Origin of the sequence: Streptomyces sp. NPDC023838, assembly GCF_040639555.1 — a bacterium.
Taxonomy (GTDB): Bacteria; Actinomycetota; Actinomycetes; order Streptomycetales; family Streptomycetaceae; genus Streptomyces.
The window spans coordinates 1-54,907 of the sequence record NZ_JBFAAD010000003.1 but is presented as its reverse complement, the minus strand read 5'-3'; the positions used below and the strand labels follow the sequence as shown (position 1 = coordinate 54,907).

Annotated in this window: 39 protein-coding genes, 6 tRNA genes and 1 riboswitch; of the genes, 29 read left to right on the top strand and 16 right to left on the bottom strand. The window is 71.8% G+C overall.

Going from position 1 to position 54,907, the window contains the following annotated elements:
• Positions 1–28 precede the first annotated feature (28 nt).
• Positions 29–103: transfer RNA gene (locus tag AB0G17_RS04520), tRNA-Asp, on the bottom strand.
• 101 nt (positions 104–204) lie between these two features.
• Positions 205–4,146, bottom strand: a complete 3,942-nt coding sequence (gene hrpA / locus AB0G17_RS04515) for an ATP-dependent RNA helicase HrpA (protein ID WP_361375435.1) — start codon at positions 4,144–4,146, stop codon at positions 205–207.
• An 82-nt stretch (positions 4,147–4,228) separates the two neighbouring features.
• On the opposite strand from hrpA, the gene AB0G17_RS04510 reads away from it, so the two are divergent.
• The 3 genes from AB0G17_RS04510 to AB0G17_RS04500 all read left to right on the top strand — a co-directional run bounded on the left by AB0G17_RS04510 (position 4,229) and on the right by AB0G17_RS04500 (position 6,274).
• Positions 4,229–4,594, top strand: coding sequence for a hypothetical protein (locus tag AB0G17_RS04510; RefSeq protein WP_361375433.1), 366 nt, complete (start codon positions 4,229–4,231; stop codon positions 4,592–4,594).
• A 79-nt stretch (positions 4,595–4,673) separates the two neighbouring features.
• The gene (locus AB0G17_RS04505) at positions 4,674–5,444 is read left to right on the top strand and encodes a DsbA family protein (protein ID WP_361375431.1); all 771 of its coding nucleotides are present in this window, start codon (positions 4,674–4,676) and stop codon (positions 5,442–5,444) included.
• A complete protein-coding gene (locus tag AB0G17_RS04500) occupies positions 5,441–6,274 on the top strand; it encodes a cytochrome c biogenesis CcdA family protein (protein ID WP_361375429.1) in 834 nt (277 codons plus the stop codon). The genes AB0G17_RS04505 and AB0G17_RS04500 overlap by 4 nt, the downstream gene beginning before the upstream one ends.
• Positions 6,275–6,318: 44 nt before the next feature.
• Here AB0G17_RS04500 and AB0G17_RS04495 read toward each other — a convergent pair.
• From AB0G17_RS04495 to AB0G17_RS04485, 3 genes are all read right to left on the bottom strand, one after another.
• Positions 6,319–6,392, bottom strand: a tRNA-Phe gene (locus tag AB0G17_RS04495).
• Positions 6,393–6,416: 24 nt separating this feature from the next.
• Positions 6,417–6,491 (bottom strand) — tRNA-Asp (locus AB0G17_RS04490).
• Positions 6,492–6,530: 39 nt separating this feature from the next.
• Positions 6,531–6,603 (bottom strand) — tRNA-Glu (locus AB0G17_RS04485).
• A 180-nt stretch (positions 6,604–6,783) separates the two neighbouring features.
• Here AB0G17_RS04485 and AB0G17_RS04480 point away from each other — a divergent pair.
• The 8 genes from AB0G17_RS04480 to AB0G17_RS04445 all read left to right on the top strand — a co-directional run bounded on the left by AB0G17_RS04480 (position 6,784) and on the right by AB0G17_RS04445 (position 16,378).
• Positions 6,784–7,134: a metallopeptidase family protein gene (locus tag AB0G17_RS04480; RefSeq protein ID WP_361375427.1), complete on the top strand. Its 351-nt coding sequence runs from the start codon at positions 6,784–6,786 to the stop codon at positions 7,132–7,134.
• Positions 7,131–7,646, top strand: coding sequence for a CrcB family protein (locus AB0G17_RS04475; RefSeq protein ID WP_361375425.1), 516 nt, complete (start codon positions 7,131–7,133; stop codon positions 7,644–7,646). The genes AB0G17_RS04480 and AB0G17_RS04475 overlap by 4 nt, the downstream gene beginning before the upstream one ends.
• A complete protein-coding gene (locus tag AB0G17_RS04470; protein WP_190093740.1) occupies positions 7,643–8,005 on the top strand; it encodes a CrcB family protein in 363 nt (120 codons plus the stop codon). Before AB0G17_RS04475 ends, AB0G17_RS04470 begins: the two co-directional genes overlap by 4 nt.
• Positions 8,006–8,264: 259 nt before the next feature.
• Entirely contained in the window at positions 8,265–8,828 is a 564-nt protein-coding gene (locus AB0G17_RS04465) for a hypothetical protein (protein WP_361375423.1), read from the top strand.
• 232 nt (positions 8,829–9,060) lie between these two features.
• On the top strand, positions 9,061–11,334 hold the full coding sequence (locus tag AB0G17_RS04460) for a DEAD/DEAH box helicase (protein ID WP_361375421.1): 2,274 nt from the start codon (positions 9,061–9,063) through the stop codon (positions 11,332–11,334).
• Between the two features lie 225 nt (positions 11,335–11,559).
• The gene (locus AB0G17_RS04455) at positions 11,560–14,538 is read left to right on the top strand and encodes an FG-GAP-like repeat-containing protein (protein ID WP_361375419.1); all 2,979 of its coding nucleotides are present in this window, start codon (positions 11,560–11,562) and stop codon (positions 14,536–14,538) included.
• Positions 14,539–14,638: 100 nt separating this feature from the next.
• Positions 14,639–16,192, top strand: a complete 1,554-nt coding sequence (locus AB0G17_RS04450) for an amino acid permease (protein ID WP_361375417.1) — start codon at positions 14,639–14,641, stop codon at positions 16,190–16,192.
• Positions 16,193–16,305: 113 nt separating this feature from the next.
• Positions 16,306–16,378 (top strand) — tRNA-Lys (locus AB0G17_RS04445).
• A 308-nt stretch (positions 16,379–16,686) separates the two neighbouring features.
• Here the strand turns inward: AB0G17_RS04445 and AB0G17_RS04440 are convergent.
• Both AB0G17_RS04440 and AB0G17_RS04435 read right to left on the bottom strand, forming a co-directional pair.
• Complete coding sequence (locus AB0G17_RS04440) at positions 16,687–17,259, bottom strand: HD domain-containing protein (RefSeq protein WP_361375415.1); 573 nt, start codon at positions 17,257–17,259, stop codon at positions 16,687–16,689.
• A gap of 17 nt (positions 17,260–17,276) precedes the next feature.
• Positions 17,277–18,380: an XRE family transcriptional regulator gene (locus tag AB0G17_RS04435; RefSeq protein ID WP_361375413.1), complete on the bottom strand. Its 1,104-nt coding sequence runs from the start codon at positions 18,378–18,380 to the stop codon at positions 17,277–17,279.
• A gap of 141 nt (positions 18,381–18,521) precedes the next feature.
• On the opposite strand from AB0G17_RS04435, the gene AB0G17_RS04430 reads away from it, so the two are divergent.
• From AB0G17_RS04430 to AB0G17_RS04405, 6 genes are all read left to right on the top strand, one after another.
• Complete coding sequence (locus AB0G17_RS04430; RefSeq protein ID WP_361375411.1) at positions 18,522–18,902, top strand: DUF6415 family natural product biosynthesis protein; 381 nt, start codon at positions 18,522–18,524, stop codon at positions 18,900–18,902.
• A 294-nt stretch (positions 18,903–19,196) separates the two neighbouring features.
• Entirely contained in the window at positions 19,197–20,222 is a 1,026-nt protein-coding gene (locus AB0G17_RS04425) for a radical SAM protein (protein WP_361375409.1), read from the top strand.
• Complete coding sequence (locus tag AB0G17_RS04420; protein WP_361375407.1) at positions 20,219–20,860, top strand: AAA family ATPase; 642 nt, start codon at positions 20,219–20,221, stop codon at positions 20,858–20,860. Before AB0G17_RS04425 ends, AB0G17_RS04420 begins: the two co-directional genes overlap by 4 nt.
• Positions 20,853–21,359: a hypothetical protein gene (locus AB0G17_RS04415; RefSeq protein ID WP_361375405.1), complete on the top strand. Its 507-nt coding sequence runs from the start codon at positions 20,853–20,855 to the stop codon at positions 21,357–21,359. Before AB0G17_RS04420 ends, AB0G17_RS04415 begins: the two co-directional genes overlap by 8 nt.
• Positions 21,359–22,153 carry an STM4013/SEN3800 family hydrolase gene (locus tag AB0G17_RS04410; RefSeq protein ID WP_361375403.1) on the top strand — a complete coding sequence of 265 codons (795 nt, stop codon included), beginning with the start codon at positions 21,359–21,361 and terminating at the stop codon, positions 22,151–22,153. Before AB0G17_RS04415 ends, AB0G17_RS04410 begins: the two co-directional genes overlap by 1 nt.
• A 21-nt stretch (positions 22,154–22,174) precedes the next feature.
• Complete coding sequence (locus AB0G17_RS04405) at positions 22,175–22,639, top strand: NUDIX hydrolase (protein WP_361375401.1); 465 nt, start codon at positions 22,175–22,177, stop codon at positions 22,637–22,639.
• Positions 22,640–24,743: 2,104 nt separating this feature from the next.
• Here AB0G17_RS04405 and AB0G17_RS04400 read toward each other — a convergent pair.
• Together AB0G17_RS04400 and AB0G17_RS04395 are read right to left on the bottom strand one after the other, a co-directional pair.
• Positions 24,744–25,298, bottom strand: a complete 555-nt coding sequence (locus AB0G17_RS04400; RefSeq protein ID WP_361375398.1) for a GNAT family N-acetyltransferase — start codon at positions 25,296–25,298, stop codon at positions 24,744–24,746.
• Positions 25,299–25,310: 12 nt separating this feature from the next.
• Positions 25,311–26,081 (bottom strand): hypothetical protein, encoded by a 771-nt coding sequence (locus AB0G17_RS04395; RefSeq protein ID WP_361375396.1) that lies wholly within the window; start codon positions 26,079–26,081, stop codon positions 25,311–25,313.
• 767 nt (positions 26,082–26,848) lie between these two features.
• Between AB0G17_RS04395 and AB0G17_RS04390 the strand changes: the two genes are divergently transcribed.
• The 7 genes from AB0G17_RS04390 to AB0G17_RS04360 all read left to right on the top strand — a co-directional run bounded on the left by AB0G17_RS04390 (position 26,849) and on the right by AB0G17_RS04360 (position 33,313).
• Positions 26,849–27,679, top strand: a complete 831-nt coding sequence (locus tag AB0G17_RS04390; RefSeq protein ID WP_361375394.1) for a helix-turn-helix domain-containing protein — start codon at positions 26,849–26,851, stop codon at positions 27,677–27,679.
• 144 nt (positions 27,680–27,823) lie between these two features.
• Positions 27,824–28,894 (top strand): PhlD, encoded by a 1,071-nt coding sequence (locus AB0G17_RS04385; protein ID WP_361375392.1) that lies wholly within the window; start codon positions 27,824–27,826, stop codon positions 28,892–28,894.
• A 188-nt stretch (positions 28,895–29,082) separates the two neighbouring features.
• A tRNA-Met gene (locus AB0G17_RS04380) sits at positions 29,083–29,156 on the top strand.
• Between the two features lie 155 nt (positions 29,157–29,311).
• On the top strand, positions 29,312–29,599 hold the full coding sequence (locus AB0G17_RS04375) for a hypothetical protein (RefSeq protein ID WP_361375390.1): 288 nt from the start codon (positions 29,312–29,314) through the stop codon (positions 29,597–29,599).
• Positions 29,600–29,759: 160 nt separating this feature from the next.
• Positions 29,760–30,908, top strand: a complete 1,149-nt coding sequence (locus AB0G17_RS04370) for a PP2C family protein-serine/threonine phosphatase (RefSeq protein ID WP_361375388.1) — start codon at positions 29,760–29,762, stop codon at positions 30,906–30,908.
• 156 nt (positions 30,909–31,064) lie between these two features.
• Positions 31,065–31,212, top strand: a riboswitch (cyclic di-AMP (ydaO/yuaA leader).
• 62 nt (positions 31,213–31,274) lie between these two features.
• On the top strand, positions 31,275–32,303 hold the full coding sequence (locus AB0G17_RS04365) for a M23 family metallopeptidase (RefSeq protein ID WP_361376257.1): 1,029 nt from the start codon (positions 31,275–31,277) through the stop codon (positions 32,301–32,303).
• A gap of 65 nt (positions 32,304–32,368) precedes the next feature.
• On the top strand, positions 32,369–33,313 hold the full coding sequence (locus tag AB0G17_RS04360) for an aldo/keto reductase (RefSeq protein WP_361375386.1): 945 nt from the start codon (positions 32,369–32,371) through the stop codon (positions 33,311–33,313).
• 72 nt (positions 33,314–33,385) lie between these two features.
• On the opposite strand, the gene AB0G17_RS04355 is transcribed toward AB0G17_RS04360, so the two are convergent.
• From AB0G17_RS04355 to AB0G17_RS04340, 4 genes are all read right to left on the bottom strand, one after another.
• Positions 33,386–34,822, bottom strand: coding sequence for a PrsW family intramembrane metalloprotease (locus tag AB0G17_RS04355; RefSeq protein ID WP_361375384.1), 1,437 nt, complete (start codon positions 34,820–34,822; stop codon positions 33,386–33,388).
• A 54-nt stretch (positions 34,823–34,876) separates the two neighbouring features.
• Positions 34,877–35,716: a tRNA (guanosine(46)-N7)-methyltransferase TrmB gene (trmB, locus tag AB0G17_RS04350; protein WP_361375382.1), complete on the bottom strand. Its 840-nt coding sequence runs from the start codon at positions 35,714–35,716 to the stop codon at positions 34,877–34,879.
• A 41-nt stretch (positions 35,717–35,757) separates the two neighbouring features.
• Positions 35,758–36,972, bottom strand: a complete 1,215-nt coding sequence (gene lhgO, locus AB0G17_RS04345; RefSeq protein WP_361375380.1) for an L-2-hydroxyglutarate oxidase — start codon at positions 36,970–36,972, stop codon at positions 35,758–35,760.
• A 64-nt stretch (positions 36,973–37,036) separates the two neighbouring features.
• Positions 37,037–38,452: an MFS transporter gene (locus AB0G17_RS04340; RefSeq protein ID WP_101389311.1), complete on the bottom strand. Its 1,416-nt coding sequence runs from the start codon at positions 38,450–38,452 to the stop codon at positions 37,037–37,039.
• A 703-nt stretch (positions 38,453–39,155) separates the two neighbouring features.
• On the opposite strand from AB0G17_RS04340, the gene AB0G17_RS04335 reads away from it, so the two are divergent.
• Together AB0G17_RS04335 and AB0G17_RS04330 are read left to right on the top strand one after the other, a co-directional pair.
• Positions 39,156–41,270, top strand: a complete 2,115-nt coding sequence (locus tag AB0G17_RS04335) for an asparagine synthase-related protein (protein ID WP_361375377.1) — start codon at positions 39,156–39,158, stop codon at positions 41,268–41,270.
• Positions 41,271–41,903: 633 nt separating this feature from the next.
• Positions 41,904–45,104 (top strand): BTAD domain-containing putative transcriptional regulator, encoded by a 3,201-nt coding sequence (locus AB0G17_RS04330; RefSeq protein ID WP_361375375.1) that lies wholly within the window; start codon positions 41,904–41,906, stop codon positions 45,102–45,104.
• Positions 45,105–45,272: 168 nt separating this feature from the next.
• Here AB0G17_RS04330 and AB0G17_RS04325 read toward each other — a convergent pair whose 3' ends face one another.
• Both AB0G17_RS04325 and AB0G17_RS04320 read right to left on the bottom strand, forming a co-directional pair.
• Positions 45,273–47,246 carry a sigma-70 family RNA polymerase sigma factor gene (locus AB0G17_RS04325; RefSeq protein WP_361375373.1) on the bottom strand — a complete coding sequence of 658 codons (1,974 nt, stop codon included), beginning with the start codon at positions 47,244–47,246 and terminating at the stop codon, positions 45,273–45,275.
• A gap of 345 nt (positions 47,247–47,591) precedes the next feature.
• Positions 47,592–48,470 (bottom strand): helix-turn-helix domain-containing protein, encoded by an 879-nt coding sequence (locus tag AB0G17_RS04320; RefSeq protein ID WP_361375371.1) that lies wholly within the window; start codon positions 48,468–48,470, stop codon positions 47,592–47,594.
• A gap of 323 nt (positions 48,471–48,793) precedes the next feature.
• Here AB0G17_RS04320 and AB0G17_RS04315 point away from each other — a divergent pair, with 323 nt between their 5' ends.
• Both AB0G17_RS04315 and AB0G17_RS04310 read left to right on the top strand, forming a co-directional pair.
• On the top strand, positions 48,794–50,257 hold the full coding sequence (locus tag AB0G17_RS04315; RefSeq protein ID WP_361376254.1) for an NAD(P)/FAD-dependent oxidoreductase: 1,464 nt from the start codon (positions 48,794–48,796) through the stop codon (positions 50,255–50,257).
• A gap of 114 nt (positions 50,258–50,371) precedes the next feature.
• Positions 50,372–52,024: a SpoIIE family protein phosphatase gene (locus AB0G17_RS04310; protein ID WP_361375369.1), complete on the top strand. Its 1,653-nt coding sequence runs from the start codon at positions 50,372–50,374 to the stop codon at positions 52,022–52,024.
• 64 nt (positions 52,025–52,088) lie between these two features.
• On the opposite strand, the gene AB0G17_RS04305 is transcribed toward AB0G17_RS04310, so the two are convergent.
• A complete protein-coding gene (locus AB0G17_RS04305) occupies positions 52,089–53,366 on the bottom strand; it encodes an MFS transporter (RefSeq protein ID WP_361376251.1) in 1,278 nt (425 codons plus the stop codon).
• 182 nt (positions 53,367–53,548) lie between these two features.
• On the opposite strand from AB0G17_RS04305, the gene AB0G17_RS04300 reads away from it, so the two are divergent.
• Positions 53,549–54,124, top strand: a complete 576-nt coding sequence (locus tag AB0G17_RS04300) for a MarR family transcriptional regulator (protein WP_361375367.1) — start codon at positions 53,549–53,551, stop codon at positions 54,122–54,124.
• The last annotated feature ends 783 nt before the right edge of the window (positions 54,125–54,907 follow it).

Genomic DNA, 54,907 nt, shown 5'->3' with positions numbered 1-54,907 from the left:
GGGAAGGATGCGGGCTTCGGCTTCACTGCGGTCCTGACGGGATTTGAACCCGCGGCCTCCACCTTGACAGGGTGGCGAGCACTCCAAACTGCTCCACAGGACCAGGTTTCGCGGCCGTTCTTGCTCGGCTGCGAGACAGACTGTACAGCAGGTCAGAGGGTCCGGTCGAACTCACTCACAGCGATACGGACGTGACGGCCGCCATCACGGCGCCGCCGCGTCGATCGCCTTCACGATCCGCTTGTCGGAGACCGGGAACGCCGTGCCCAGCGCGTGCGCGAAGTAGCTGACCCGCAGCTCCTCGATCATCCAGCGGATGTCCAGGACCTCGCGCGGCACCGGCCGCCCCTGCGGCATCTGCTCAAGCAGCCACGCGTACTCGTCCTGCATCTCGTGGACCTTCTCCATGCGCGTGGTGTCGCGCTGCACGGACGTCGGCATCTGCTGCAGGCGCCGGTCCACCGCCACCAGATAGCGCATCAGGTCCGGCAGTCGGCGCAGCCCCGTCGCGGTGACGAACCCGGCCGGCATCAGGGCCGCCAGCTGCTCCCGTACGTCCTGCAGGTTGTTGATCAGGACCAGGCTGTTCGTGGCCTTCAGACGGCGCTCACAGGCCTGCCAGGCGGCCAGGATCTGCTGGACCTGGCCGACCGTCCGTACGGTCGCGTCGACGAGGTCGGCGCGCACCTTGTCGTACAGCTTGCGGAACGACTCCTCGTCCCAGGCCGGGCCCCCGTGGTCCGCGATCAGCTTGTCGGCGGCGGCCATGGCGCAGTCGTCGAAGAGCGCCTGGACCGAGCCGTGCGGATTGCGGGACAGGGCGAGCTTCTGCTGGTTGGTCAGCTTGTCCGAGGCGAACTTCGCCGGGTTCACCGGGATGTTCAGGAGGATCAGCTTCCGGGTGCCGCGCCACATCGCCTGCTGCTGCTCGGCCTCGGTGTCGAAGAGCCGTACGGAGACGGTGTCGCCGGAGTCGACCAGCGCCGGATACGCCTTCACCGGCTGGCCCGCGCGCTTGGTCTCGAAGACCTTCGTCAGGGTGCCGATCGTCCAGTCGGTGAGGCCCGTGCGCTCGATGGAGACGCCGCCGGAGGGCGCGGCCGCCGCGGCGGCCTTGGAGAGCGCCTGGCGGGCCTTGGGGCGCAGCTGGAGCTTGAGCGCCTCCAGGTCCTTGTCCTCGGCCAGCTTGCGGCGCCGCTCGTCGACGATCCGGTACGTGATCTTCAAGTGGTCCGGTACGCGCGTCAGGTCGAAGTCGTCCGCCGTGACCGGGACCCCGACCATCCGCTGGAGCTCGCGCGCCAGCGTCACCGGCAGCGGCTCCTGCAACGGCACCGCGCGCTCCAGGAACTTCGACGCGAAGTTCGGCGCGGGCACGTAGTGGCGGCGGATCGGCTTGGGGAGGGAGCGGATGAGCTCCGTGACCACTTCCTCGCGCAGGCCCGGGATCTGCCAGTCGAAGCCCTCGTCGGTGACCTGGTTGAGGACCTGGAGCGGGATGTGGACGGTGACGCCGTCCGCGTCCGCGCCCGGCTCGAACTGGTAGGTGACCTTGAACTTCAGCCGGCCCTGGCGCCAGTTGTCCGGGTAGTCGTCCTTGGTGACGGCGAGCGCCGACTCCCGGATGAGCATCTCCCGCTCGAAGTCCAGGAACTCGGGCTCCTCGTGGCGCTTGTGCTTCCACCAGGAGTCGAAGTGGGCGCCGGAGACGACGTGTTCGGGCACCCGCTGGTCGTAGAAGTCGAAGAGCGTCTCGTCGTCGACCAGGATGTCGCGGCGCCGCGCCCGGTGCTCCAGCTCCTCGACCTCGGTCAGCAGCTTGCGGTTGTCGGCGAAGAACTTGTGGTGGGTGCGCCAGTCGCCCTCGACCAGCGCGTTGCGGATGAACAGCTCGCGCGAGGCCTCCGCGTCGATGCGGCCGTAGTTCACCTTGCGGTTGGCGACGATCGGTACGCCGTACAGCGTGACCCTCTCGTACGCCATCACCGCGGCCTGGTCCTTCTCCCAGTGCGGCTCGCTGTAGGTGCGCTTGACCAGGTGCTGGGCGAGCGGCTCGATCCACTCGGGCTCGACCTTCGCGTTGACCCGCGCCCAGAGGCGGGAGGTCTCCACGAGCTCGGCCGACATCACGACCTTGGGCTGTTTCTTGAAGAGCGCGGAGCCCGGGAAGATCGCGAACTTGGCGCTGCGGGCGCCCAGGTACTCGTTCTTGTCGGTGTCCTTCAGCCCGATGTGGGAGAGCAGACCGGCGAGCAGGGAGGTGTGGATCGACTGCTCGGGCGCGGTCGTACCCGCCGAGGGCTCCTCGATGTGGATGCCCATGGTCTTGGCGACCGTCCGCAGCTGGGAGTAGATGTCCTGCCACTCCCGGATGCGCAGGAAGTTCAGGTACTCCTGCTTGCACATCCGGCGGAAGCTGGAGGAGCCGCGCTCCTTCTGCTGCTCGCGCACGTACCGCCACAGGTTGAGGTAGGCGAGGAAGTCGCTGGTCTCGTCCTTGAAGCGGGCGTGCTGCTGGTCGGCCTGCGCCTGCTTGTCGGACGGCCGCTCGCGCGGGTCCTGGATGGAGAGCGCGGCCGCGATGACCATGACCTCGCGGACACAGCCGTTCTTGTCGGCCTCCAGCACCATCCGGGCCAGGCGCGGGTCGACCGGCAGCTGCGCGAGCTTGCGGCCCATCGGGGTGAGCCGCTTGCGGGGGTCCTTCTCCGCCGGGTCCAGCGCGTGCAGCTCCTGGAGGAGCTGGACGCCGTCGCGGATGTTGCGGTGGTCCGGCGGGTCGATGAAGGGGAACTTCTCGATGTCGCCGAGCCCGGCGGCGGTCATCTGGAGGATGACGGAGGCCAGGTTGGTACGGAGGATCTCCGGGTCCGTGAACTCCGGCCGGGAGAGGAAGTCGTCCTCGGAGTAGAGCCGGATGCAGACGCCGTCGCTGGTACGGCCGCAGCGGCCCTTGCGCTGGTTGGCGCTGGCCTGCGAGACCGCCTCGATGGGGAGGCGCTGCACCTTGGTGCGGTGGCTGTAGCGGGAGATGCGGGCGGTGCCCGGGTCGATGACGTACTTGATGCCCGGGACGGTCAGGGAGGTCTCGGCGACGTTGGTCGCGAGAACGATCCTGCGGCCGGTGTGCTGCTGGAACACCCGGTGCTGCTCGGCATGCGAGAGGCGGGCGTACAGCGGCAGCACCTCGGTGAACCGGAGGTTCTTCTTGTTGAGCGCGTCCGCCGTGTCGCGGATCTCGCGCTCACCGGAGAGGAAGACCAGGATGTCGCCGGGGCCCTCGGACTGGAGCTCGTCGACGGCGTCGCAGATCGCGGTGATCTGGTCCCGGTCGGCGTCCGCTGCGTCTTCGTCGGCCTCCTCCAGGAGCGGGCGATAGCGCACCTCGACCGGATACGTACGCCCGCTGACCTCGACGATCGGGGCGTCCCCGAAGTGGCGCGAGAAGCGCTCGGGGTCGATGGTCGCCGAGGTGATCACGACCTTGAGGTCGGGGCGCCTGGGCAGCAGCTGGGCCAGATAGCCCAGCAGGAAGTCGATGTTGAGGGACCGCTCGTGGGCCTCGTCGATGATGATCGTGTCGTACGCGCGCAGCTCGCGGTCCGTCTGGATCTCCGCGAGCAGGATGCCGTCCGTCATCAGCTTGACGAAGGTCGCGTCCTGGTCGACCTGGTCGGTGAACCGGACCTTCCAGCCGACGGCCTCGCCGAGCGGGGTCTTCAGCTCGTCCGCGATCCGGTCCGCGACCGTACGGGCCGCGATCCGGCGGGGCTGGGTGTGCCCGATCATGCCGCGCACGCCCCGGCCCAGCTCCATACAGATCTTGGGGATCTGGGTGGTCTTGCCGGAGCCGGTCTCACCCGCGACGATCACGACCTGGTGGTCCCGTATCGCCTCCAGGATCGTGTCCTTCTTCTGGCTGACCGGGAGCTGTTCCGGGTACGTGATCTCGGGCATGCGGGAGGCCCGCCGGGCGACGCGCTCGGCGGACTTCGCGGCCTCGGCGGCGATCTCGTCGAGCACGGCCTGCCGGGCCTCGGGCTTCTTGATACGGCGGGCGCCTTCCAGACGGCGGCCGAGCCGATGGGCGTCACGCAGCGAGATCTCGGCCAGCAGGGTCTGGAGATCGGCAAAGGAAGTAGACATACCTGATTCAGGATCTCACCCGCCGCGCGGCAGTGGCGAACGCATTTCGGAAGGGGCCCGTCGCGCCCGTACCATTTCGGGCGTGCCCCGCACCCACGCCCAGCGCCGCCGCCTCGCGGCCGTGCTGCTGATGGTGCTCGGGGCGGTGACGGTGCTGCTCTGCGGGCCGTCACCGGCGGCGGCCGCCCCGGACCGGGCGCCGCGTGCCCAGGTCTCGGCCCCCGTCGACGGCTCGCCCGGCTGCAAGCAGGGCGGCGGGCAGGACAAGGGCGCCGACCCCGCCGCGCCGGCGCGGGCCCGTATCGCGTACGACCAGGCCCCGGCCCTGGGGGAGCGGACCGTCCCGGCCGCGCTCACCGCGCAGGCCGCCGAGCACCGCACCCCACCGGTGCGCGGCCCGACCCGCGCGGCGCCCACACCCGTCGAACTCTCCGTACTGAGGGTCTAGACGGCCGGTCATCTACGACCGGCCGTCCCTTTCCCTTTTCCCGCCGCATCTCTGCCGCGGTACGTACACGGAGACCCGTATGTCCAAGTCCCAGGGCACCCCTGCGCCCAAGTCCAAGAAGCCGTTCCTGATCGGGGCGGCCGTCGTCGCGGCCGTGGCCGTCCTCGGGGTCGCCTCCTACCAGGCGACCTCGTCCGGCTCCGGCAAGGAGAGCGGCTCCGTCGCCTCCTCCGACGCCGTCGAGCCGCCCGCGGGCACCTTCCCCGAGCTGGAGAAGCTGGCCCGGCGGGACGGCAGGGACCCGCTGGCCCGGGGCCGCGCGGACGCGCCCGTCGTGATGATCGAGTACGCCGACTTCAAGTGCTCGTACTGCGGCAAGTTCGCCCGCGACACCGAACCCGCGCTGGTGAAGAAGTACGTCGACGCGGGCACCCTGCGCATCGAATGGCGCAACATGCCGATCTTCGGCGCCGAGTCGGAGGCGGCGGCGCGCGCGGCCTGGGCGGCCGGGCAGCAGGGCCGGTTCTGGCAGTTCCACACGGCGGCCTACGCCCACGGCTCCAAGGAGAAGGGCTTCGGCAAGGACCGGCTGCGCGAGCTGGCCGGGCAGGCGGGCGTGGCCGACCTCGACCGTTTCGTCCGGGACGCGGACGGCGACGCGGCGAAGGCGGCCGTGAAGAAGGACCAGGAGGAGGCGTACGGGCTCGGGGCCAGCTCGACGCCGTCGTTCGTGATCAACGGGCGCCCGCTGGCCGGCGCCCAGCCGCTGGACACGTTCGCGCAGGCCATCGACGAGGCGGCGACGTACAAGGCCGCGCAGCACGCCGGCCCCGAGGGGACCGGAAAGTGACTCCGGACATCGGCTATCTGGCCGCGTTCCTGGGCGGTCTGCTCGCGCTGCTCAGCCCGTGCAGCGCCCTGCTGCTCCCGGCCTTCTTCGCGTACTCGATCGACTCCACCACCCGCCTGCTGGCCCGCACCGGCATCTTCTACGCGGGCCTGGCCACCACGCTGGTCCCGCTGGGCGCGGCGGGCTCGTACGCGGGCCGGCTCTTCTACGGCCACCGCGACCAGCTGGTCCTCTTCGGCGGCTGGCTGATCATCGCGCTCGGCGCCGCCCAGATCCTCGGCATGGGCTTCGCCAGCCGCCGTATGACCGAGCTGTCCGGCCGCATCCGCCCCACCACGGCAGCCTCCGTCTACGCGCTGGGTGCGGTCTACGGCCTGGCGGGCTTCTGCGCCGGGCCCATCCTGGGCAGCGTCCTGACAGTGGCGGCGGTCAGCGGCAGCCCGGTCTACGGCGGCCTGCTCCTCGCGGTGTACGCGCTGGGCATGGCGGCCCCGCTGTTCCTGCTCGCGCTGCTGTGGGAGCGCTTCGGGCTCGGCCGCCGCCGCTGGCTGCGCGGCCGGGCGGTGCGGCTGGGCCGCTTCGAGCTGCACACCACCTCGCTGCTCTCGGGCCTGTTCTTCATCGCCCTGGGCGGCCTGTTCCTGGCGTACGACGGCGCCACGGCCCTGCCGGGGCTGCTCGACGTCGACGACTCGTACGCGGCCGAGCAGTGGGCCCGCTCGGTCGGCGACGCCGTCCCGGACTGGGCGCTGCTGGTGGCCGTGGTGGCGGTGGCCGGGCTGGTCCTGGGCGTACGCGGATGGCGCGGCCGGGAGCGCGAGGCGGAGTGAGGAACGAGGAAGGGCCCCGTCCAGTGGACGGGGCCCTTCGGCTGTGGCTGGGGCCGGGGTCGAACCGGCGACCTATCGCTTTTCAGGCGATCGCTCGTACCAACTGAGCTACCCAGCCACGAAGTTCCTCGCGGAACCTCAGCGGTCCTGACGGGATTTGAACCCGCGGCCTCCACCTTGACAGGGTGGCGAGCACTCCAAACTGCTCCACAGGACCAAGCAATGTGCGAGCACTAGTCTCGCACACGGTAAAGCGTGCCCCCAACGGGATTCGAACCCGTGCTACCGCCTTGAAAGGGCGGCGTCCTGGGCCACTAGACGATGAGGGCTAAGGGCCCACCTGGGCGCTTCGCAGCGCGTCGGGGACGTGAGAAGCATATGGGATGGGAGGAGCTATCGCCAAAACGGTTTCCCGGGGGCAGGTCGGGGGGCCCGGCCGGTGACCGACGGGGGGCTCACTCGCGGGGCGGGCCGGGGCGGGCCCGCGCCCCATGCGTGACAATGGCCGCGTGCTGGAGATGACGCGCGAGGAGTTCGAGGAACTGGTCGCCGAGGCGCTGGACCGCATCCCGCCGGAGCTGACGCGGCTGATGGACAACGTCGCCGTGTTCGTCGAGGACGAGCCCGCCGCCGACGCCCCCGAGCTGCTCGGGCTCTACGAAGGGACTCCGCTCACCGACCGCGGCGAGTGGTACGCGGGCGTGCTCCCCGACCGGATCACCATCTACCGGGGCCCGACCCTGCGGATGTGCGAGTCGCGGGACGACGTGGTCGCCGAGACCGAGGTGACCGTCGTCCACGAGATCGCCCACCACTTCGGCATCGACGACGAGCGGCTGCACGCCCTGGGTTACGGGTGAGCGCGCCCGATCGCCCGGAGGCGATCGACCCGGACGTCGACCTCCACGTTCCCGCCCAGCGCGCCGAGACCGCGGGCGCGGAGAAGTGGGGGGTGCTGGCGGCGATCTCGGCGGGCGGGGCGGCCGGGGCGAGTGCCCGGTACGGGCTCGCGCTCGCCTGGCCCACGCCCACCGGCGGCTTCCCCTGGGCGACCCTGCTGATCAACGTCCTGGGCTGCGCCCTGATCGGCGTCCTGATGCCGCTGATCAGCGATGGCGGCCGGCAGGCGCACCACCTGGTGCGGCCGTTCCTCGGGGTCGGCGTGCTCGGCGGCTTCACCACCTTCTCGACGTACGCCGTGGAGGTCTCGCGGCTGCTCGCCCGCCAGCAGGCCGGGCTCGCCATGGCCTACGCGGCCGCGACGCTCCTCGGGGCGCTCGGCGCGGTGTGGGCGACGGCGTCGGCGACCCGAGGGGTGCTGGCCGTGCGGGCCGCGCGGGCCGGGACGGAGCGCGGGGTGCGGACGCCGTGACGTGGCTGCTCGTGATCGTGGGCGCGGCCGTCGGCGCGCCGCTGCGGTATCTGACGGACCGCGCGGTGCAGGCCCGGCACGACTCGGTGTTCCCCTGGGGCACGTTCGTGGTCAACGCGGCCGGGAGCCTGCTGCTCGGCGCGCTCACCGGCGCCGCCGCCACCACGGACACGTACGCGCTGCTCGGCACCGGCCTGTGCGGCGCGCTCACCACGTACTCGACGTTCTCGTACGAGACGCTCCGACTGGCCGAGCGCGGCTGGAGGTTCCTCGCGGCGGCGAACGTGGCCGCCTCGGTGCTCGTCGGGCTCGGCGCGGTGTTCCTCGGAGCGGGGCTGACGGGCGGCACTCTCGCGTGACGGCGGGGGCGCATCGGCGCGAGAGGTGTGAACCGGCGGCGCTCCGGCGCGACGGGCGGCACTCCGGCGCCACCGGCGGCGCTCCGGCGTCGTAACGCGACCGGGTCCGCCCCTGCCTGATCGGGCGGGACCGGATTCGCCGTCACCGGACCACCCGTCGGAATCCCGTTCGTACCGGAGGGTCCTCGGGCGTGTCCCCGGCGGGGAAAAGGGAGTTGGGCACGGCGACCCTGCCCTGCCCGCGCTCCGGAGGCCGCCCGTGCGCCAGTTGTCCGCCCCCGTCCGTCGTTTGGCCGTGACCGCGCTGGTCGTCGCCGCGTCGGCGGGCTGCATGAGTGTGAGCGACGACGGCAAGGCTCCCAAGCCGTCGGTCTCCGTCGGGCAGAAGGGGGCGGTGGCCGAGCCGGACGGGGTCGCCGCGGTCTCCGGCGGGGCCGGCAAGGGGCGGCCCGGCAAGCACGGCGAGAAGGCGTCCCCCGGGGCCTCGGCGGCCCCGAGCCACAGCGGGTCGGCGGCGCCCGGCGCGGGCCCCGTCTCGCCCGGCGGCCGCCCCAGGCCGCAGAACCCGGCGCCCCCCGGCGGCGGCACCGCGGGCGGCCCCTCCGCGCCCCCGCAGCAGCCCCCCCAGCCGCCCGCCTCGTCGACCCCGCCCGCGCCCCCGACGAGCCAGCCGCCGCCGGACCCTCCGGTGACCCCGAAGCCGAGCGACTCGCCGTCCGCCTCTCCGGCCGCCGACACCCGCACCACGGCCCTCCGCGACCTCGGCGAGGGGCCCGCGAACAGGACCGAGCCGGCGGCATCTCCGCAGGTGGCACCGGTTTAGGAGGGGTGTCGTGAGCCCGGTGTGACGTGGATCGCAGGGGAGTGGTTTGCGCTCCTGTGGGGGGAGTGCGTATGGTGGTAGATCGTTTGATCCCATTGCCCGGCGCCGACACAGAAGAGCGCCGTGTGGCGCGTACTCTCCCTAGCCGTGGCTGACCGCATAGAGGCGGTCGAATTGCGAATCACGGAGTTGACGGGCGCGTGCCGAGACTCCGGAAGGTTTCGCATTTCGCATGTCCATTTCCAGCACTGATCACACCGTCATGCCCGAGAACGACGAGATTGTCGTCGTCGCCGAGGCTGTCGAGACCGTGAACACCCCGAAGACCGAGAACACCGAGAACGCCGCGAGCGCCGAGCTCAGCGACGTGGCCGCCGACGCGGTCGAGGGCGACGAGGCCGCTGAGGCCGCCGAGCCGACCGTCACCTTCGCGGACCTCGGTCTGCCCGAGGGCGTCGTGCGCAAGCTCGCCCAGAACGGTGTGACCACCCCCTTCCCGATCCAGGCCGCGACCATCCCGGACGCCCTGGCCGGCAAGGACATCCTCGGCCGTGGCCGCACCGGCTCCGGCAAGACCCTCTCGTTCGGTCTGCCGACCCTGGCGCAGCTCGCCGGCGGCCACACCGAGAAGAAGAAGCCCCGCGCGATCATCCTCACGCCGACGCGTGAGCTCGCGATGCAGGTCGCGGACGCCCTCCAGCCGTACGGTGACGTGCTCGGCCTGAAGATGAAGGTCGTCTGCGGCGGCACCTCGATGAGCAACCAGATCTACGCCCTGGAGCGCGGCGTCGACGTCCTCGTCGCCACCCCGGGCCGACTGCGCGACCTCATCAACCGCGGCGCCTGCTCGCTCGCCAACGTCCAGGTCGCCGTCCTCGACGAGGCCGACCAGATGTCCGACCTGGGCTTCCTGCCCGAGGTCACCGAGCTGCTCGACCAGATCCCCGGCGGCGGCCAGCGCATGCTCTTCTCCGCCACCATGGAGAACGAGATCAGCACGCTGGTCAAGCGCTACCTGTCCAACCCCGTCACGCACGAGGTCGACAGCGCGCAGGGCAACGTCTCGACCATGACCCACCACGTCCTCGTCGTGAAGCCGAAGGACAAGGCGCCGGTCACGGCCGCGATCGCCGCCCGCAAGGGCCGCACGATCATCTTCGTCCGCACCCAGCTGGGCGCCGACCGCATCGCCGAGCAGCTGTGCGACTCGGGCGTGAAGGCCGACGCGCTGCACGGCGGCATGACCCAGGGCGCGCGTACCCGAGTCCTGGAGGACTTCAAGAAGGGCTACGTCAACGCGCTCGTCGCCACCGACGTCGCCGCGCGCGGCATCCACGTCGACGGCATCGACCTGGTCCTCAACGTGGACCCGGCCGGCGACCACAAGGACTACCTGCACCGTTCGGGCCGTACCGCCCGAGCCGGCAAGTCCGGCGTCGTCGTGTCGCTGTCCCTGCCGCACCAGCGCCGCCAGATCTTCCGGCTGATGGAGGACGCGGGCGTCGACGCCTCGCGCCACATCATCCAGAGCGCCGGCGCCTTCGACCCCGAGGTCGCCGAGATCACCGGCGCCCGTTCGCTGACCGAGGTCCAGGCCGACTCCGCGAACAACGCCGCCAAGCAGGCCGAGCGTGAGGTCGCCGAGCTCACCAAGCAGCTGGAGCGTCTGACGCGCCGCGCCGCCGAGCTCCGCGAGGAGGCCGACCGCCTGGTCGCCCGCTCCGCCCGTGAGCGCGGCGAGGACCCGGAGGTGGCTGTCGCCGAGGTGGCCGAGGCCGCCGAGGCCGAGGTCGCCGCCGCCGTCGTGGCCGCCGAGCCGGTCGCGCAGGAGCGCCCGGCGTACGAGCGCCGTGACGACCGGGGCAACTTCCGTCGCGACGACCGTCGTGATGACAACCGTGGCGGTGGCTTCAACCGTGACCGCGGCGACCGTCCGTCGGGTGGCTTCAACCGCGACCGCAACGACCGTGGCTTCGAGCGTCGCGATGACAACCGTGGTGGCGGCTTCCGTCGCGACGACCGTCGTGATGACAACCGTGGCGGTGGCTTCAACCGTGACCGCGGCGACCGTCCGTCGGGTGGCTTCAACCGCGACCGTAACGACCGTGGCTTCGAGCGTCGCGATGACAACCGTGGTGGCGGCTTCCGTCGCGACGACCGTCGTGACGACAACCGTGGCGGTGGCTTCAACCGTGACCGCAGCGACCGTCCGTCGGGTGGCTTCAACCGCGACCGCAACGACCGTGGCTTCGAGCGCCGTGACGACAACCGTGGCGGCGGCTTCAACCGCGACCGCAACGAGCGTCCTTCCGGTGGCTTCCGCTCCGGTGGCGGCGACCGCCCGTTCAACCGTGACCGCAACGACCGCCCCGCGGGCGGCTTCCGCTCCGGCGGCACCGGCGACCGTCCCCACGCCCGTCGTGACGACCACCGCGGCGGCACCGGCACGAACACCGGCTCCTTCGGGCGCCGTGACGACAAGCCGCGCTGGAAGCGCAACGGCTGACGCTCAGTAGGCGAGTGAAGGGCCCGTACGGCACCCACCGGGTGCGGTACGGGCCCTTCCGTTTGCCCGCGCATATGCACCTCAAGGGTCGTCCAACTCCTGTTACTGTCACACCATTCGTATGGGGGATTCGGAGAGCCGGGGGGCTTTCCTGCGCATCGTTGCAGCGCGGCACACCGCGCGCCGTGCGCCCTCCCATGCCTGAAAGGCTTCGGGAGCATCAACTTGAGACGTCACACACTCGTCCGGAACGCGATCGCCGCCGTCACGGCGCTCGGCATCGCGGCCGCCGTCGCCCCGCTGAGCACGGCCCCGGCCTTCGCGGCGGACGCACCGGCGGAGCTCACCATCCCCGCCGAGCACACGCCCGACGACAACGCGACCGTGATCAACGGCGCGGGCGAGACCGGCTATCTGTCCGGCTGGACCCAGGCCGGGTTCAACTGGACCTCGTACGCGGACGGTTCCACCGCGCCGGTCGTCATGCCGCAGGGCATGACCACCGCCTGGGGCACCGGCACGGACACCCTCGTCCTCACCGGCAGGGACGACGTCGCGGTCGTCCAGCGGAACATGAAGGACGGCTCCGACCGCACCCTGCCGCTGCCCAAGGGCCAGCGGTTCGCCGGCACCTTCGGCGATGTCGTGGTCACCGAGGGCCCGCTCGGCATGAGCCTGCTGTCCTGGGAGGACGGCAGGGTCAAGGAGACCCCGGTCAGCGCGGGCGGCCAGGCCCACTCGCTCTACCAGGGCAACAAGGACGGCATGTTCGTCCAACAAGACCTCTCCGGCATGACGATGATCTGCTGGCTCGGCCGCGACGGGATCGCCCGCTCCACGCACCTCCAGGCGGAGCAGTTCGACAACGGCAAGATCGAGGTCGGCGGCGACCGCGCGGTCCAGTGGACCAAGGACGGCAAGGCCACGGTCTGGAAGACCTCGGACTTCTGGGCGTCCACGGACCAGCTGACGATTCCCGGGTACGACAGCTCCCAGCTGCTCGGCGCGGTCGGGGACAACGTCCTGGTGGCGCGCCGCGTCGCCACCGGCGGCCAGGAGCGGTACTCCAAGCTCGACTACCGCGTGGTCGCGGTGCCGCTCAAGGGCGGCCCCGAGCGCGTCGTCCTGGAGAAGGCGACCGCGATGGCCCGCTTCAAGGCCGACGGGACGATGCTGATCGGCGCGGTGGTCGACGGCCACCAGGGTGTGTACGCGGTGGGCTCCTCGCTGGACGTGACCAAGGTCCGCGAGTCGCCCTCCCTCCCCTCCGTTCCCCTGGCGCTCACCCTGGCGCAGGGCCGTCTGAACACGGTGGACCGGATCCCGGGCGCGGACGGCGTGTATCCGCGACTGCGCGGCATCGACCTGTCGGTGACGGGCCCGCTGACGGCCGGTCCGCGCACCGACCGGGGCAACGACGCCAAGGACTTCCCGGCGTCCCCGTCGGCCGGCACCCCGGACGTCCAGGCCACCGGTGACGGGCGCCTGGTGTACCGGCTCGCCGACGGCACCGTGAAGGTCCTCGACGAGGGCGCCCAGCTGCCCGCGCGCACGCTGGGCGTGAAGGCGGACGTCCTGCGGGTGTCGGGCCGCTACCTCGCCACCCGGCGCGGCGACGAGCGGGTCCAGGTCACCGACCTCGACACCGGCGCGGTCGTCCACACGGGCATCGGCGTCAGCGACTTCGCCCTGTCGGGCAGCACCCTGTGGATCGGCAACGACCCGAGCACGGCGCAGGCGGTCGACGTCCGTACGGGCAGGGCCACCGGCAAGCGGATCTCCGCCCCCTGCCTGATGACCTCCCTCCAGGCGCAGGGCGGCGACGTCTACTGGGAGTGCGGCCGGGACAAGTCCGGTGTGTACGACACGGCGACCGAGAAGAACACCGAGCTGCCCGCGCACGAGGGCGCCCTGCTCGGCGACGGCTATGTCGCCTGGCAGAAGGACGGCGAGCTGAGCGTCACGGACCTGCGCGGCGGGACCGGCACGCACAAGGTGGGCAAGCCCGCCGTGGCGAAGCCCGGCCAGGGCTGGACGGTCGACCGCTTCGGCGGCGCGGTGGCGTACGTGGACGCGGCCGGCGACACGCACGTGGCGCCGTCCGGGGTCCGCAGCGCCCCCGTACGCGCGCTGGACGAGGACTTCCCGGCGACGGTCGACGCCAAGTCGGCGGCGCGGACGGTCCGTTGGTGGGCCTCGAAGCCGCTGGTCTCCTGGGAGATCAGCCTGGTGGACCTGGCGACGCGCAACACCGTCCGCTCGGCCTTCGGCATGGAGACGCGCGGCCCGGTGCGGGTGGACTGGGACGGCAAGAACTACTCCGGCAAGGACCTGCCGGCCGGGAAGTACACCTGGGACGTGACGGTGGTCCCCGCCGACGGCGGCCCGGACCAGACCTTCACCACCCCGTTCGAGGTGAAGGGCACCAAGGCCGCGGCCCCGCGTGACTACGTGGGCGCCGACGGCCTGGGCGACCTGCTCGCCGTCACTCCCGCCGGGGTCGCGGACTTCCGCGCGGGCGCCGACGGCAAGGTCGACGCGAAGGTGTCGGGCAGCGGCTGGACGGGCGCGAACGAGGTGTCGGCGGCGGCCCCGTTCGACGACGTGGACGGCGACGGCACGAACGACGTCCTGGTCCGCCTGACGAGCGGCGAGCTCCGCGCGTACAAGCCGGGCGGGAAGGCTCTGACCCCCTCCACCCCGTACGCGAAGATCGGCTCGGGCTGGAACATCTTCGACGTGCTGACGTCCCCGGGCGACATGACGGGCGACGGCCGGGCGGACCTGCTCGCGCGGGAGGCGTCGACGGGTGACGTCTACCTCTACGAGGCGAACGGCGCGGGCAACTTCAAGGGCCGCGTGAAGATCGGCACCGGCTTCCAGAACTACCTGCTGACGTCGGGCGCCGGCGATGTGAACGGCGACGGCAACGCGGACCTCCTGGCCCGCGACGCCTCGGGCGTCCTGTGGCTCTACCCGAGCACGGGCAGCGGCACCTTCGCCACCCGCGTGAAGGTGGGCGGCGGCTGGCAGGTCTACAACGCACTGGTCGGCGCGGGCGACCTGAACGGTGACGGCAAGCCGGACCTGCTGGCGCGCGGCACGGACGGCGTGCTGTGGTCGTACGTGGGCGACGGCAAGGGGAACTTCGGTGGCCGCGTGAAGGTCGGCGGCGGCTGGCAGATGTACAAGTACCTCTTCTAGACCCGTTTTCCGGACCCGTCCCTGGATCCGTTCCCGGACCCGTTCTTTTTGGCCACCTGTTGGCGCATGTCATGCCCCCAGCGAGGGAATCGCTGGGGGCATGACAAGTGACGCGAGTACGAATCCGGGCGCCCACGGGGCCCCGGACGGTCTCGGTCCGGCGGACGTCGTGCCCGCGAAGGCGGGCGCGGCCTCCGACGAAGAGCGGCTGGCACAGCTCGGCTACACCCAGGTGCTGGCCCGCCGGATGTCCGGCTTCGCCAACTACGCCGTCTCGTTCACCATCATCTCGGTCCTCTCCGGCTGCCTGACGATGTACGCGTTCGGCATGAACACCGGCGGCCCGGCCCTGATCACCTGGGGCTGGGTCGGGGTCGGCCTGATGACGCTGCTGGTCGGCCTGTCGATGGCCGAGATCTGCTCGGCGTACCCGACGTCGGCGGGCCTGTACTTCTGGGCACACCGCCTGGCGCCGGAGCGGAGCGCGGCGGCCTGGGCCTGGTTCACGGGCTGGTTCAACGTGCTCGGCCAGGTCGCGGTGACGGCCGGGATCGACTTCGGCGCGGCGTCGTTCCTGGGTGCCTACCTCAACCTCCAGTGGGACTTCGAGGTGACCCCGGGCCGTACGATCGCGCTCTTCGCGGCGATCCTGATCCTGCACGGCCTCCTGAACACCTTCGGCGTACGGATCGTGGCGATCCTCAACACGGTGAGCGTGTGGTGGCACGTGCTGGGGGTGGCGGTGATCGTGGGAGCGCTGACGTTCACACCGGACCACCACCGCTCGACGACGTTCGTCTTCACCCACTACGTGAACAACACGGGCTGGAGCAGCGGCTTCTACGTGGTCCTGATCGGCCTCCTGATGGCCCAGTACACCTTCACCGGCTACGACGCCTCCGCGCACATGACGGAGGAGACGCACGACGCGGCGACGGCGGGCCCACGCGGGATCGTGCGCTCGATCTGGACGTCATGGATAGCGGGCTTCGTCCTGCTCCTCGGCTTCACCTACGCGATCCAGTCGTACGACGACGAGCTCGGCTCGGCGACCGGCGCGCCGCCCGCGCAGATCCTCCTGGATGCCCTCGGCGCGACGACAGGCAAGCTGCTCCTGCTGGTGGTGATCGGCGCGCAGCTCTTCTGCGGGATGGCGTCGGTGACGGCCAACTCCCGTATGATCTACGCCTTTTCGCGCGACGGCGCGCTCCCGTTCTCCCGCGTCTGGCACACGGTGAGCCCGCGCACCCGCACCCCGGTGGCGGCGGTCTGGCTGGCCACGGCGGGCGCCCTGGCGCTCGGCCTCCCCTACCTGATCAATGTGACGGCGTACGCGGCGGTGACGTCGATCGCGGTGATCGGCCTGTACATCGCGTACGTGATCCCCACGCTGCTGAGGCTGCTGAAGGGCGAGTCCTTCGAACGCGGCCCCTGGCACCTGGGCCGCTGGTCCCGCCCGATCGGCGTGGCGGCGGTGGCGTGGGTCGCCCTGATCACCATCCTCTTCATGCTGCCGCAGCTGTCCCCGGTGACCTGGAAGAACTTCAACTACGCGCCGGTGGCGGTGCTGGCGGTCCTCGGCTTCGCAACGGCATGGTGGACGATCTCGGCCCGCCACTGGTTCCTCCGCCCCTCATCCACCGGGCCCCAGTGACCTGCGCATCCGCGCCCCGATGACCGCCGAATGGGCCCCGCCGGGCCCGGAAGCCGATACCCGATCGGCTGCCGGGCCCTGTCGGGCTATGCTGCGGGGGTGCGGTATGCCAGGGGCCATTAGCTCAATTGGCAGAGCAGCGGACTTTTAATCCGTTGGTTGTCGGTTCGAGTCCGACATGGCCTACGCACAGCGGGGGAGGGGTTAGCCTCTCTGACCTGCTACGGAGCGTCTCAGTCGGTGATCATCGGCTGGGGCGTTCCGTCGTTGTGGGGGTCGTTTGGGGGCCCGTGCGTGAGCGATGCGTGAGCGGACGTCCAGGAATGGGGCGCCATTCGCATCCGCCGCCTCGGGGAACGCCACGCCCCCAGCCCCCGGGCACAAACAGCGCAGTCCCGCAGCGTCAAGAAGTGCCCGGTTGCTCCCGCCCAATCGACGGCGGCCACGCCGCCGCCGTCGGCGCGACGGCGTTGATCACATTCGGGCCGCAGCCCCTATCGGAGATAGGTCTGCTGCCACTCCAGTGACGGCATGTTCAGTGCCGCCTCGGCCAGGTCCTTGGCCGAGGCGGTCTTGAGGCTGGCGAGGCTGGTGTCGATCCAGTTCTGTACGTTCTGGTAGCCCTGTTCCCGGTACTCCACGGCCTGGATGAGGCATTCGAGCTTGTCGGCGTCGTGTGCGACGACCACCTCGGGGCTGTCGCCGTTCTCGTACTCCTCCACGATGCGCTGCACGCCGGCGGTGACGGCTGGGTGGGCGGCGGAGATCTGGTCGGCCGTGACGGCTTCGTTGGTGGCGGCCTTCAGGTAGCGGCGGCCGATGCGGGGGATGTCGCTGACGCGGGTCTCCTGGGTGTCGTGGAAGACGCACATCAGGGCAACCTTCGCGGGGTCCGCGCCCTCCATCATGGCCAGGACGCTCCCGATGACGGCCGTGCGGAAGCTGTGCTCGGCGATGGTCTCGGGGTCCTTGACGCCGACGATCCACCAGCCGGACCGCTTGGCCCTCTTGAGCATCCCCATCTCGAACAGGAACCCTGCGGTGCCGCGGCTCTGGTCGTCTGCCATGTGTGGCCCTCCATCGTTCATGTGCGGTTGCCTAGCTGGTACTGCACGGCGCGGAGATCACGCCGGGACCGGGGAGAGATCGCGCTGTTGTCGAGGATCTGTCCGACATTCTCACCGAGCACGCCCGCCACGGAAGGGGCCGCCTGCGGAAGCCACGGGTGCGCGTGTACCAGCGCCCAGATCGAGTGGGCGTACAACTCCACATAGGTCGGGGCTTCGTGGAGTCCACGGACGAGGAGACGCAGGAGCGTTATGGGATCCCAGCCGGTGAGTTCGCGGTCCCGCATGAACAGGTCGCTGGGCTGGGGGCGGGAGGCGGCGCCGAGCCAGTACGCCCAGTAGTTCAGGTTCGCGGCCTCGCCCGCGTCGTCGTCCACCAGGGCGCGCTCGATGAAGTCGCGTAGCGGTTGCGGATCTCCTTGGCGGGCAAGGGCAGTTGCTGTCGAACGTGCTTCGGGCCACAAGGGTGACCAGCCGTGGACGGACAGGGCGCCTCTGCCCTTGTGGAGCACGCGGGCCGTCCAGGCGGAGGTGTCGGGACTGTCGTCGTAGGAGGTGAGGTACGCCGCCTGCCGACGCAGCAGCACACCGGCCCCACTCCTGCTGGACGCACTCTCCGCGACATCCCTGAGATGGGTGAAGAGTTCGAGTCGCTGTTGGGCTGGGATGATCGGCGCGGTCGGTACGGCTCCACGGCGACGCGGTGGCGGTCGGTTCGCCAGCATCGGGGGTGGGGTCCCGTTGACCGCCCAGGCGAACATGTGGGCTGTCGCACGGGTGTGGACCCATTCCGCCAGCGGATGCTGCTCCAGCCGGAGCGGTGGGCTGAGCGCGCCGCTGATGATGCGGTCCGCGTCCATCGCCGCGTCCAGGAGCTGCACCAGTTCGGTGTCCGCGCCAAGCGCGGGTAATCGACGGCGCAGATCGAGCAGGGCGCCGGCTTTCACGTTGGCCAGGGGGCGACGACCGGACTCCCAGCCCTGGAGCGTCGCGAGGTCGACCTGCAGATCCTCGGCCAGGCCGGTCTGAGTGCGGGGGATGCTCTCGCGGGCAAGGCGCAGCACGTAGCCGGAGACGATCCCGCTGGTGTCGATTCTGCGTGGCTGCGGCCCGTGGCCCATGACGCCCTCCCGCCTCGGCGTGGCGCTCCGCACAACACGTACCCGGGGTCAGTCCTATCGCATTCCCCACGCTCATACGGTCGTTGTGACCGATCGGATGGCCCGCCGAGGGCCGCTTCGAGGAGGAGTGCGGTGGGGACAGTGACGCATCAGAAAGCGGCGGACAGCGCGCCGACCGCCGTGCCTTCGGCAGGTGAACTGGAATTGATCGCGCTGGACTGCGACCGGGCGCTCGTCAGGTTCGCGCACCACCCCGATCCTGAGGAGAACGCCCGCCAACTTGCCGTCATGCTCGGGCACGGCGAGCGGTTGACCAAGTCGGTCAGGAGACTGCCCGAAGCCGAGTGGGACATACGAGTCTCCGGTGCGCTGCAGGACTGGGCGGAGCTGATCGACCGTGGTCCCGGCGACGGGCCGTTCGCGAACTGGACGTACTTGCGGGCGCTGGCTCGCGCGGTCCGCTCGTTCACGCAGTTCCTCCAGGCCCGCAACCGGCCGCGCCCGCTCCGGTCCGACCTGTGAGCCCACGCCGGGAGGTCATGGCTTACGTCCTGGTCCTTGCCGTACTGATCACCGTCCTCGCGGTCGCCATCGCCGCTGAGAGCGGCTGACCTCCGGCTCTCCCGCGTAACGCTCCCCGAAGCAGGACAGGGCGCGGGAGAAACAGGGCGCCCTGCCCACCGGGAGCGCCCAGCCGGTCGCGGCCGCCGACTCCCCGGAGAACGGGCGAGCTGCGGCCGGCACCTCATCGAACGCGAACGCATCCACCGCCCCTCGCACGTGCCATCACTCCGCCCACTCGTTCCGGAGGACGCCGTGAGCACCACCACAGCCCTGGCCGCCCCCGAGGCGGTCGACTGGACCGCCTTACGGAACTTCGCCGCCCTGCGCGGCCAGTTCCGGATCTCCCTTACGCCCCGGTGCAACCTCGGCTGTTTCTTCTGCCACAACGAGGACGACGTACCGCCGCCCCTGACCCTGCGCGACCGCACCCAGCAGCCACGCCGCCGCGTCGTCTCCGCCGAGGACTTCCTGACCTTCATCCAGGCGATGATCAAGGCGGGGGTGCGGCGCGGCTACTTCAGCGGCGGTGAACCGCTGGTGTCACCGGTGGCCCGCGAGGTACTGGCGCACCTCCCTGACATCGGCACGGACGGCTCGTACACGCTGATCACCAACGGCACTCGCATCCGCCGGAATCAGAATTGGCTTGCCGAGACCCGCCTCGACAAGGTGAAGGTCTCGCTCCACTACTTCTCCGACGCCTCGTTGCTCGACATCGCCGGGGTGCGTACAGGCATCGCACCGATCCTCGACGGGATCGAGGCCGCCCGCGAGACTTTCGAACGGGTCGAGCTGAACTGCCTGCTGCTGCGCCAGAACCAGCACGAGGTCCGGCCCATCCTCGACCACGCCCTCGCGCGCGGCCTGCCGGTGCAGTTCATCGAGCTGGTGCCCACCGACTTCAACGAGAAGCACGCCGACAACGCCGTCCCGGCCGCGAAGATCGTCCAGCACCTTCGGACCCTCACCGCCGACGAGCACATCGAGGTCGCCGGGGTCGGCCAGGGCCGACGGGTCTTCCGTATCGGCGGGGTGGAGATCGACGTCATCGAACGCGGTCTCGGCCGCCATCACGTCGGCCAGTGCGGCACCTGCCCCGTCCGCTCGAACTGCGTCGAAGGCTTCTGGGCCCTGCGCGCCGACCACGCCGCCGGCGTCCAGCCGTGCCTGCTCCGTGGCGACCTGCGTCTGGACATCAAAGACGCGCTGAGCGACACGGACCGGCTCGCCGAGGCTGTCGCCCGCCACGTCACCGCCTTCACCGAGGGGACCCTGTGACCACCCTGCCGCCCGCGTACGCACCGACCTCGTACGAAGACTTCCCCCGCGGCTTCTTCGGCGTCCTTGAAGGCGTCTCCGGAGTCGGGAAATCCACCCTCGCCCGTGTCTTGGCCAAGCGGCTGGAAGCGACCGCTTTACACACGCTGAGCCTGCCGCACGAGGGGTGGGCGGAGGAGGCGAGGCTGCGGTTACGGGCCCTGCCACAGTTCGCGTTCTACCTGTCCGGCCTGCTCCATGCCGCGGACCGGGTTCGGCAGGCACTCACGGCCGGGCCGGTCATCGCCGACCGGTACAGGTCGTCCGTCATCGCCTGCCACGCAGCGGCACATGGTGTGACCACTGAGGAGGTGGCTCGCCTGCTGGCGCCGTTCCACGAGTACCTCGCCTGCCCTTACCGCACGTTCTACCTCCGCTGTTCCGAGGACGTCCTACGGGAGCGGATGCGCGGCAAGCAGGACCTGAAGCAGGACGACGCCGATCTGTTCGAGGTGCCGCACCGCCTCAAGGAACTGCTCGCGAACTTCGAGACGGTCGCCGCCAGTGATCCCACCGCTGTGGTCCTGGACACCGACGGCCGCTCCCCGGACCAGCTCGCCGACGAGGTCCTGGCGTACGTGGAGGCCGACCGTGCTTAAGCCCATCAACACCGATGTGGTGATCCGGGACGGCGGCGCCCACGGCCGGTACCCCGGAGAGATCCACGAGGCGGTCGGCTGGTGGCTCGGAGCCTGTCTCGTCAGCACGTTGAAAGCCCACCGCATCGCCGTCGCCCACGACGGTCGCGCCAGCAGCGTCGTGTTCGTTCAACGGCTGTGCCGAGGCGCCATCAATGCCCAGCACCACGCCTGCACCGTGCTCACCCTGCGCGTCGCTGACGAAGACATCCTTCTCCGGACGATGGCTGAGCTGGGCGAAGTACCCGGGGCTCGCATCTCCACCACCGGCTCGGAGAGCGCCGAGACCGTCTCCGTCGTTCTGTACGGGCCCGATGGCAAGCCCCTCGACGAGGACACCGGCCTGGCGACGATCCGGCGGATGATCGCCGACGACCGAGTCCCGATCCCCGTCAACGAGACGGCCAAGGGCCGGATCGAGCACTACCCCCATCCGCCCACCGCGGAAGGAGCCAAGTAATGATCGACGCGGCCGACATCATCGGCAACCGGGATCCGATCCTGTTCATCACCCTGGATTCCCTGCGCTACGACACCGCCCGCAGCGCGCTGGACGACGGCATGACTCCACGCCTCGCGGGACTGCTGCCTGATGCGGGCTGGGAGCGGCGCCAGACGCCCGGCACCTTCACTCTCCCCGCCCACATGGCCTTCTTCTCCGGTTTCTTGCCAAAGCTCCCGCAGCCCGAGCAGCCCGCCCGGCTCTGGGAGTGCCGACCGCCCTCCTTCAAGGCGGTCCCGCCGGAGACGTTCGTCTTCGACGCCCCGAACCTGCTCGCCGGGCTGGGCCAGCACGGCTACCGCACCGCCTGTGTCGGCGGCGTCACGTACTTCTCGCGCGAGACCCCGCTCGGCACTGTGCTGCCGGACATGTTCGACGAGGACCACTGGTGCCCCGCCTTCTGCTCTCCGGAACCCAACTCCACCCGCCACCAGGTCGACCGCGCCCTGGAGATCGCCGACCTCTTCGACAAACAGGCCCTCTTCCTGTTCATCAACGTCTCCGCCACCCACGTTCCTCACGGCCACTATCTCGGAGACAGCCACGACAGCACGGCCTCCCAGCGCGCTGCCCTGGCCTACGCCGACCAGCACCTGGGCCGCCTCATCACCACGCTCACGTCCCGCCGCCGATGGCTGATCATCCTGTGTGCCGACCACGGCGACGCCTTCGGCGAGGACGGCTTCCACGGCCGGGGCATCGCCCACCCCGTCGTGATGAACGTGCCCTACGCGGCCATGGTGCGCGGCTGAACCCCACTACGCTCGCGGGGCATGAGCGACGAACGCACCCGCCCGGCTCGCGACGCCTCGGTCATCGTGGCGCGGGATGACGACGGCCAAGTGGCCATCTTGGCTGCCGACTTCCCATGCCACGGCGGCGAGTACCTGTTCCTGCCCGGCGGGCGCCGCGAGGAGGGTGAGAGCCCCGAGGAGTGCGCCCGGCGCGAGCTACGTGAGGAAGCCGGCATCACCGCGGAACACTGGCGGCCCCTCGGGGCGTACGCGATCACCCTGGGATCGACAGCCCGCATCCACCTCTACGAGGCCCACGGGCTGACCCTGGGCCCTCAGCAGCTCACCCCGACAGAGGAGGACTACAAGCTGTCGTGGTGGCCCATGTCAGATGCCATCCAAGCTGCCGAACAGGGACGCTTCCTCCTCCCTGCAGGCCCGCTCGCTCTGCTCCTCGCCGACCGAGCCACGGATTCGTCATGGCCTCGCACCAGGAGAACATGAAGACCACACCGGGTCCCTCGGGGGTTTGTTGCATCGCCCTAATCATTGCCGAGATCGAATCCGCTGTTATCGCTCCGGTAGGAATTCCAGCGAAGGGCGTCACCTTGTGTAGGGCTGGTACCTAATTTCCTCCGATGGTCCTTGATACTCTCCCTAGAGTAGCGGCCTTCATTATTACGCCCCCTACGACTTCGTGGGCTGGGCTGATAAGTCCGCGAGGGTTAATGCGGATTTTGCTCGAGAACGGTTGATTTCCGTTGCTGAAGCCACGCCAGGTGCCGTCTTCCCTGCGGTCTCTTGGCCGCAGGATGTCAATGAGTCGATACGCATCAAGGGCCTGAGTGGTGTCGTACACATCGCGAGACAGCCCGAAGAGTCCGGCCCTTTCTTTCCAAGAGATGGATCTGTACTCCTGATGGGAGGTCAGGTGGAGGCACATCAAATAGGCGGCGATCTCGCTCTTCGTTAACACGTGCACCCAGCCATTTGTGAAGAACCGGAAGGGTATATTTATTGTTTCTTCGTCGTCATGTGGGACGCGGTACGTGACTGCACCCGTAGATGAGCTGCTGGCATCCTCCGAGAGGAGTGCGAATCTCTCGTACCGGTTTGCTGCTCCAGATCTTCCGATGTCGACCAGATGGTTCTTGGATAGGAGGCTGAGAGCCGAACGGAACTGGCGAAGCTTGTTCTGTGTGTAGGCCGATGCTTGTGTGGCACTGCCGCTGGACTTGGCGGATACGGCGACGAGGTCTAGCCAAGTTAAAGGGTCAGGACCGCGTCTGCTAAGGGGAATTTGGTTGCTCCATGACCGGCCGGGGTCCGATTGGCATTGAGCCGCAAAAAGTGTAGTCAAGTGGAATTTGAGTGCTACCCCTTGCGATAGAATGAGTTGAGCCATAGGAGGAAGTATTCGATTGGCGGGGCGTTTGCGTTCGTCGACTTCTGGTCCGAACCTGGGTGGAAGGAATGGGTACGGACTCCAGAGGTCTGTATCTGGAATATTTAGGTTGCGCGCGTAGCGATTTCGGACACGAACTTCCCTGGGTGCGCGGCCGTCGGACCACAGCTTCTCGGCCGCGGTGAGGACTTCCGGGAGTCCTCGCTCCCGGACAAGAACCCTCAGGTCTTCGGCTCGCTTGTGAGCCCTCTTCTGGTTCTGAGTCGTCTCCGTCATGGTCCCCCCCGTCCCGTAGGTCATGACGTCTTGGTCCGTCCTCCCCCACTCAGCGTGCGCGCACGCGCGCGGATAGGTCGGACCAAGACGTCATGAGCCCCCATGCCTGTCCCCGAATGGCTCGCCCAGAATGATTCACGCCGAGCACCGCCCGGTGGTTCGGCAGCGAGGACGGCAGCGCCGGCAAGCATCCACCGTCCTCGCACCCAACCAACAGCGCCCCGGAGGAACACTGATGTCTACCTACCTTATGCAACTCGGTGTTGACGCCGCAGTCTTCGTTGCCGTTCTCGCGGTCGGCGTAGTGCTCATCATGAGTCGGTCGGTCGATGCCCAGGACATGCCAGTTCTCGCGTCGGCTCTTGGCGGTCTGTATGCCGCATGGGCCAGCCGTTCGTCTCACAGCAGCCAGTAGTCGAGGCTGGGCGCCCTCGTTCGCCAACGGCACGAGTGAGAGCGTTCATCTCAGCTGTCTTGGTCGACATCCTGATTCAGGGCGTCTCGGAAGCTGCGTACGGTGCGTGGCTCGTGGCCGTAGCTAGCCGTCCGACGTGCTCGTACAAGACCAGCGATGCGTGAGCGATGCGTGAGCGGACGCGCGAGCACACGCCATCCGGGGCCGGACCTACCAGCAAGCCGGTCCTCGCTGACCAGCGAAAACAGGACGGCGGGGGGAGCAGTCAAAACTACCCGGCATGATCTTGCCGGGACTTTTAATCCGTTGGTTGTCGGTTCGAGTCCGACATGGCCTACTGCTCGCGAGGCGGAGGAACCTTCCTCTGACCTGCGCCAAAGCGCCCCATCCGACTTCTTCGGGTGGGGCGCTTTGGCGTGCCCGCGGCGTCCCGTGCCCTGATGTGAGCCCGAGGTGAGCCCGGCGGTACGAACGGCCTGCCGCGGGACCAGCCTTACCGCGGCCTCGGCAGCTCAGTGAAGGTCGAGCAGCATCACGTCGTGCAGGTCCGCGCCCGCCCAGGGGCGGGCATCGCCGATCTTGCGGTACCCCCATGCCCGGTACGTGGCCACGGCCGCCTTGCTGTCCGGGTGGACGTTGAGCAGGACCCGCTCGGCCTCGGTGCCGTAGAGGACGGCATCGTGCAGGCGGCGGGCGATGCCCTGCCTGCGCCATGCGGCCCGCACGGCGAGTTCCATCAGGCCGAACGTCCGGCGGCCGTCCTCGCGCCGCATCTCGTCGGGCACGGGCACAGTCAGTTGGTCCCACCAGCCCGTCTGCGGCCCGAGTGGGTAGCCGTACGCCATGCCGACGGCCTCGCCGTCCGAGGTGCTCGCCAGGGCGCCGCGGAAGGTGGCCTTGCGAGTCTGCGACCGGAAGCGGCGGAACGCGGCTGCGACGTCAGTCTCGGTCTCGTCGTACGGCGGCTCGGCGAACGCCTCGGCGTAGACCAGACGGAACGCTTCCTCGGCCCTGGCGGCGGCCGGCCCGTCGAGCTGCTCGACGCTGGCCTGTGCTGGCTGACTCATCCGGCGGCCCTCTCACACGGTTTCGCGGATACGTGCCACGCACTCGCGGGCGGTTGGGCTGTCGACTACCCCGGCCGCCCGCTGGAAATCGTGCACCTTGCACAGCAGCCGGGGCGAGGCGATGCCTCCCCAGGTATCCAGCACGCCGCCCACCTCGGCGCACGCCTCGTCGACCTCCCCCGCGGCGAGGAGTACACCGGCGAGCTTGACGCGGTACGAGGCGCTGTTCCGGGCGAGCCCACCGCCAATGCCGCGCACGGCCGCCCGGAGGAACGGCACGGCGCGCTTGGGCTGATCTGCTCGTACGTACATGTCCGCCGTGGCGTAGTCGACCTCGAACGGACCCACGAACTTGGCCCAGTTGGGCACGTCCGTGTCGGCGTCCGCACGCCCCTGGTAGCTGACGGCGCGGGACAGGGCGCGTCGGGCGCCCGGCAGGTCCCCGGCGTGCGTGGCGACGTTGGCATCGCGCAGCGCGATCACGAGGTGCACCGTCGCACCTGCCCCTGCTTGGGTCGCGAGGCGGTAGGCGTTCTCGACGGCACTCGCAGCCTCCCAGGACCGGCCGGCCTTGACCGCGAGGAGTACGAGCGTCTCCAGCACGGAGACCTGTAGCAGCGGGTTGTCGACGAGCTGCGCCGCGGCGAGGGCTTCCATGCAGGCGGCGCGGCCCTCCGCGATGCGCCCGCCGTCGTAGCCATACCAGGCCCGGTGCCCGTGCAGCTCGGCGAGCATCGTCTGTAGCTCACGGCCCACGCCGAAGGTGTACGAGGCGCTACTCACATCTCCAAGGCGCGCGGGGCCGCCTCACCGGCAGCACCACCTCACCGGCAGCGCCACCCGCACCAAAAACACGGCCGGCGCCGTGGGGCCGCCCAAGAGGGGGCGGGCTCCACGGCGCCGGCCGTTTCAGTCCCGGCCCGCATGCCGGGACTGGCCGGAGACGGGGGAATGTTGCTCTCCGGCGTGCCGCGGGCGGCCGGTGTCGAGGACGCGACGTATTGGCGATTGTCGACACCGGCCGCTGTTCGGGGTACGTGTACGCCGGCCGTCCCCGCGGCACAGGGACATCCGCCGCGTCCCGGGTGAAGGGGCGGGGCGCGGCGTCCTAGAAGACACCAAGCAACCGCTTTCACCTGGTCCGATACGTACGAGCCCGTGAGGGCTTCGTGCGGAACAGTCTGGAGGGGTACCCCGCCCCCTTTCCAGGGGGTCGAATTGCAGATAATGATCCAGCCATCAACATCCGGCCCCGGGCCGCCCCGGCACTCCGGGCAGCGGCTTTCGTGAGAGGGGAGCGCCCCCGACAGACCGACGGACCGAGAGGCCGACAGACCGATAACCGGCGGACCGGCGGACCGGCGGACCGGCGGACCGGCAGGCCGGCAGGTCTATGGCCGGCAGGCCCCATACACCGGCGGACCGATAGGCCCTCAGGTCGTCACGCCCTCACGCCCCCACACCCCGTCGTCCCCGCCGCGACGACAGCCGTTCGTCCCCGTCCCCCCGTGAACGAAGGTCCCGCTTTGCCGCTCGCCACCCGTGACCGCATGTCTCTCAAGACCCTCCTCCAGGAGCGGCGCGCCGCCATCCACCCGGAGTCCGCCGGGTTTCCGCCGCGTCAGGCGGGGCCGGGGCGACGGGTCGCCGGGCTCAGCCAGGAGCAGATGGACATCCTTCTGGAGCGCACCCCGGGCACGTACAACCGGTTCGAGAACGGGCAGCTCAACCCCACCGCCGAGTTTCTGACGAACGTGGCGCGCACGCTGCGCCTCAACGAGCAGGAGTGGACGTTCCTTTGGCGGCTCACCCGGCGCGAGTACCCGCCGTACACCCTGCACCGCGACTCCGGCATGTCGGTGCCCGGTGTCTGGCAGCGGGTCGTCGAGCAGATCGACGGGGCGATGGCCTACATCACCGACGCCGCCTGGAACCTGCTCGCCCACAACGCGGAGTTCGCCGCGCTCTTCCCGCGGGGTGAGGTTCCGGCCAACACCATGCGGTGGATGACCCTCGAGCCCGAGGCGCGCGAGGACGTCCTGACGGACTGGGCGCAGCGGTGGGCGCCCATGGTGCTGCCGCAGCTGCGGCACGGGGTGGAAATGCGGCCCAACCACGCGGAGCTGCGGCGGTTGGAGGAAGAAGTGCAGGCCGATCCCGTCGCCGGGCCGCTCTACCGGGAGACCGGGGCGACCCCGATCCCGTACCCCGACGGCTCCGAACGGCCCATCAGGCACAGCCAGTTGGGGCCCGGATGGGTGACGACCTGTGTGGCCGAGCCGGTCACCTCGCCCGGGGCACGGGTGATGCTGCTGCTCTACACCCCGGGGGCGTCGCTCGTCAGCCGTCACCCCGTGCTGAGCGCGCCGTTGACGAGCTGAGCGTACGACCGGCGGGTCCCGGGGGCGGGACAGCGCGCGGAACGACTCCCTCCGGCTGAGCTCTGTTCGAATTCTCAGGGACGAATTCCAGCCGTCTCAAGTAGGTTGAGGTTTCGCTCGTCGGCCACCCGAGGGAGCTCACTCGTGCCCGCTCACATAGCCCTCCCTGCCATAGCGCTGCCGGACCACGTCATCGCCACGGATGAGATCTGCGCGGACATCCGACGTGCCAACCCCGATCGGCCGCGGCTGGAGGCGCACCTGCGGATCGCCCGGGCCACCACCGTCCGCACCCGCCGTTTCACCCGCCCCCTCGACGCCCCGACCGTGGCCGGAAATGCCACCATCGAGGAGCGCAACAGGACGGCGTACGAGGACGCGCTGGGGCTCGCGGTCCGCTCCGGGCGACAGGCCCTGGTCCACGCGGGCCTCGCCCCCGACGACATCGACTGCCTCGTCACCAGCCACACCACCTCCTGGACCGTGCCGTCCCTCGACGTCGCCCTCGTACGGGAGCTGGGCCTGCGGCCGGACGTACGCCGCGTCCCCATGTCGACCGTCGGCTGCGCGGGCGGCGCGCACGGCCTGGTCCGGGCGCACCAGGACATCGCCGCGCACCCGGGCTCGCACGTCCTGGTCGTCGTCGCCGAGTGCCTGTCGACGGCCACGTACAACCACAGCGACACCAGCCGCGAATCGATGATCTACAAGGTGCTCTTCGGGGACGGCTCGGGCGCGGTCGTCGTCTCGGGCAGCCCGACCTGGAGCGGGCCCGGGTTCGTCATCGAGGACACCTTCGAGTACGTCCTGCCCGACAGCATCGACCGCTACCGGGGCCGCCTCTCGGGCGCCGGGCTGCACTTCGACTCCACGTCCGCCGCCACCGCCGCGCTCAACGACAGCCTCCCGGCGGTACGCAAATGGCTCGGCGGCAGCGGCCGCGCCCTCGAATTCGCGGTCGTCCACCCCGGCGGGCCCCGGGTCCTGGAGGACGCGGCCGCCGGGTTCGGCCTGAACGGAGACCGCGACCACGGCGATCTGCGGCACGCCTGGGCGAGCCTGGCGGCCAACGGGAACCTGGGCGGCTCGGCCGTCCTCGACGTCCTCGCCCGCACCTACGCGCAAGCCCCCGGCGACCGGCAGTCGGGCCTGATCATCGGCTTCGGTCCGGGGTTCGTGCTGGCGGCGGCCCGGGGCCACTGGGAAGCGGCCTGAGCGGACCGCCCGCAGAAACGCCCTGCGGAGGGAGCCACGGCGAGGCTCCCGTGAGCGCCCCCGTTTGACCGGCAGGGAGAGGTTCCCGTGAGCGCCCCCGTTTGACCGGCAGGGAGAGGTCCCCGTGAGCGTCCCCCGTTAACCGGTTCGGAGCACCGCCCCGCATGCCGTACAGTTGTGTTTACCGACGCGGGGTGGAGCAGCTCGGTAGCTCGCTGGGCTCATAACCCAGAGGTCGCAGGTTCAAATCCTGTCCCCGCTACTGAAGTCCTTGGGCCCGGCACATGAAAATGTGCCGGGCCTTTGGCTTTCCCCCGGCCCTGCGCCGACGGACGCGTGCACCGCGACGCCCGAAGGTGTAGGCCGACCGTCACCCCGCCGACCGAGGTGCCCACGTACAGTAGTCTCACGTGTGCTATGCGCGAGCGTCTGGCGGGACTGCTGCGGGCGGCGACGCGGCGGAAGGTGCCCGCGGTGCCGCTGTTCGTCGCCCTGTGCGGGCTGCTGATGTGTCTGTCCCTGTCGCTGCCCCTGTCGCCCGCCCCGCCCTGGGTCTCCCCGCCCTCGTACGCCAGGGGCGGCGTCCCTTCCGTGCACGGCGGCCCGGCGGCCCGGCGCCACGCCCGGGGGACGTGTGTACGGGGCCGGGCGGGGCCCCGCCGGTGCCGGGCGCGGCTGATCGCCACGGGCGCGGACCGGCACTAGGGCGGGCAACTGAGGCGGGCAACTGAGGCGGGCGCTGCGGCGGGGCGCTGAGGCCGCACCCGGTTGGCCGAGGTGGGCTCGCCGCGCGCGGCCGAGCCGGACACCCTGGGTGGGGCGCGGAACGTCGGCGGCCCATGCGGACGGGCAGGAGACCACACAGGTGCGGCAGCGATCGGACGGCGGCGGCCGGGAGGGCTCCCGGCGGCTCGCCCTGGCGCGCGCGCTGCCCCTGGTGCTGCTGGTCGCCGGGATCGTCCTCGACGCGGCGACGCCGCCCGACCTGACCGCCGCCGCCCTCTTCGCGGCCGCGCCCCTGATCGCGGCCCCGTTCTTCGGCCCGCTCGGCACGGCCGTCGCGGGCGCCTCGGCGGTCGCGGCGGTGCTGCTCACGGAGTATCTGCACGACATCCCCAGTACCGGCGAGGCGGTCAGCGAGCTGTTCACCGTCACCACCGTCGGCGTGCTCGCCCTCTTCACCAACCGCATGCTGCGCCGCAGCGGCGAGCGCCTCGCCTCGGCACGGGTCATCGCGGAGACCGCCCAGCGCGCCGTGCTGCCCACGCCCGCTGAGCGCATCGGCGGTCTCCAGGTGGCCGCGCGGTACGAGGCGGCCCAGGCCGGCGCTTTCATCGGCGGGGACCTCTTCGCCGTCCAGGACACGCCGTACGGGGTGCGCCTGGTCGTCGGGGACGTGCGGGGCAAGGGGCTGGAGGCGGTGGAGACGGTGGCCGTGGTCATCGGGGCGTTCCGGGAGGCGGCCGAGCAGGAGACGACCCTGGAGGCGGTGGCCGGGCGGCTGGAGCGCGCGCTGACCCGGGAGGGCGCCCGGCGCGACGGTCTGGACGCCGTCGAGGGGTTCACCACGGCCGTGCTCGCCGAGATCCCGCGCGGCGCCGGGTCCGTACGCCTGGTGAACCGGGGTCACCCCGAGCCGCTGCTGCTCCACGCCGACGGGGCGGTGGACGTCCTCGCCCCGACCGACCCGGCCCTGCCGCTGGGGATGGCGGACCTGGGGGTGTGGCCGGACCGGGCCGACGCGTACCCCTTCCCGGCCGGGGCGACGCTGCTCTTCTACACCGACGGCCTCTCCGAGGCGCGCTCCATCGATCCGCCCGGGGTCTTCTACGACCCGTACGAGCGGCTGCGCGGCCGCATCTTCCCAGGACCGGCCCAGGTCCTGGACGCGCTCGTCGACGACGTGCGCAGACATACGGGCGGGGGTGCGAACGACGACATGGCGCTGCTCGCGGTGGGGCGGCCCGGCGAGCGGCAGCCGGAGCGGCGGCGGACGATGCCCGTGGTGCCGTGACGGCGCGTAGTCGAACAACCTCCCTGCGCGCAACAGTTGACACACCGCCATCAGTTGTCCCCAACGATCACCGGGAACAGCTTGGAATCCGGTCCCGCTGTCTATTAACGTTCGATAACGCAGCGCGGTCGTCCCAGCCGTCGTCATAGGCGGCACCGCGCGCGTGCGCCGAATCCCGCGAGGGAACCGGGGAACCACCAACTTGGGGTGAATCGGGCACCTTTGCACCTTCGAAAGGTGCCCGTAGGAGACCTTCCTGCTCCGAACCCGTCAGCTAACCCGGTAGGCGAGAAGGAAGGAAAGGAGTGCGCCTCCGTGGCGTCCAACGAGCCTGCCCTCGGCACCCCGCCGGTTCCCCCCGTCTCCCTGTACGGGCCCGCGCCCAGTGACACCGAGGTGTGGGAGGAGTGGGACCCCACCGAGGAGTCCGTGCGCTCCGTACGCGGCAGACACCGCGTCGCCAAGCAGCGCGGCGGACTCGCCCGCAGCTCAACCGTCCTCGGCGTCGGCGTCATCGCGGCCGTCGGCGCGGGCGGCATGGCCAGCGCCCAGACCAAGCCGCCGGTCTCCATATCCCTGCCCGACTCGGTCGCGAACAACCTCCCCGACGTCAAGTCCCTGCCGGGCGTGGGCACGCTGATCTCCGACATCGCGGGCGACGAGAAGGCCGACCCCTCCCCGGCCGACCGGGCCGACCAGGCCGTCGCGAGCGCCCCCCTCACCATGGCCGGCGTCTCCCGGGCCGACGCCGAACAGGGCGCCACCGGCGCCGGCGAGGCCCTGCGCGCCCGCATCCTCCAGCAGGCCGAGCAGCAGCAGAACGACGCCGAGGCCGAGGCGAAGGCGGCCGCCGAGAAGGCCGCGGCACAGAAGGCGGCGGCCGAGGCGAAGGCCGCGCAGAGCGCCGCGGAGCAGAAGGCGGCGGCCGAGAAGAAGGCCGCCGAGGAGGCCGCCGCCAAGAAGGCGGAGGAGGAGCGGCTCGCCGAGCTCGCCAAGAGCTACTCGCTCCCGGTCGCCTCGTACACGATCACCTCGACGTTCGGCGAGGCCGGCTCGATGTGGTCCTCCGGCCACCACACCGGCCTCGACTTCGCCGCCCCGACCGGCACCCCGCTCAAGGCGATACACGGCGGCACGGTCAAGTCGGCGGGCTGGTCCGGCTCGTACGGCTACCGCACGGTCATCGAGCTGGAGGACGGCTCCGAGCTCTGGTACTGCCACCAGTCGTCGATCGCCGTCAGCGCGGGCCAGAAGGTGACGACCGGCGAGACGATCGGACGCGTCGGCGCCACCGGCAACGTGACGGGCCCGCACCTCCACCTGGAGGTGCACACTCCGGGCGGGACGGGCATCGACCCGATGGGGTGGCTGCAGTCGAAGGGCCTCAACCCGTAAGTCCGCCGCAGGGACGCGGGCGGGGGCGCGGAATAGCCGTGGCCCGCCCGCCCGTTGCACCCCCCATGACCTCTTTGCGCCCCCTCGGCTCCTCCGACCTCTCCGTCTTCCCGCTCGCCCTCGGCGGCAACGTCTTCGGCTGGACCGCCGACGCGGCCGCCTCGTTCGCGGTGCTCGACGCCTACACCGCGGCGGGCGGCAACTTCGTGGACACCGCCGACGCGTACTCGTCCTGGGTCCCCGGCAACGAGGGCGGCGAGTCCGAGGAGATCATCGGCAAGTGGCTGGCCGAGCGCGGCAACCGGGAGGACGTCGTCGTCGCCACCAAGGCGGGCGCCCACCCGCGGTTCAAGGGGCTGGCGGCCCCCACGATCAAGGCCGCCGCCGAGGCGTCGCTGCGCCGGCTGGGCACGGATTACATCGACCTGTACTACACGCACTTCGACGACGAGTCCGTCCCGGTCGAGGAGATCGTCACCGCCCTCGACCAGCTGGTGCGGGAGGGCAAGGTGCGCGCCGTAGCCGCCTCCAACATCTCCCCGGAACGGCTCCAGGACTCGCTGGACTTCTCCGACCGCGAGGGCCTCACCAAGTACGTCGCCCTCCAGCCGCACTACAACCTGGTCTCGCGCGACACCTACGAGGGCCGCCTCCAGGACACCGCCGCCCGCTCGGGCCTGGCCGCGGTTCCCTATTTCGCGCTCGCCTCCGGGTTCCTCACCGGCAAGTACCGCCCGGGCCAGAACGTGGACAGCGCGCGGGCCGGGAGCGCCGCCAAGCACCTGGAAACCGACCGGGGTACGAAGGTGCTGGCCGCGCTCGACCGCATCGCCCGGGCCCATGGCGCCGAGCCCGCGAGCGTCGCGCTCGCCTGGCTCGCGGCCCAGCCGACCGTGGTCGCCCCGATCGCCTCGGCCCGTACGGTCGAGCAGCTGCCCGCGCTCCTCGCGGTCGCGGAGCTGGAGCTCACGGACGCGGAGCTGAGCGAGCTGAAGACGGCCTCGGCGTAGGTCTTGGCGGCCCAGGTCTCGTCGGCCTGGGGCTTGGCGGCCTGGGCGTTGGCGGCCGCAGCAGCGGTCCTCTCAGCCGCCCCCGCGCAGATAGGGGTTGTGGTTGTACGGGGAGGCCTGGTTGTGGTTGTACGGGGAGGCCTGGTTGTAGCCGTACGGCGGTTCCTGGTGGTAGCCGTACGGGGCGGCCCGGTGTCCGTACGGGTACGGCTGGGGCGGGATCCAGATGCGGCCCGCCGCGCCCGCCGCGTACAGCAGCGAGGGCCCGGCCACCTCCCTGCGCGCCCACAGGTGGTGCAGCAGCTCCTGCTCGCGGGCGGTGAAGTCCGGTCCTGCCTGGGCGCGGCGGGCCCGGCGGCGCAGGAACGCCAGGGCCGTCGCGAAGGCCTCGTACTCCGCGACCGTCCGCGCCGCCCGCTTGCCGCCGTAGGTGCGGTGCGCGAAGTCGCGGGCCATCGAGCGGGCCCGCATCGAGGAGAGCGCGAGCGGTTCGGCCGGGCCCAGCCAGCCCGCCGCCGCGTACGCGGGCAGCTCGGCCGCGACCGTGCGCAGCTCCCGCTGGCGGCTCCAGACCGCCAGCCAGGTGAGCAGGCCGAAGACGGGGACCATGAACGCGATGTAGACGAGGTAGAACCCGTACGTCCCGAACGACGACGAGCCGTTCCAGAGCGCGTGCATCCCCATCGCGGACAGCAGCCCGAGCAGCGGCAGACCGATACGGCGCCAGCGGCGGCCGGGCGCGGCGAGCGCGGCCGCCCCGAAGCCGATGCCGGTGCACACCGTGAACAGCGGGTGCGCGAACGGCGACATCACGATCCGTACGAAGAACGTCGCCGCGGTCGTCGAGGAGAGGCCCGCGGTGTGGCTGACCTGGTCCTCGCCGAAGGCGTTGCCCAGATAGAGGATGTTCTCGGTGAAGGCGAAGCCGGTCGCGGTGAAGCCCGCGACGACGACGCCGTCGACTATCCCCTTGAAATCCCGTCTTCGGAACAGGAAGAGCAGCAGCACGGCCGCCGCCTTGGCGCTCTCCTCGACGATCGGCGCGATGACGGTCGCGCCGAGGTGGTCGGCGGAGGACGGGTCGGCGGTCGCGGTGGCTATCCACTTGGTCGCGAACGAGTTGGCGATGATCGCCACCAGTGCGGCGGCGCACGCGCCCCAGGCGAAGGCGAACAGCAGGTTGCGCCACGGGCCCGGGTCCACGCGGTCGAGCCAGCGGAACGCGGCGGCGAGCAGCGGCACGGGCAGCACGGCCAGCGCGAGCCCCACCAGGAACCCCTCGGTGCCGGTCTGTTCCCGCACGATGGCGAGGATGACCAGTCCGCACAGGGCGAGCAGGGTGATCAGCGCGCCGGCCCGGACGGCCTTGGAGCGCCAGAAGTCCCGCCGCGGCCGGTAGCGCCATTTGGCGCGCTCGGGCACGGCGTCGAACCGCGGCTCGGCGCCGCGCTCCGGGACCGGCTGGAGCGGGCCCGGCGGCTGGCGTTGCGGAAGCGACTCGGACGACACCAGACGACCCTAACGAGGGGTACGGACAATGCGCGACGGTGCGTGGGGTCGCGGTCAGGCGGAGGGCTGCTCGGAGGACTGCTCCGAGCGCTGCCCGGGGTGCTGCTCGGCGTGCGGCTCCGGGGGCAGCTCGGCGGCGCGGGTGAAGAGCAGGTCGTGGACCACGTGGCCCTTGTCGAGGCCCTGCCCCTCGAAGCGCGTGAGCGGCCGGAACCCGGGCCTGGGCGCGTAGCCGCCGTCCGGCTGGGTGTTCTCGAACGCCGGGTGCGCGTTCAGCACCTCCAGCATCTGCTCGGCGTACGGCTCCCAGTCGGTGGCGCAGTGCAGTACGGCACCGGGCTTGAGCCGGGGGGCGGCGAGGGTGAGGAAGTCGGGCTGGATGATGCGGCGCTTGTGGTGGCGCTTCTTGGGCCAGGGGTCCGGGAAGTAGACGCGCAGCCCGTCCAGCGACTCCGGCTCCAGCATCTCGCGCAGCAGGATGATCGCGTCCCCGTTGGCGACGCGCACGTTGGTGAGGCCGCCGCGCTCGGCGAGCCCGAGGAGGTTGCCCTGGCCGGGGGTGTGCACGTCGACGGCGAGGATGCCGGTGCCGGGATCGGCGGCGGCCATCTCGGCGGTCGCCTCGCCCATCCCGAAGCCGATCTCCAGGACGACGGGCAGCCCGCCGAACATCTCGCCCAGGTCGAGCGTGCCGCGCCCGTCGATGTCGAGCCCCCACTGGGGCCACAGCCGCTCCAGGTACTCGCCCTGGCCGGTGGTCACCCTGCTGCGGCGCGGCTGGAAACTGCGGATCCGCCGCTCGTGGTGCGACCCGGCGGGGTCGGCGACGGGACCCCCGGGAAACCGGGGCTCGCCCTTGGGGCGGGGGACGGGGGCGGGGAGCTGCTCAGACACAATGACGGGATTCTACGTGCCCGGCTCCCGGGGCCGCCCGCTCACACCCGCGCCGCCCCCAGCACCCCCAGCGCCCGTCGGGCCACCTCGCGGCCGATCGGCAGGGACGCGGTCGCCGCCGGGGACGGGGCGTTCAGGACGTGGATCGTGCGGGGGGCCTCGCGGATGAGGAAGTCGTCCACCAGGGTGCCGTCGCGCAGCACCGCCTGGGCGCGCACGCCCGAGGCGGTCGGGTGCAGGTCCGCCTCGGTGACCGCCGGGAGCAGCCGGCGGACCGCCTCGGTGAAGGCGCGGCGGGACAGCGAGCGGTGGATCTCGCCCGCCCCGTACCGCCAGTGGCGGGCGGCCATGCGCCAGGAGCCGGGCCAGGTCAGGGTGGAGGCCAGCTCGGCCGGGCGGACCGTGCGCCAGTCGTAGCCCTCGCGGGCTGTCGCCGGCACCGCGTTCGGCCCGACGTGGACGCCGCCGCCCACTCCCCGGGTCAGATGCACCCCGAGGAAGGGGAACGCCGGGTCCGGCACCGGATACACCAGCCCCTTGACCAGGCCGGGCCGCGCCAGTTCGTAGTACTCGCCCCGGAACGGCACGATCCGCACCCCCGGCTCGTCCCCGGCCAGCCGCGCCACCCGGTCGCAGTGCAGCCCCGCGCAGTTCACTAGCGCCCGCGCCCGCAGCACCGCCCCGGTCGAGGTGCGCACCGCCACGCCCGCGTCGGGGCGGCGCGATATCCGCACCACCTCCGTCCCGTACCGGATCTCCGCGCCGGACAGCTCGGCCAGGCGGGCCGCGACCGCCGGGAAGTCGCACACCCCGGTCGTGCCGACGTGGATCGCCGCCAGGCCCCGGACCTCCGGCTCGTACTCCGCTATCTGTGCCGGGCCCAGCTCGCGCACCGGGATCCCGTTCTCCCGGCCGCGCTGGGCCAGCCCGTGCAGCCTCGGCAGCTCCTCGCGGCCGGTCGCCACGATCAGTTTGCCGGTCACCTCGTGGGCGATGCCCTGCTCCGCGCAGAACGCCACCATCTCGGCCGCGCCCCGCACCGCGTACCGCGCCTTGAGGGAGCCCGGGCGGTAGTAGATCCCGCTGTGGATCACTCCGCTGTTGCGCCCGGTCTGGTGGCGGGCCGGGCCCGCCTCCTTCTCCAGGACCGTCACGCGCGTCCCGGGCGAGGCCTGTGCGAGGGCATACGCCGTCGACAGGCCGACGATCCCGCCGCCGATCACCAGCACGTCACAGTCGTACGCGTTCACCACCACACCTCCCACCCCAGATAGTGCACTGGCCCACTGACAATGCCCGTAAACCCGTGGGGGAAGTGATCTACGCCGGGGCCACCAGCAGCGGCCGCGCCCTCTCCCGCAGCTCCACGACGCGCGGCTCGTCCCCGTACGGCTCCAGGCGGTGCAGCAGGTCCCGGACGTACTCGGTGGTGCGCGCCGACGAGATCCGCCCGGCGACCTCCACCGCGCGCGTGCCCGCCGCGCACGCCGCGTCCAGGTTGCCCGACTCCAGCTCGGCCACCGCCGACACCACCAGCCGCAGGCCGTGGGAGCGCACGAACTCCTCGGTGGGGCGCGACAGCGCCTGCTCGGTGAAGCGGCGCACCTGGCGCGGAGCCTTCAGGTCGCGGTAGCACTCGGCCGCGTCCGCCGCGAAGCGGTCGTACGAGTAGAAGCCCAGCCAGGACGGGTCCGAGTCGCCGTCCCGGGAGCGCTCCAGCCACGCCTCGGCGGCCTTGAGCGCCGCCCCGGCCGCGAGCGCGTCGCCCGCCTTCGCGTGCGCGCGTGCCTCGACGAGCCGGAAGAAGCTCATGGTGCGGGCGGTCGCCAGGCCCCGGTTGCGCTCGACGGCGGCCTGCGCCAGGTCCACCCCCTCGTCGGCGAAGCCCCGGTAGGTGGCCTGGAGCGACATGGAGGCCAGGACGTAACCGCCGAGCGGCACGTCGGCCGCCGCGCGCGCGAGGCGCAGGGCCTGGATGTAGTAGCGCTGGGCGGCCTCCTGCTGGCCGGTGTCGAAGGCCATCCAGCCGGCCAGTCGGGTCAGCTCCGCGGTCGCCCCGAACAGGCCCCGGCCGACCTCGTCCGAGTACGAGCCGAGCAACAGCGGCGCCGCGTCCACCCGTAAGCACTCGGGAACCATCGACGAACGCCAGTCCCCGCCCCCGTACTTGGAGTCCCAGCGGCGGGCGTCCTCCGCCGCCTCGCGCAGTTTGGCCACATCGCTGTGGCCGACCTTCAGCGGTGTCCCGGCCGCCCCGTCGTGGTCGCGCGCGACCGACGAGTCGGCGGGGGTTATGAGCCAGCGCGAGGCGGGGGTCGCGTACGCGGTGACCGCGAAGGATCCGGCCAGCGACTGCCAGATCCCGCCGCCCGCCCGGCGTCCGGCCAGATCGAGCCGGTAGAGCTCGGTCGCGGAACGGACCGCCTCGCCCACGTCGCGCGGGAACGCCAGACCCACCTCGGGCGCCGGGTCGGCGTCGGCGAGCCCGATCTCGTGCAGCGGCACCGGGCGGCCCAGCTTGGCGCCGATGGCCGCCGCGATCAGATGGGGCGCGGCGCCCTGGGGCACCATGCCCTTGGAGACCCAGCGGGCCACCGATGTCTTGTCGTAACGAAGGGTCAGACCGCGTTGGGCACCGAGGTCGTTGACCCTTCTGGCCAGTCCGGCGTTGCTGATTCCCGCGAGGGCGAGAACGGTGCCGAGCTTCTCGTTCGGCCCGCGTTGCTCCCTGGACATGCGCCACCCCTCGACACAGACGGCGTCCCCCGGGGCCGCGCCCCGGGGTCCGTCCGGCCGCACAATCGTGTGGCCGAGCCCCCAGGAATATGCCGCCCGCGGAGAACAGCAGTGCACCCAGCGTAGTTCGCCGCATCCCGACCGTTAAGAGGCGGTGTTCCGGATGGCGGGATTGTTTTCCGTACGGACGAGTTCGGCCGGTGTGCGTGTGCTCCGGGTGTGTGGCCGTGCGCGGTGCGTGCGCTCTGGCCCAGCCGGGGTGGGGAGCGCTTCCATGTCAGGTGCGTGGGTCGGCCCGCTGGACTGGATCCAGTGGGCTGGGGGACACCGTCGCCTCAATCCCCGCGGGCGGCGGACCGGTCCGGGAGGCGGACAGCGCCTCCCGGACTGTGGTTCTTCTCCGCCGGCTTTGCTGCCGGTTTCATGCCCGCTCCGAGGCGCCCGCCACGCGCGCCCGGGGTGAAGTTGGCCGAAAAGCGACGGTCCCGCACCACCCGGAAACGTCGCCTCAGCCCACGCGAAGGGCTGTCAATCGGCCATCTGCGGGGGCGCGTTCACTTTTTGCGCGCGCTACCCCGAGGCCCCTCCCGCACGCCATTGTCATGGCAGCATGGTCCCGAGCGACCTCAGAACCGCATGCCTACGGCTGGTCCTGGTTCTGTCGGCGCGGGCGGCGGGTTGTCCACAGGCTGTGGAGGCGGCGATGCGGTGGCTGGTGGGCTGGAGCAGTGTCGCCGCGAGGTTCGGTGCCGTGGGGACGGCCGGTGCCGTGGGCGCGCCCGAGGAGGGGCGCACGGTCCACCCCGTGGGCTCCCAGCTGCTGTGGGGTGACCCCGACCCGCTCTGGGCGGTCGGCGACTGGCGGCCCGACGAGATCCGCGTGGTCAGCGTGGGGGCGGACACCCGGCTCGCGGTCCTGGGCTGCTGCGCCGCCAGTGACGAGGAGCTGCGGGTAGGGCTGTTCGCGGCACGCGGGGGCGCACTGCGGCACCTTTCGGCGTGGCCGGGCAGCTATACGGCGGTTGCCCAGGTCGGCCGCAGGGTCACTGTCGTCGGTGACCTGGCCGGTGCCCGCCCCGTCTTCTACACGCCGTGGGCGAGCGGCACCGCGTACGCCACGGCCGCCCTGCCGCTCGCCGACCTCATCGAAGCCCAGCTGGACATCGGCCACTTGGCGGCGCTGCTCGCCTGCCCCGACGTACCCGAGGCGCTCGGCGACTCCACCCCCTATGTGGGAGTGCGGCGCATCCCGCCCGGCCACGCGCTGGTGCTGCGGGAGGGCTCGCGGGAGATCACCGGGTACGAGCCGGTCGCCTCGCTCGCCGTCGCGGCCGCCCAGGTCGACGAGGAGAGCGCGGTGAACGGCGTACGGGAGGCGCTGGTCGCGGCCGTCCGGGCTCGGCTCACCGCGCCGCGCCACGCCCCCGAGACGCTGCCGCAGGACCCCGGTCCGGTGCCCGGCATGGGTCCCGCCGAGCGGCGCGCCGCACGCGGGGGCCCGGCGCCCGGCATCGGCGCCGACCTCTCCGGCGGCCCGGCCTCGGCCACCCTGGCCCTGCTCGCCGCCGGGCTGCCCGGCAACCCCGGCACGGTCCTCGGCCACGGCACCGGCGCGGGCGAACGGCTCCTCGCGGTCACCTTCAACGACCTCGCCGTGCCCGGCCGCCGCGGCGAGGCGGAGCTGGAGCGGGCCGGGGCGATCGCGGCCAACCCGCGGCTGCACCACGTGGTGGTGGCCGGTGACGAGGAGGCCCTGCCGTACGCGGAGCTGGCGGGCCCGCTCACCGACGAGCCGGGCCCTTCGCTGGTCATCGCCGAACGCCACCGACGCCGACTCGCCGCGGGCAGCGCGGACCACTTCACGGGAAGCGGCGCCCGCCAGGTCCTGGACGCCCATCCGGCGCGCCTGGCCGATCTCCTGATGGACCGTCAGCGCCGTCACCTGCTCCGCCCGGCGGCAGCGCTCGCCAAGGCGGGCGGCCCCTCGGCGCACTCCCTCTTCGTCCCGCTGACGGTGTACCGGGCGGCGCGGAAGCTGGCGCGGACGCCGTACCGGACGGGCATCGAGTCGGCGGCGGAGCGCCTGCGCCGGGACGCGGACGTCGTCAGCGGGGAGGCCGAGACGCCGCTGGACGCCTCGCTCGCGTCCCTGGCCTGGACGCGGCCCGGGCCGGCGGCGCGCTGGCTCACCGGGGAGGCGCTGGCTGAAGTATCGATCCGGCTGATGGCGTCGGCGACGCGCCCGGCGACGGTGCTGCGTCCGGGCGAGGCCCGGGCCCGCGCGGCCCTCGCCCGGTACGCGGCCGACCACCGCGTCCTGGAGCAGGCGGCCGAGATCCGCAGCCAGCGACTGCACGCGCCGTTCCTGGACAACCAGGTGGTACGGGCGTGCCGCGCCCTGCCCGAGGCGCTGCGGGTCCAGCCGGGCGCGCGGGCGGCGATCCTGCGGACGGTGCTGGCGGGGTCCGGGGTGCGGGACCTGCCGCCCGGCTGGGGCGCCGCCACGTCCCACGCCTCCTCGACGGCCGCGGTACGGGCGGGTCTGCGCCGCTCGATCGACCCGCTGATCACGCTCTTCGAGGCGCCGCTGCTGGCGGACGCGGGCCTGATCGAGGCCCGCACGGTCCGCCGCGCCCTGCGCGCGGCGGCCTCCGGCGAACGCCTCCCGCTCGACGGCCTGGCCGACCTGGTCTCCACGGAGCTGTGGCTGCGGCGCCTGCTGGCGCGGCGGGGCACGTGCTGGACGGGCGCGGCGGCGCCGAAGCAGCGGGCGGTGGCGGGGGGCGTGACGCCGTCGCGTCCCCCGCTGCGGGCCTAGAACGGGCCCCGGCCCATTTGTTTGTCTGCGGGCCGGTGGGGGCTGGCCGCGCAGTTCCCCGCGCCCCCGAGGGGATACGGCCGCCGCACCCCACCGGCCCGCACCCGACCACCGGCCAGGTCTTTAGGGGCGCGGGGAACTGCGCGACAAGCCCCCACCGGGCCCGCGCTTGACCACCGGCCGGGTCTTTAGGGGCGCGGGGAACTGCGCGACAAGCCCCCACCGGCCCGCACGCGACCACCGGCCAGGTCTTAAGGGCGCGGGGAACTGCGCGACAAGCCCCCACCGGGCCGCGCTTGACCGCCGGCCGGGTTTTTAGGGGCGCGGGGACCTGCGCGACAAGCCCCCACCGGCCCGCGCTTGACCACCGGCCAGGTCTTTAGGGGCGCGGGGAACTGCGCGACAAGCCCCCACCGGGCCCGCGGCCGACCCACCGGCCGGGTCTTTAGGGGCGCGGGGAACTGCGCGACAAGCCCCCACCGGGCCCGCGGCCGAAAAGGGGGCCGGGGGCGTAGCCCCCGGGAAGCGGGGCTCAGGCCACCACCCGGCCGCCCGCCCGAGGGCTTTCGGGAAGGGGCGGGGCGGGGAGAAAACCCCGCCGCAACCACCCCGCACCCAGGACACAATGACCCCGTGCGGTACCGAATCCTGGGCGCCACAGAGGCGCAGAACGACCAAGGCCAGACCATCCCCCTAGGGGGACGCCGGCTGCGCGCCCTGCTCACCGCCCTCGCCGCCCGAGCAGACCGCACCACCCCCGTCCCCCTCCCCACCCTCATCGACGACATCTGGCCCGACGACCCCCCGCACGACGCCCCCGCCGCCCTCCAGGCCCTCATCGGCCGCCTCCGCCGGACGATCGGCCACGACGCCGTCGTCTCCGACCCCGGCGGCTACCGGCTGGCCGTGGACGCGCCCCACGACGTCGACCTGTTCGCGTTCGAGCAGCAGGTCCGGACCGGCACGCGCCAGCTCGAAGGCGGCGACCCCGAATCCGCCGCCACGACGCTGCGCACCGCCCTGGCCCTGTGGCGCGGCCCCGCCCTCGCCGACCTGCCGGGCAGCAACGGCAGCGGCAGCAGCAGTGGCGGCGGCACCGGCACCGGCACCGCCGCCCGCCCGGACGCCCTGCGCCTCACCGCCCTGCGCGCCCGCATCGAGGCCGACCTGCGCCGGGGCGCCACCGACCACCTCCCCGCCGAGCTCACCGAACTGATCGAGACCCACCCGTACGACGAACCCCTGCACGCCCAGCTGATCCGGGCCCTGCGGGCCGAGGGGCGTACGGCCGACGCGCTCCTCGCGTACGAGACCGCCCGACGCACCCTCGCCGACGCCCTCGGCGCCGACCCCGGCCCGGAGCTGGCCGCGCTCCACCAGGAGCTGCTCAACCCCGCCCCCGAAGCTCCCGGCGGCGGCAACCTGCGGCCCCGCCTCACGTCCTTCGTCGGACGCGAGCCCGAACTCGCCGCCATCCGGGAGGACTTGGCGGCCCACCGCCTCGTCACGCTCACCGGCCCCGGCGGCTCCGGCAAGACCCGGCTGGCCGAGGAGTCCGCCGCGCACACCCCCGCCTGGCTCGTCGAGCTCGCCCCGCTCGACCACCCGGACGCCGTCCCCGGTGCCGTCGTCTCCGCGCTCGGGCTGCGCGAGACCACCCTACTCGGCCGGGACGGACAGCCGCACCCGGACGACCCCGTCGCCCGCCTCGTCGACCATTTCTCCGCCGCCCCCAGCACCCTCCTCGTCCTCGACAACTGCGAGCACGTCATCGACGCCGCCGCCCGCCTCGCGGAGACGCTGCTCACGCGCTGCCCGGCGCTGCGGATCCTCGCCACCAGCCGCGAACCCCTCGGCGTGCCCGGCGAGCGGGTCCGCCCGGTCGAGCCGCTGCCGCCCGACCCCGCGCACCGCCTCTTCGCCGAGCGCGCCCGTACCGTACGACCCGACTTCGACCCGGCCGACGACCCCGAGGCCATCACGGAAATCTGCCGCCGGCTCGACGGTCTGCCGCTGGCCATCGAGCTGGCCGCCGCCCGGCTGCGGCTGCTCGGCCCGCGCCAGATCGCCGACCGCCTCGACGACCGGTTCCGCCTCCTGACCAGCGGCAGCCGGACCGTACTGCCCCGCCAGCAGACCCTGCGCGCGGTCGTCGACTGGTCGTGGGAGCTGCTCGACGAGCGCGAGCGCGCGGTGCTGCGCCGCGCCTCCGTCTTCGCCGGCGGCTGGGACCTGGCCGCCGCCCAGGCCGTCTGCGGCTCGACCGACGACCTGGCGGCGCTGGTCGACAAGTCCCTGGTCGTGGCCGCCCCCGACCCGGACACGGGCGGGATGCGCTACCGGATGCTGGAGACCATCCACGAGTACGCCACCGAGCGCGCGGCCGAGACCCCGCGCCTGCTCGACGAAGCCGCCCGCGCCCACACCGCGTACTACCGCGAACTGGCCCAGGAAGCCGACCCGTTGCTGCGCTCGCACGGGCAGCTGACGTGGATCCGCCGCGTCGAGCGCGAGCTGGACAACATCCGGGCCGCGCTGCACCGCACCACGACCACCGTCCCCGACCCCGTCGAGGCCCGCGACCTCGCCCTCGCCATGGGCTGGTTCTGGTGGCTGCGCAACTACCGCAGTGAGGGCGTGGGCTGGCTGGACCGCGTCCTGGGACCGAACGAGAACACGGACGTCGGCCCCCACGACCCCGACTACTGGCCCCGCATGCGCCTCGGGCTGCTGCGGCTCTTCCTGATCGAGGAGTCGGGCGCCCCGGCCGAGCGGCTGCGTTCGCCGGAGGCCATGGCGGAGATGGAGCGGCTGCGCGAGGCGTTCGGGCGGGGCGGGCCGGAGGCGGCGCGGTTCCCCGGGCTGCTCTGGCCGTTCGCCTCGTTCCTCACCCAGACACCCGCCGAGGTACGCGACTCCGTGGACGCCGTGGTCGCCAACTGCCGTGCGTACGGCGGTGAATGGGAGGTCGGTGTCAGCCTCATGTTCCGTACGCACATGGTCATCGACATGCCCGGCGGGGTGTGGGACGTCGACGGCGACCTCGCGGAGCTGCGCACGCTCAGCCGCCGCGTCGGCGACCGCTGGATGCGGGCCCAGGTGGCCAGCGCCGCCGGGGAGGCGGCGATGATGCGCGGGCTGCCCGCGCGGGCCCGGCCGGAGTACGAGGAGGCGCTCGGCCTCGCCCGCGAGGTGGGCGCCCACGCCGAAGCGCCGTTCCTGCTGGCCCGTATCGCCGAACTCACCTACCGGGCGGGCGACCTGGACGAGGGCGTCAAGCTCCTCGACGAGGCCGAGGCGGAAGCCGTCCGCTACGGCGTCCTCGACGCCACCTCCTACATCCACTATCTGCGCGCCTGCATGGCCCTGGACTCCGGCGACGCCGCCACCGCGCGCACCGAGTGCGACGCGGCCCACGCGGACAGCGCCCGCAGCACCTCGCCGCCGCCCTTCACCGCGATCCTGGAGGGCCTGGAGGCCCGCGTCGCGGCCGTGGAGTCCGGCCCGGCCATCGGCGTACGCGGCCTGGCCTCGGCCCTGCGCACCGCCGCCACCGCGGGCTGCGCCGAAATCATCCTCGCCCACTTCACGGAGGGTGCGGCCCAGCTGCTGCCGGATTTGGGCGAACCGACGGCCGCGGTACGGGTACTGGCCGCGGCGGAAACCTGGCGCGCGGGAATCCCCCTGTGGCCGGCGGACCGCACGACCCTGGAGGCCCTGCGATCCCGCCTGCGCGACGAGCTGGGCCCTCAGGTGTACGAGGACGAGCGCGCGGCGGGGGCGGGGCTCAGCACGGAGGAGGTGGCGGGCTTGCTGGAGGGATCCGCCGCCTGAGGAGGCGGGGCGGTGTCCGTTAAGGGGAGAGCGGGGCTGTGACATGTGCGGCTTCGCGGCGGGGCGGTGTCATGTGCGGCTTCGCCGCGTGGGCGCGACCAGCCACCCACGGTCCGCGGCCACGCGGACACCGCGCCCCTCGTAGCGCCAACGGCAGTTTTCCTGGCGCTAACGGCAGTTGAGGACCGACGTGGCCCAGTCCGCCAACGCCACCGACCCGAACGGCGTATGCGGCTCGACGGCCAGCCGGATGGTCCGATGCCCCGTGAGGTCCGCATGGACCGGCACCGCCGGATCGCCCCCGTGCATCACGGGCGAACGCCACAACAGGGTCCGGTCCCCGAACACGGAGAACCGCACCGCCCCCGGCCCCATGGTCAGATCGTCGACCCCGGCCAACGCGTCGTAGCTGGAGCACTGCCGGTTGAGGTCGATCGTCACGGAGGACCGCGCGTGCACGGTCACCCCGTGGCTGTACGGCTTGCCGTCGATCTCCATGCCCCAGCGCTGCCACAGCCAGCTGGACGAGCCGAGCCGCACCTCGGGCTTGGTGTGGTCCCCGAACGTCCCGTACTGGAGCCGGTTGATCTGGTAGACGCTCGCCGGAGGGGGCGGAGGCGTCGGCGTCGGCTTGGGCGGCGTCGGCTTCGGCTTGGGGGCGGGCCGGGGCGGCGTCGACTTCGGCGTCGGCGTGGGCTTCGGTTCGGGCTTCGGCGGCACGGGCTTGGCCGGCTTCGGCGCGGGCTTCGGCGGCGGTACGGGCGCGGGCCGCGCCGGGGGCTCCGGCGCGGGGGAGGGCGGCGGCTTCTGCGGAGCCACCGGCACCACGGCCGACGGCTTGGCCTGCGGCTTCACGGGCGGCTTGGCGTCGTTGCCGCTGAGCGCGAAGACCACGCCCGCGGCCACCGCGACGGCGACCGCCGCCGCGATGCCCGCCTTGACGGGGGCGCCGAGCCCCTCGGAGGCGGCCCCACCGGCCGCGCCCCCGGACGAACTCCCGCCCGTGGGCGCCGCGGCGGCACCGGCGCCCGCCGCACCGGCGGCGCCTCCCGCCACCAGCCCGGCGGCCTTGAGCGAGTACCCGGCGGCGAACCAGCCGACCACCGCGACCGGCAGCAGCGCGGGGATCCCGGCGTTGACGTCCTTGAGCTCGACGACCGCCACCCGGCACTTGGCGCACTCCTCCAGGTGCTTGGTCAGGCCCCGCTCGGCCCGCACCCGCAGCCCGCCGCGTGCGTACGCCCCGAGCCGGTCCGCGTAACGCGCGCAGTCGCCGCCCTCGGTGAGCGCGGTGGAGACGTGCGCCTGCAAGTACGCCTGCTTGAGGCCCTCCCGGGCCCGGCTGGCCAGCACCGCCGTGGCGTTGGCGGAGAGCCCGAACAGCGGCGCGACCTCGCTGGGCGACTCCTCCTCGACGGTGGTGTGCCACAGCACCGCCTGCCACCGCTCCGGCAGCGACCGGAACGCCTGCATGGCCAGCGACTGCTCGGCCTCGTGCATCGCCCGTACGTCCGCGCCGAGGTCGACCGTGGCGTCGTCCCGCCCGTCCGAGGTACGGGCGGCCTGGTCGGCGAAGAGCGCGAAGTCCTCGACCAGTTGCTCCCGCTTCGCCGTCTTCGTCCAGGACGCGGCGACGCGACGCACGGTTGTCATCAGATACGCGCGCACGGCCTGCTCGGGCCCGGCGCCGCCGCGCACCGCCTGGAGCGTACGGGCGAACACCTCGGCCGTGAGGTCGTCGGCCGTGTGCGCGTCCCGGCAGCAACTGCGGGCGTACCGGCGGACCGCGTCCGAGTGGCGCCGGAACAGCTCCTCGTACGCGGTGTCGTCGCCCGCCCGCATCCGCTGGATCAGCTCGGCGTCGGCGGTGATCCGGTCACGCTGCTGCGGAACACCGGGTGCGGAGCGGACGGCGTCGCCCGACGCGCCGGACTGCTGGGCGCCGGACTCCTGAGCGCCGGACTGCTGGGCGGGGCCCCACGGCCCGGGCAGCACGGTCCCGCCGGGCCCGCCCCGGACGTCCGGCCGGCCACCGGGCCCACCCTGGCTCGGCACCTGCCGCGCGGACAAACCGTCCCGCGAGGACAGGCCGTCGGACTCCGTGCCGCTGCCGCCGAGCTCGTCCCGCCCGTCAACGTTCATCGCGGAAGCCCCCGTCAGCACGCTCAGACCCGACCACGCGCCAAGCGTCCCACAGCGCCCCACACCCAAGCAGCCCCCAGCCCCCCCTACCCGTTAGTGGACCGGGCCGGGCGCCTACGCACCTACTTACCCATGCAGCTGTGGGCAATCGTGCTTACCTACGCAGCTGTGGGCAATCGTGCCGCTAGGGGTGATGGGGGTCCCCCTGCTCGAGCGAAGTCGAGAGCTTGGGGGAGGGTGGGCACAGCGGCATCCCCGTCCCGCCGGGCTGACGCACCCCCGCCCTGACCCCGGCCCCGCGAAGCCCCGCAACCTGCACCGCGACAAGTCACGCCCCGCACCCCGTCACGCAGGGCGCGACCGCAACCCCTCCAGCAAAATGTCCAGCAGCCGAGCGGAAGCCGCGGCCTGCTGATGCGGATCCGGCAGCGACGGCGCCGCCGTGGCTATCACGAGCAGCACGTCCGCCACGGTCACATCGCCCCGCAGCTCCCCCGCCTCCCGCGCCCGGTCCACCAGCTGCCCGACCACCGTGAGCAGCTCCGCCGCCCCCGCGTGGTCCAGCTCGTCCTCCGGCGCCGTACGCGGCTCGACGACCCGCAGGCCGGGCACGACGGGCCCACCGGCCACCCCGGCCTGCCGCTGCTGCGGCAGCCGGGCCTCGGCAGAGGCAGCGGCAGAAGCCGCGCCGGAGTCCGACGCGTCCAGCGACGACTCCACCGGCTCAAGCACCGGCCCCGGCCCTTCCGGGCCCCCGCCGACCACCGTCGACTCCTCGTCCACGTCCACCCCGACCCGCAGCACCTGCGGCGGCAGCAGCCGCCCGGCGCCCGACGCCACCGACGTCCGCAGGAACCGGGAGAGCGCCGACCACGGCTCCTCCTCCTGGCCCAGCGCGGTCCGCGCCTGGTCGGTGAGGCGCGCGGTCTCCTCCTCGGCTATCCGCCGGACCAGCACGTCCTTGCTCGGGAAGCGCCGGTACACCGTGCCCACGCCGACGCGGGCGCGGCGCGCCACGTCCTCCATCGGCGCGCCGTACCCCAGCTCGCCGAACACCTCGCGCGCGGCACGCAGTACGTGCTCCAGATTGCGCTGGGCGTCCACCCGCAGCGGTGCGGAGCGGGAAGCGGAAGCGCTCCCACCACCGCCGACCGCGCCCATACGACCATTGCCGTCCGCCGACGCGACGACAGCGGACTGCCAATGAGAGTCCTGAATATGCATAACCGTTCCCCCGGTAATGACGTCTCCCCCCGGAGACTCCCCGCCCTGACAGTCGGGTGGCCGGACCCGACACCCCGACGAGGTACGAACATAGTTGAGCCGGAGTCAATTCAGAAGGGGGTTGTTCCGCACGGTGTGCCCCCCGATCGGAGCAAGGACCGGAACCTTCCCGATTCGAACCCCCTCGCCGCCCCGGTATACCCACTCTGACCTGCGTTTTCTCTCTGATCGGAGGGAAGACCCGGCGCCTGTTCCGGCCACATCCGTCAGTCACACAATTTGCCGGGCCTGTGGACAAACGCCGGAGGCCGTTGCCTCATGGACTGGTGAAGGCTGCGATCAATCGGGGGTCGAGCCCCGAACCACCGCCCGGCACGCGCATTCTCGTCGTCGGCGGCGGCTACGTCGGGATGTACACGGCGCTGCGTCTGCAGCGCGAGCTCAAGGCGCAGTTGCGCGACGGCCGGGTGGCGATCACCGTGGTCGCCCCGGATCCGTACATGACGTACCAGCCGTTCCTGCCGGAGGCGGCCGCCGGGTCCATCTCGCCGCGCCACGTCGTCGTACCGCTGCGCCGCGTCCTGGACCGCTGTCACATCGTCATCGGCGAGGCACAGCGCATCGACCACGCCGCGCGGACCGCGACCGTCACCACCCTCGCCACCGAGGAGGAGGGCACCGGCCCGGTCGAGATCGGGTACGACGAACTGGTCCTCGCGCCCGGCTCGGTCTCCCGCACCCTCCCGGTCCCGGGCCTGGCCGACTACGCCATCGGCTTCAAGACCGTCGAAGAGGCCATCGGCCTGCGCAACCACGTCATCGAGCAGATGGACATCGCCTCCTCCACCCGCGACCCCGCCGTCCGCGACGCGGCCCTCACCTTCGTCTTCGTCGGCGGCGGCTACGCGGGCGTTGAGGCGCTCGCCGAGCTGGAGGACATGGCCCGCTACACCGCGCGGTACTACCACAACATCAAGCCCGAGGACCTGAAGTGGATCCTCGTGGAGGCCAGCGACCGGATCCTGCCCGAGGTCGGCGAGGAGATGGGCCGGTACGCCATCCGCGAGCTGCGCGGACGCAACATCGACGTACGTCTTCGGACGCGCCTGGACTCCTGCGAGAACCGGGTCGCGGTGCTCAGCGACGGCTCGCGCTTCCCCACCCGTACGGTCGTGTGGACCGCCGGCGTCAAGCCCGCGCCCCTCCTCGCCGCCACCGATCTGCCGCTCACCGAGCGCGGCCGCCTCAAGTGCACCGCGAAGCTCCAGGTGGAGGGCGTCGAACACGCCTGGGCGGCGGGGGACGCCGCCGCCGTACCGGACGTCACGTCCGACGAGAAGGACAAGGAGTGCGCGCCCAACGCGCAGCACGCCGTACGCCAGGCCAAGGCGCTCGCCGAGAACGTCGCCGCGTCGGTCGACGGACGGCCCCTGCGCGAGTACGCGCACAAGTACGTCGGCTCGGTCGCCTCGCTCGGCCTCCACAAGGGCGTCGCCCACGTCTACGGCCGCAAGCTCAAGGGCTACCCCGCCTGGTTCATGCACCGGGCCTACCACCTGAGCCGCGTCCCCACCTTCAACCGCAAGGCGCGCGTGCTCGCCGAGTGGACGCTCGCGGGCCTGTTCAAGCGCGAGATCGTCTCCCTCGGCTCGCTGGAGCACCCGCGCGCCGAATTCGAGCTCGCCGCGGGCGGCCCCGCCAAACCGGGCCCCAAGCCCGGGCCCGAGCCAGGCCCCGAACCCGGCTCCAAGAGCGGTCCCAAGGAGCCCGGCGGCAAGGACAACTGACGTTGTCAGTGCGGTCCGTCACACTGGGCGTGTGACCATAGGTGGACCCACACCTGCACAGAGTGACCCGCCAGAGTGACCCAGCAGCCAGCGACACACGAGGCCAAGAGATCCGTGAACTTCACGCGTTGGAGCGCCCGGCTCCCCGGTACGCAGCGCCGCGCCGCCGCACGGACCGACCGGGGCTCCGTGCCCGCCGCGCGCGGTGAGTGCGGCCCAGGGCCCGGCACCTGGCCGGACGAGGACGGGGCGGACGGCCCGGCGGCGCCCGCCCTGGAGGAGCTGTCGGTCCGTCAGCTCCTCGGCCAGCTCCCGGCCCTCGCCGCCCTGGTGTACGGCCCGGAGCACCGCGTGGCGTACGTGAACGACGCGTACGCGACGGCGTTCGGCCCCCGCCCCGTCGGCGCTCCCGCCGCCAAGGCCCTGCCCGAGCTGGACGAGCTGGGCCTGCTGCCCCTGATGGACCAGGTGCTGCGCAGCGGCAAGCCCCGTACGGTCAAGTCCCGCAAGGCCCAGGGTGGCGGTTCGTACACGGTCACCTGCACCCCGGTCGAGCTCCCCGCGCGCGGGGAGGCGGGCGGCGGGGTGCTCGTCTTCGCCGCCGACGTCACCGACCACGCCGAGGCCGCCGAGCGGCTGCGCGCCAGCGAGCGCCGCCACCGCGAGACCGCCGTGACGCTCCAGCGCTCCCTGCTCCCGCAGGAGCTGGAGCAGCCCGACGACCTGCGGGTCGCCGTCACGTACCAGCCGGGCGGCACGGACGCGGCGGTCGGCGGCGACTGGTACGACGTGATCACCCTGGGCGCCGGGCGCACGGCGCTGGTGATCGGGGACGTGATGGGGCGCGGGGTCCGCGCGGCCGCCGTGATGGGCCAGCTCCGCACGGCGGTGCGGGCGTACGCGCGCCTGGACCTGCCCCCGCACGAGGTGCTCCAGCTGCTCGACGGCCTGGCCGCCGAGATCGACGCCAGCCAGATCGCCACCTGTGTCTACGCGGTCCACGACCCCAACGAGGGGCTGTTGGTGTACGCCTCGGCGGGCCACCTGCCCCTGCTCGTACGGCACGCGGACGGCAGCGTGCACCGCGCGGCGGACCCGACCGGCCCCCCGCTGGGGACCGGCGGCTGGCTGCACACCTCCGGCACCATCGCCCTGCCGCCCGGCGCGACCGCCGTTCTCTATACGGACGGCCTGGTCGAGCGCAGGGGAGAGGACATCGACGAGGGAGTGGCGGCCCTGGAGCGGGCGCTCTCGGGCGCGGCCGGCACCCCGCAGGTCGTCTGCGACCGGCTGATCCGCTCGCTGGGGGTGACCGCCGAGCACGACGACGACGTGGCGGTCCTGGTCCTCCAGCACCCGGCCCGCACGGGCCCGGACGCCGAGCTGTTCCACAACGCGGCGCTCGACCTGCTCGGCGGCGTGGAAGCCGCGCCACGCGCGCGTGCCTTCGCGTCCGGGGTCCTGGCCTCCTGGCGCTTCCCGGCGGAGCTGCGCGACCTGGGCGTCCTGGCAGCGAGCGAGCTGGTCGCCAACTCGCTGCAGCACGGCACCCCGCCGATGCGGCTGCGACTGCGCCGCACCGACCGCCGACTGATCATCGAGGTGACGGACGGCGACGACCACCTGCCGCGCCGCCGCCGCGCCGAGCCCGGGGACGAGTCAGGACGAGGCATCTCGATCGTCGCGACGATCGCCTCGTCCTGGGGTTCGCGCCGCACGCCGGGCGGCGGCAAAGCGGTGTGGTGCGAGTTCGCCCTGCCGGGCTGAGGGCGGCCGTACGGCATCACTCGTACGGCAGCACTCCTCCGGCAGTACTCGTACGGCCTTCGGCTCAGGCCGCCGCGCCGACCTGCTCGGCCTTGTGCACCACGACCACCCGCGACGGGGCCGCGAGCATCGGCTGGTCCTGCGCGGGCGTCAGCCTCCTGCCGAGCCGCAGCGCGAGGACGGTGATGCCGAGCGAGAACAGGATGAACGTGACGATGTACGGGCCGTGCAGCGTGGCGCCCATGGGCCCGCCCACGAACGGCCCGAGCGCCAGCGCCATCTGCTTGACCAGCGCGAACGCCGAGTTGTACTGGCCGACCATCGCCTCGGGCGCCAGGTCCGCGACCAGCGGCGCCACGGTCGGCGACAGCATCGCCTCACCGAGCCCGAAGAGCGCGTACGTGGAGACGAACGCGGCGGTCGCCATGGTCTGGCTGCCGTGGCCGAGCCCCGCGTACCCGGCGAAGAGCCAGGCCACGGTCCAGATGAGCCCCACGGACGCGATGACGCGGCTGCGGCGGCGGCGCTCGACGAAGCGCAGCACCAGGAACTGGGCGACCACGATCACGGCGGTGTTGGCGGCCAGGGCGAAGCCCAGGGCCGACGGATCGATTCCGGCGGCCTCGGTGCCGTACGCAGCGAGACCCGACTCGAACTGCCCGTAGCAGGCGAAGAACAGCACGAAGCCGAGGACGCAGAGCTGGAGCATGGCGCGGTGCCCGAGCACGGCCCGGAAGCCGCTGCCGCCCTTGCCGCCCTTGGGGCGGGCGTCCGCGATGGCCGCGTTGCGCGGCAGCTTCACGGACAGCGCGATCGCGGCGAGGACCAGGAACATCCCGGCCTCGATGGCGAAGAGCAGGGTGAAGGACGCCGGACGGCTCTCGTCGACGATCTGGCCGCCGAAGAGCCCGCCGATACCGAGCCCGAGGTTCTGCAGGAAGAACTGCATGGCGAAGGCACGGGTACGGGAGGTCGGCCCCGAGGACCACACGATCATGGTGGCTAGCGCCGGCTGCATGACCGCGGTGCCCGCGCCGAGCAGGGCGGCGGACCCGAGGACGGCCACCAGGCTGTTCGCGAGGCCCAGGCAGAGCGCGCCGAGGGCGGCCGTCACGGCGGCGCCGACCAGGACGGGCAGGGGGCCGCGGCGGTCGATGACCCGGCCGGTGAAGAGCAGCGCGACCAGCGCGGCCAGGGCGAAGACGCCGAGGACGATCCCGGCCCAGAAGGAGCCGAGCCCTCGCACCGTCGCCACGTAGATGTACAGATACGGAACGGTGAACCCGAGTCCGAACGCGCTCAGCGCGTTCCCCGTCTGGATCCGGCGCATCGCCGCGCCCATCACCTTGGTCACACTCACCACCTTGAGGTCTCGAAGTGGAAGTCCTCGAACCTGAAGGTCTCAGACCTGAAGGCCTGAGCCCTGAAGGTCTCAGAGGCGAAGACTTCAACACTAAAGTTAGAACCTCAACAATACACACTCAAGGACTTAGACGCCAACGCGTCCCGTGCGATACTCGCGGCATGGCTGAGACCACCGAGCGCGGCGGGCCCACCGGCCCCGCCGGCCCCGAGGAGCCGACCCTCGACGAGCAGATCGCGGCGTACCAGCGCGAGTTCCGCGACCTCGACCCCCAGGTCGAGAAGGTCGTCTCGGCCCTGGGCCGGCTGAACCGCCGCATGAACGTGGCGTACGGACGCCAGGTCGCCGCACTCGGCATCAGCAACGCCGAGTGGGAGGTCCTGAAGACCCTCGTGCTCGCGGGCAAGCCGTACCGCCTGGGCCCCGGCGAGCTGGCCAAGCGCCTCGGCCTCACCCCCGCCGCCATGACCCACCGCATCGACCGCATGGCGGGCGAAGGCCTGGTCACGCGCGACCGGGACGAGAACAACCGGGTGCGTGTCATCGTCGAGCTGACGGACGAGGGGCGTACGAAGTGGCTGGAGGCCATGCAGATGGCCACCGACTTCGAGGAAGACCTGCTCCAGGACCTCACACCGGACGAGCGCGGGTCCCTCGGCGAGATGCTGATCCGGCTGCTGCGCCGGGTGGAACACGCTCAGCCGGACGCCGGGGGCCGGCTCACGGACCTGGACTGAGGGGGTTCGGCCGGGGGTCGATGGCCTGCGGCCCGGCCCGGTCCAGCACGGTCCGGCCCGGTCCGGCCTGGTCCAGCCGGGGGTTTGACACCCCTGTCCCAGGTGCGTAAGGTTCTTCGAGTTGTCACGGAGCCGGAACGGTTCTGCGACAACCGTCCGCCGCAGATTTGCGGCAACCCCAACTCAGTACGACCTCCCGATCGGGATGAATTTCGGCATGCCGAATTCCATTTCGAAGGCGAGTAGTGCGAGTGGATGGATCGGTCGGCCCGATTAGGAGCCGTCCGGGAGATCCGCTAGAGTTTGGGACGTCGGAACGGCCCAACAGCCGGGAAGACAAACCGACTTGACCCGGGAGACCGGAAATCAGGCCCGAAAGGATCTGATAGAGTCGGAACCGCCGGAAGGCCGAAAGGCCGGAAAGCACCGAGGAAATCGGACACGAAAGAGTCTGATAGAGTCGGAAACGAAGGAAGCGCCCGGAGGGCCCGGAAACGGGAACAAAGGAAGCGTCCGTACCTTGAGAACTCAACAGCGTGCCAAAAGTCAACGCCAGATTGACAACCCCGGCCTGCCAGTGATGGTGGGTTGGAGGTTCCTTTGAAAAGTCCTGAACGCTTCCTTGTGGGGCGGGCAGGCAATACACAGCGAGGACGCTGAGAACGACTGGTCATATTCCGACCGGTTCGTTCCGCTCTTACGTGATGTGTGCACCCGATTACGGGTAAACATTCATGGAGAGTTTGATCCTGGCTCAGGACGAACGCTGGCGGCGTGCTTAAC

Excerpts from the sequence above, each read along its gene's own strand:
- AB0G17_RS04435 (WP_361375413.1), bottom strand. The coding sequence starts at position 18,380 with ATGGGCCACGGGCCGCAGCCACGCAGAATCGACACCAGCGGGATCGTC.
- AB0G17_RS04300 (WP_361375367.1), top strand. The coding sequence starts at position 53,549 with ATGGCTGAGACCACCGAGCGCGGCGGGCCCACCGGCCCCGCCGGCCCC.
- hrpA (WP_361375435.1), bottom strand. The coding sequence starts at position 4,146 with ATGTCTACTTCCTTTGCCGATCTCCAGACCCTGCTGGCCGAGATCTCG.
- AB0G17_RS04450 (WP_361375417.1), top strand. The coding sequence starts at position 14,639 with ATGACAAGTGACGCGAGTACGAATCCGGGCGCCCACGGGGCCCCGGAC.
- AB0G17_RS04335 (WP_361375377.1), top strand. The coding sequence starts at position 39,156 with ATGCGGTGGCTGGTGGGCTGGAGCAGTGTCGCCGCGAGGTTCGGTGCC.
- AB0G17_RS04440 (WP_361375415.1), bottom strand. The coding sequence starts at position 17,259 with ATGGCAGACGACCAGAGCCGCGGCACCGCAGGGTTCCTGTTCGAGATG.
- AB0G17_RS04375 (WP_361375390.1), top strand. The coding sequence starts at position 29,312 with ATGCGCGAGCGTCTGGCGGGACTGCTGCGGGCGGCGACGCGGCGGAAG.
- AB0G17_RS04405 (WP_361375401.1), top strand. The coding sequence starts at position 22,175 with ATGAGCGACGAACGCACCCGCCCGGCTCGCGACGCCTCGGTCATCGTG.
- AB0G17_RS04505 (WP_361375431.1), top strand. The coding sequence starts at position 4,674 with ATGTCCAAGTCCCAGGGCACCCCTGCGCCCAAGTCCAAGAAGCCGTTC.
- AB0G17_RS04460 (WP_361375421.1), top strand. The coding sequence starts at position 9,061 with ATGTCCATTTCCAGCACTGATCACACCGTCATGCCCGAGAACGACGAG.
- AB0G17_RS04360 (WP_361375386.1), top strand. The coding sequence starts at position 32,369 with ATGACCTCTTTGCGCCCCCTCGGCTCCTCCGACCTCTCCGTCTTCCCG.
- AB0G17_RS04400 (WP_361375398.1), bottom strand. The coding sequence starts at position 25,298 with ATGAGTCAGCCAGCACAGGCCAGCGTCGAGCAGCTCGACGGGCCGGCC.
- AB0G17_RS04305 (WP_361376251.1), bottom strand. The coding sequence starts at position 53,366 with ATGGGCGCGGCGATGCGCCGGATCCAGACGGGGAACGCGCTGAGCGCG.
- AB0G17_RS04325 (WP_361375373.1), bottom strand. The coding sequence starts at position 47,246 with ATGAACGTTGACGGGCGGGACGAGCTCGGCGGCAGCGGCACGGAGTCC.
- AB0G17_RS04390 (WP_361375394.1), top strand. The coding sequence starts at position 26,849 with ATGTCTCTCAAGACCCTCCTCCAGGAGCGGCGCGCCGCCATCCACCCG.
- AB0G17_RS04340 (WP_101389311.1), bottom strand. The coding sequence starts at position 38,452 with ATGTCCAGGGAGCAACGCGGGCCGAACGAGAAGCTCGGCACCGTTCTC.
- AB0G17_RS04410 (WP_361375403.1), top strand. The coding sequence starts at position 21,359 with ATGATCGACGCGGCCGACATCATCGGCAACCGGGATCCGATCCTGTTC.
- AB0G17_RS04320 (WP_361375371.1), bottom strand. The coding sequence starts at position 48,470 with ATGCATATTCAGGACTCTCATTGGCAGTCCGCTGTCGTCGCGTCGGCG.